The following is a 56,545-nucleotide window of genomic DNA, read 5'->3' on the forward strand; positions in this document are numbered from 1 at the left end:
TCACCATCACGAATCGGATCGACCGCAAGTTGGGGTGGCTGGTGTACAGCGTGCGCGACAATCATCCGTCGTGCATGAAAGCGGTGCCGAACACCTCCGTGTGGACGGTCTCGGGCGGGACCTACACGAACAATCCGGACGGTCCCGGGACCAAGAAGCCGAACGAGGTGACCTCCGGCGACGGCTGGGTGATGATCGATGCGACCGGTGGCGGTTCGTGGGAGGCCAAGCCGCTGATCTGGACGCAGGACTACACGGTGGAGTGTGCGCCGGGCACGCTGAACACCGGCGGCCTGCAGTGGTCCACCACCAACGTGTTCGAGAAGAACAACAACCAGTCGAACGTGGGCCCGACCATCACCGTGGAAACACCCGCCCCCAAGACCGCGTCGGCCACGGCCGTGTCGGTGACGCCGGCGCCCAAGGCCGGTGAGACCTCGACTGTGAAGGCGACGGTCACGGCCGGCGGCAGCGGCGCCACCGGCGGCACGGTCGAATTCTTCAACAACGGCGCCTCGATCGGAACCGGGACCGTCGCCGCGGGAGTCGCGACGACGAACTGGAAGCCCGCCGCGGGTGGCGCCTACTCGCTGAAGGCGGTCTATTCGGGAACCGCGACCATCGAGGCGTCCAACGCGACGATCACGGGCACCGTCGCGGCAGCCGACCCCGAACCCGAACCCGGTGCGCCGGTGATCGCGGTCAACGGATCGCCCAAGGTCGGCACCGCAACCCCGGTCGTGGTGACGTCCGACGCATCCGAGGGCAGTGCGGTCACACTCACCGCGAACGGTGCCGCGATCTGCTCCGGGCTCGTCCTCGCGAACGGCAAAGCCACCTGTCAGTGGACTCCCACGACCGCCGGTGCCGTGGAGTTGAAGGCCGTGGTGGGCGCGAAGTCGTCGATAAGGAACCTGGTCGTCGAGGCCGCCGGCGGCGGCGACCCCGGTGACGGCGGAGGCGATCCGGGCGGTCCCGGTGACGGTGGCGACCCCGATCCCGGCACCGGCGGCGACGGCGGCAGCACGGGCAGCCTGGGCGGCGGCAGCCTCGGTGGCCTGTTCGGCGGGAGCCTCGGCGGGCTGTTCGGCGGCATCACCGACGCGGTCGGCAGCAGCAACTGAGCGACGCCGACCACCGATAGACACGAGTGCCCCGGACCATGAGGTCCGGGGCACCCGTACTCGAAGGGGAAGCCTCAGGCGTCGACGGTGGCGGCGACCTTCCGGTAGTCCAGGAAGGCGTCGTCGACCTCGCCCTTGCGAAGCTGCTTGACGTCGGCGGAGACCGCCATGGTCATGGTCCACGGGCTCTGTGTGCCCTGCTTCGGCAGACGGTCGAGGGCCCGCTTGACGTATCCGGCGCCGAAATCGAGCAGCGGCCGGGTCTCCATGCCGGGATCGGCCACCGGCCGCACCGAGCTGTAGCCGCCCTGGTCCATGTGGGTCAGCATGCGGCAGAAGTACTCGCACAGCAGGCCGATCTTCAGCGTCCACGACGAGTTCGTGTAGCCGATCGCCAGCACCCAGTTGGGCACGCCGGACAGCATCACGCCACGGTAGGCGACGGTCTCGGACAGGTCGATCGGCTCGCCGTCGCGGCTGAGCTCCATCCCGCCGAACAACTGCAGGTTGAGACCGGTGGCCGTGACGATGATGTCGGCCTCGAGCACCTGACCGGACTCGAGTTCGATGCCGTCGGCGACGAACCGCTTGATCCGGCCGGTCTCGATGGACGCGGTGCCCTTCTTGATCGCCTTGAACAGGTCGCCGTCCGGGACCACGCACAGCCGCTGGTCCCACGGGTTGTACGGCGGGTTGAAGTGGGTGTCCAGGTCGTAGTCGCGGGGGAGGAGCGCCGCATTGGAGGCGCGGATGACCCTGCGCGCGACGCTCGGGTAGCGCTGGCAGAACTGGTACACCAGCTTCTGCTGGAAGATGTTCTTCTGACGGCTCAGCCGGTAGCCGCGCTCGGCGCCGAGCGTCTTCTTGAGCGCGTTGGAGATGGCGTCCTCGCGGGGAAGCGGGATCACGTAGGTCGGCGTGCGCTGGAGCATCGTGACGTGGGCGGCATCGCCCGCCATCGAGGGGACCAGGGTGACGGCGGTGGCGCCGGACCCGATGACGACGACCTTCTTGCCCCGGTAGTCGAGATCCTCGGGCCAGTGCTGCGGATGGACGATCTGCCCCGCGAAGTCGTCGCTGCCTGCGAACTCCGGAGTGAAGCCCTCGTCGTAGTTGTAGTAGCCGGTGCCCGCGAACACCCAGCGGGTCTTGACCTCGGAGGTCTCGCCCGTGTCGTTGTGCTTGACGGTCAGGGTCCACAACTGCTCGGCCTCGGACCAGTCGGCCGACACCGCGCGGCGGTTGAACGCGATCTTCGACTCCAGGCGGTCCTCGGCGACGGCCTCACGCAGGTAGTCGAGGATGCGGGGTGCGTCGGCGATGGCCTGGGGATCGCGCCACGGCTTGAACTCGTACCCGAATGTGTTGAGATCGGAGTCGGAGCGGATACCGGGGTACCGGAACAGATCCCAGGTACCGCCGATGGAGTCGCGTGATTCGAGGATCACGAAGCTCTTTCCGGGATGCTCGGTGGTGAGGTAGTGCGCGGCGCCGATTCCGGAGATGCCTGCGCCGAGGACGACGACGTCGAGCGGCTGCTCGCTCAAAATCGAGTCGGCGGTGGCCGATGTGCCCGTCGATTCGGTGGTCATGGTGTTCCTTCTCGTCAGGAGGGCTGAACCTTCGATACCAATGATCGTTGTAACCGTCGATGAAAAGCAAGGATGAATCGCACCAGCATGGCCGCAGTCGGAGTGCATAATCAACCATATGGCGTCTGACGAGGCAGAACTGGCCGAGCCCAGTCGCGAGGTGGCCGACCTCATCCGGGCCGGGGTGGAGACGGTTCTGAACGCTCCGCCCGAATGGATCGCCGATATGAACCACGCCGCGATGCACCCCGCCGGGATGGAGCGCGTCCTCGTGGATGCGGATCTGCGAGAGGTCGCCCTGCGGATCAACGAGGGCAATCTCAACCACTGGGCTCGAAGCAACCTGGCCGATCCCGGCGCACGGGTGAGCGTCAACCTCAACGAGGAGACGATCGGCTTCGTCCGCGATCTGGTCAGGCGCGGATTCGACGCCGGTGCGCTCGACTCGTTCCGCACCGCGCAGAACACCGCCTGGCGGCTCTGGATGCAGATCTGCTTCGGTCTGACCTCGGACGCGAGACTGCTGCGGGAGCTTCTCGAGGTGACCTCGGTCTCGATCGCCACCTTCATCGACGACACGGTGGCCGAACTGACGCACCAGATCGACGTCGCCCGCGCCGAACTCGCTGGCGACAACCACGCCCAGCGGCGTGCTGCGGTCGCGCTGATCCTGGAGGGTGCGCCGATCGCGCCGGCCCGCGCCGACCTCGCTCTCCGATATTCGATCGAAGGACCGCAGTCGGCGATGGTGATCTCCGGGGACGCCGGGCTGGCACCTGACGATCTGGAGGCCGCCTGCGAGGCGATCATGGTCGCCTCCGGCGTCGGTCGCCGTCTCACCGTCCTGGCCGGGGCCTCGGAACTGTGGGTGTGGCTGCCGACCGATCGGCTGGTGGTGGACGCGGCCCTCGCGGCGCACCCGCATGTACGGGTGACGGCCGGCTCGCCCGGCGCGGGTCGAGAGGGGTTCCGCCGCAGCCACTTCGAAGCACTCGAAGGACAGCAACTGCTGACCAGGCTCGGCTCGACGGCGCGGTTCGCCGCATACGACGATCTCGCGTTGCTGGCGGCGATGACGCGCGATCTGACACGGCTGGACGCCTTCGTCGCGCACACCCTCGGCGATCTGGCGTCCGCCGACCGCGGTCTCCACGAATCGGTTCGGATGTGGTTCGCCTGTCAGTGCAACGCGAGCGCGGCCGCCGCACGCCTGTACACGCATCGCAATACCGTGGTCCGGCATGTGGCGCGTGCCCAGGAGTTGCTGCCGCGGCCGCTGGAGACGAACGCCGTCGCCGTGGCGGCGGCGCTCGAAGCGCTGCGGTGGCGCGAGTAGGGGCGCGGCGGGTCAGACGTCGGCGAGGACGTCGTCCGTCTGATGAGTGAACGGCTCCTTGGACCGGCTCAGCTCCACCGCGCGGGTGAACTCGGCATCGATCTCCGGGTCCGCGCGGAAGGTCAGCAGGCTGACGACCACGGTGACGATCAGGCTGGCGGCGAAGCCCGGGATGATCTCGTAGAGGTCCTCGCTCAGCGAGGTCTGACCCCACACGTAGGCGACGACCGCGCCCGCGACGATGCCCGACAGGACTCCGACGGTGCTGACCCGGCGCCAGTACAGGCAGAGGATCACCGCCGGGCCGAAGGCCGACCCGAAGCCCGCCCAGGCGAAGGCGACCAGATCCAGGATGCTGTTCGACGGCGAGATCGCCAGCAGCGCGGCGATCACCGCGATCGTCAGAACGCCGAGACGGCCGAGCATGACGTAGGTCTTGTCGGTGAGTTCACGGCCCCTGCCGGTCTTCTCGGCGACCAGCTTGTACAGATCCTCCACCAGAGCCGACGAGCAGACGACGAGCTGGGACGAGATGGTGGACATGATGGCCGCGAGCACGGCGGCCAGCACCAGGCCCGCGATGAAGGGGTGGAACAGCAGCTGCGACAGCGACAGGAACACGGTCTCGGCGTCTTTCGGGGCCTGCGCGGTGTGCTCGGCGAAGTAGGCGATGCCGACCAGTGCGGTGCCGACGGCGCCGAGCGCGCACAGCAGCATCCAGCCGATGCCGATTCGGCGGGCGACACCGGCCTCGGACGGGGACCGCAGCGCCATGAAACGCACGATGATGTGCGGCTGCCCGAAGTAGCCCAGGCCCCACGCGGCCGCCGAGATGATGCCGATGACGGTGGTCCCGGCGAAGAAGCTCAGACCGTTGTCCATGGCGGCGTTCACTCCGTCGATGGTGGCGCCGACGCCGCCCAGGTCGATGATGCCGATGATCGGAACCGCCAGAAGCGCGACCACCACCAGCAGCCCCTGCGCCACGTCGGTGAGCGACGCGCCGAGGAACCCGCCGAACAGCGTGTACAGCATGGTGATGCCGGCGACGATCAGCATGCCCGCGGTGTAGTCGACCCCGAAGGAGCTGTCGAAGAACTTGCCGGAGGCGACCATGCCGCTGGAGACGTAGAACGTGAAGAACACCAGGATGATGACGCCGCAGGTGATCCGGAGGATGCGCGAGTCGTCGTGCAATCGCGATTCGAAGAAGCTCGGAATCGTGATCGAGTCACCTGCCACCTGCGTGTATGCGCGCAGTCGCGGCGCGACCAGCTTCCAGTTGGTCCACGCGCCGATCAGCAGGCCGATCATGATCCAGGACGCCGAGAGGCCGGAGAGATACATCGCGCCCGGCAGGCCCATCAGCAGCCAACCCGACATGTCCGACGCACCCGCGCTGAGTGCGGCGACCCACGGCTTGAGGCCGCGGCCGGCGAGCATGTAATCGTCCAGACTGTTCCGCGTGCGGCGGTACGCGTACCAGCCGATGCCGAGCATGGCTGCGAAGTACAGCGCGACCGCGACCAGCTGGATGGTCTTGTCGTCGGGCGCGACGGTCATAGGTCATCTCCTAGAGGTGGGTTCAGCCGGAAGCAACACACGCGTCAAATGTGACACAGGTCTCCCGCTCACGACGATTCTTCCCGGTGACCGGCCCGGCAAAGCATGTGGGGACGTACAAGATGCACGTCCCCACATTGTGGCGATCTATGAAGACTTGAGGTCTTCGGCCAATTCGACGAAGGCGCGGTCGAGGTTCCCGAATCGATGCAGGGTCATCGAGACCGACTGCTCGGCGAGCCAGTACCGCAGTTCGACGCGTCCGGACGCGGTGACGGTGTCGTCGAGCACCGCGAGTTCGGGCCGTCCGAGGGTGAGATCGCGCAGTGCCGGTGTCGCCGGAGAATCCAGGCGGACACGGGCGATGCCGGCCCGTCCGATCCGGTCGACGAAGGCCCGGTCGTCGCGGGCGGGATCGACCGGCACGCCCAGCGCCGCCGCGGCGTCGAGCACCGCGCGCAGATCGTCGCCGATGTCCGGCGCCGGTGCCGCCACCACGCGCGCACCGCTCCGGTGCGCGGCCGCCAGCAGTCGTGCCACCTTGGCGGGCGTCGACTCCGCCGTCACCCGCAGCGCCACCGCCGCGGGGCGATAGCGGAAGATGTTCGCCTCGCCGGCCAGGCCCGTCTCGTCGCGCGGCGTCCCGAACTCGGCGGCCCACGCGGTGTCGTCGTCGCTCACCGCCGCTCGCAGCCATGCCGTCTCGCCGGCGGTGAGCACCGGCGAGACCGAGTCGATGAAGGCGCCGACCTCGGCGAGCGCGGCCGGTGCGGCGTCGGGCAGGCAGTCGCGGTCGGCCCACGATCCCATGAGCATCAGGTAATTGGGACCGCCCGCCTTGGAACCCAGACCCACCGACGACCGCTTCCACCCGCCGAAGGGCTGCCTGCGGACGATCGCGCCGGTGATGCCGCGATTGACGTAGACGTTTCCCGCCTCGACGCGGTCGATCCACGAGCGGACCTCGCGCGGCTCGAGGGAGTGCAGACCCGCGGTGAGTCCGAAGTCGGTGGCATTCTGCAACTCGATGGCCTCGTCGAGCGTCTCGGCGCGCATCAGTCCGAGAACCGGTCCGAAGCACTCGGTGCGGTGGAAGAACGTTCCGGGCGCCACACCGTCCTTGATTCCCGGTGACCACAGTCGGTCGTCGATCCGTCGCGGCTTCAGGAGCCAGCGTTCGCCCGGCTCGAGGGTGGTCAGGGCCCGCAGCAGCTTATCGCTCGGATCCTCGGTGAGCGGTCCGACGGTGGCCGAGAGGTTGGTGGGCCAGTCGACGACGAGTGAGGCGGCCGCGTCCACCAACTGACGGCGGAACCGCTCCGAGGAGTACGTGCTGCCGACGAGGATCGCCAGCGACGCCGCCGAGCACTTCTGGCCCGCGTGGCCGAAAGCGCTGTGGACCAGATCGGCGATGGCGAGGTCGCGATCGGCGGACGGGGTGATGATCAGCGCGTTCTTACCGGAGGTCTCGGCGTTGATCCGCAGGTCCGGACGCCAGGACGCGAACAGGGCCGCGGTCTCGGAGGCACCGGTGAGCACGACGCGGTCGACGTCGGGATGACTGATCAATCGTCGCCCGGCCGGGCCCTCGTCGGGAAACACTCCCTGGCACGCCTCGCGCGGAACACCTGCCTCCCAGAGGGCTTCGAGAATGGCCATCGAGCAGTGCGGTGTCGGCTTCGACGGCTTGTGGATCACCGCTGCGCCGGCGGCCAGGGCGGCGAAGGTGCCGCCCGCGGGGATCGCGATCGGGAAGTTCCACGGCGGTGTCACCACGATCACCCGGTCCGGAGTGAAGGCGGCCGCGGCGACCTCGTCCAGTTCCAGTGCTCGATGCGCGTAGTAGCGGGCGAAGTCGATGGCTTCGGAGATCTCGGGATCGGACTGGGCGACGGTCTTGCCCGCCTCGGCCGCGGCCAGTGAGACGAGGTGTCCGCGCCGGCGGGAGAGGATGTCCGCGGTGCGGTAGAGGATCGCTGCGCGGTCGGCGGCCGGGCGTGCGCTCCACTGTGCGGCGGCCGACCGGGCGCGCTCGACCAGCGCGTCCACCTCGTCCTCGGCGATCGCGTCGGGAACGGGCTGGGAGGCGAGCCACTGCGGTGTCGCGGTGGCGAGCGCGTCGCGCGCCCATCGCTGATTGGCGGGCAGGGCGGCGTTGGTGTCCGGTTCGTTCGCGAAGGCCGGAAGCGGCAGTGCCGGATCGAGGGCCGTCTCAGCGGACTGGTCGAGTGTCCGGTCCTGCCGGTCGTTCGGCAGGGGAGGCGCGTAGCCGTCGGTGGTGAGGATGCGGCCGAGTTCGGCGAGCGCATCGCGGAACCGCCCCGACTCCCGGTGATAGATCGCACTTCCGGGCGCGAGGTCGAAGATTCCCGACATGAAGTTCTCGGGCGCGGCGTTCTCCTCGAGACGGCGTACCAGGTACGAGATCGCGACGTCGAATTCCTTCGGTTTCACCGTCGGCACGTACAGCAGCAGCCGGCCGACGTCGGCGCTGAGGACGTCGGCCTGCTCGGTCGCCATGCCCTGCAGCATCTCGAACTCGACGCGGTCGGACACACCGCGGCGATCGGCCAGCAGATGGGCGAAGGCGATGTCGAACAGATTGTGCCCGGCCACACCGACGCGCAGGCCCCGCATGTGATCCCTGTTGAGCAGCCAGTGCAGCACGAGTTTGTAGTTGGCATCGGTCGCGGTCTTCGACGAGCAGGTCACCTGGGGCCATCCGGCCACCTCGGCGTGCACCGACTCCATGGCGAGGTTGGCGCCCTTGACCAGCCGGACCTTGATCCCTGCGCCGCCGGCCGCCACCCGGGCGGCGGCGAAGTCCGACAGGCGCTGCATCGCGCCGAGTGCGTCCGGCAGGTAGGCCTGCAGCACGATCCCCGCTTCGAAGTGCTTGAGTTCGGGGAGGCTCAGGAGCCGGGTGAACACCTCGATGGTGAGTTCCAGATCGCGGTATTCCTCCATGTCGAGGTTGATGAACTTGGTGCCCGCGGGCGCGGCGGCGGCCTGGAGATACATCGGCGTCAGTCGGTCGATGATGTACTGCGCCGTCTCCTCGAACGCCCACATCGAGATCTGGGAGGCGACGGAGGAGACCTTGATCGAGACGTAGTCGACGTCATCGCGCCGCAGCAATGCCCGCGCGTCCGCGAGATGGTTGTCGGCCTCGGCGTCACCGAGCACGGCCTCGCCCAGCGGGTTGATGTTGAGCCGATGGCCGCTCTCGCGGAGCTTGGCGACCGCCCGGCGGAAGGGCCGCTCACGGGCGTCGACGATCATGTGCCCGACCATCGAACGCATCCGTGCGCGCGCGGCGGGGATGACCACCCCGGGCAGCCTCTCGGCCAGGACGCCGCCGGCCTTGATCTGCAAGCGGTCCCAGGCGCCCAGCGTGGCCGGGGTGCTCGCCGCGAGTTCGGCGAGCGCCTGGGCGGCCGCCTTCTGGTCCTCGGTGCCGATCACCCGGTCGACGAAACCGACGGTGAAGTCGAGCCCGCGCGGATCAGACAGGACCGAGGCGAGACGGCGAGCGGACGCATGCGGCTCGGTCTGCGCCGCCGCGGCGGCGCGCAGCCAGTCGGTGACGAGTTTCTCGGAGGAGTCGGCGAGCTCGTTCAGTTCGGTGAACACTTCGGTGGGCGCCGGAATCGGGTCGGCGGCGTGTGCGGTGGTCATGATGCCAGTACACGTCGGCGGGCCGCGGCGGTCGTCGGACAATACTACGAACGATCACGTGGTTTCTTGTACGATTCTCCAGCTGACCTGACAGACTCTACTGCCATGACCACTGGTGACGAGGATTCCGGAGCGACGAGCGACGAGGTGTCGGCGACGCATCCGTCGGTGCTCCTCCGAGACGTCGTCTCGGCCCTCGACACCGCCGTGGCACACGTCCTCGCCGACGCCGATCCGGAACGGCGGATCACCTCGGTGTCGATGATCGATGCCGACGATCTGGCCGGCGGTCTCGATGCGCCGACGGACGCGGTGCTTCTGGTGGGACTCGGCACCGGCGCGGTCCTCGAGTGGATGCGAGGGCGCCACACGGAGGGGAGGCCCGTCGAGGGGCCGCGTGTGGTCTTCACCAAGGCGAATCCGTCCGGGTTGGCAGAGGTCGCCGCGCGGGCGGGGGTGGCCGTGGTGGTGGTCGATGCCCGGGCGCGGTGGGACCGGGTGCTGACGACGGTGCAGGGATGTCTGGACCGGGTCCGGGACGATGACCCCGCGGACCTGACGCCGCCCGTCGACGTCGATCTCTTCGGTCTGGTGGCGCTGGTCGCGAACGGTACCGGGGGACTGGTGTCCATCGAGGACGCGACCAGTGCGCGGGTCCTCGCGTACTCGCCGTCGAAGGGCGAGGCCGACGACCTGCGGGTGCAGACGATCCTCGGTCGGGCCGGGCCGCCCGCGTACTTGGATCTGCTTCGTCGCTGGGGTGTGTTCGACGCGATCCGCCGCGGCGGCGAGGTGGTCGACGTGCCCGAGCATCCGGAACAGGCCATGCGCCGCCGCCTCGTCGTCGGCGTCCACGCCCGATCCGGCAGGCATCTCGGCTCCATCTGGGTGCAGGAGGGTGCCCGACCGCTGGCCGACGACTCCGCCGACGTGATGCGCGGGGCCGCCGCCATCGCCGCGCGCATCCTGACCCGGGAGATGCGTGCGCCGTCCACGGAGGGCCAGTTGGTGCAGCGTCTGTTCGGTGCGCACGGGGGCATCGACGTCTCGTCGGCGGGCGCGTACCTGCGGTGGCCGGTGGACGAGGCCGTCGCGGTGATCGGGATCGCGCCCACCGGCGGCGACCAGGCCGTCTACGAGGACGCGATGGCCGCAGTCGGCGGTGCACTCCGGCTGCACGCCAGCGCCTTCGCCGCCGCGGCCGTCACCACGGTGCTCGACGGTCGCGCGTACCTGCTGCTGCCGGCGGTCAACACGGCCGCGATCATGCGTTGGGTCGGCGGACTCGTCACGAAGTTCGACGGGGACGCGGCCCTGGCGGGCGCGGTGCTGCACGCCGCGGTGGTCAGCCCGCTCGCCGGGCTGGCCGACGTTCCTGCCGGGCGGGCCGAAGTGGACCGGGTGCTCACGGCCACCGCATCGGCTCCGGGTGCAGCGCGGGTGACGAGTCTGGCCGAATCACGGACCGCGGTTCTGCTCGGCGAGATCCTCGACGTGGTCGCCGCGCGCGAGGACCTCCTGGACCCGCGGGTGGCCGCGCTGGCGGACTACGACCGCAAGCACTCCGCCGACCTGGTGGCGACCGTCCAGGCCTATCTCGACGCGCACGGCAACGTGCGCGATGCGGCCGCCGCGGTGGGCGTGCACGCGAACACCCTGCGCTATCGGATCGAGCGGGCCCAGCAGCTCTCGGGCCTGCGCCTGGAGGACCGGGACGACCGGCTCCTCACCACCATCCAGCTCGCGCTGCTCCGCACCGCCGTCCGTCGCTGATCCGCTCTCAGGCGAACGACAGGAACAGCTTCTCCATCTTGGCCTGATCGACGCTGTCCGGGCCCTCGGTGCTGATGCAGTGGATCAGGCCCGTGGAGACCAGGGCGTAGCCGCTGCGCGCCAGCGCCTTGTCGACCGCGGCGAGCTGGGTCAGGGCATCCTCGCATTCGGCACCCTCTTCGAGCATGCGGATCACGGTCGCCAGATGGCCATGGGCGCGTCGCAGCCGCGTGAGCACCGGTTTGAGCTTCTCGTCGGGTAGTTGCATGTCGACTCCTCTCGTCGCCTCGATTATTGCATAACCCCCTGGGGGGATGTACGGTCTCCCACTAACCCCCCAGGGGGATATGGAGGAGGACGAATGACATGAGAAGTGAAGAACTGGAACCGACGCGGGCGTCCGCCGCGTCCGTGGGCGCGGTGGAGCCGCGGCCCGGGCCGCTCGGTCGGCTCGGCGTCTGGGTGAGTGCCCACGGCCGCTTGGTCGCGGCGGCGTGGATCCTGATCGTCATCGGGCTCGGCGTCTTCGCACCGTCGGTGGAGAAGAGTCTCTCCGGCGCCGGCTGGCAGGCACAGGGGTCCGACTCGGTCGCGGCCCGCGATCTAGCGGTCGCGCACTTCGGCGGGAACGCGTCGTCGGCCATCCAGGTGGTCGTGACGGGCCAGCGGTCCCTCACCGAGGGTGATGGGCCGGAGGTGATCGCCGCTGTCGGCGACATCCTGCGCGCCGACGGACGGATCAGCCAGGTGATCGAGCCGACGCCGGGGCCCACCCTCTCCGCCGACGGCCGGACGGCGATCGTGATCGGCGGTGCGGGCGCGGACACCAACGAGATGGTGCGCGCGGCGACCGATCTGTCGCCGCCACTCGAGGCCCTCTCACGCGACGGCGTTCAGGTGGCGCCCACGGGTGCGTCGGTGATGTGGTCGGATTTCAACAAGGCCAACCTCGAGGCGATGCTGACCTCCGAGATGATCTCATTCCCGGTGACGCTCTTCATCCTGGTGGTGGCGTTCGGTGCGCTCGTCGCCGCCGGGCTGCCGCTGCTGCTGACGATCGCCGGTCTCGTCGCGTCGGCGGGAATTCTGGTGCTGGTGAACGCCGTTGTCCCGGTGTCGATCTGGGCGATGAACTTCGCGATGATGTTCTCCCTCGCCCTGGGCATCGACTACGCGCTGTTCCTCGTCGTCCGGTTCCGGGCGGCACGGATGGGACAGCGACTGCCGATGCGGGCCGCGATCGCTCAGACCATGGATACGGCGGGCAAGGCGGTCCTGCTCTCGGGCGCGACCGTGCTGGTGTCGCTGTCCGCCGTGATGCTGGTGCCGTCACCGTCGTTCCGGTCGATGGCGGGCGGGATCATGATCTCGGTCGTGTTCATCCTCGCGGCCACCCTCACCCTGTTGCCACTGGTGCTCTCGAAGCTCGATCACCGCATCGACAAACTGCCGCTGCCGTGGGTCAAGGCGGGCGAACACCGTTCGCCGCGGTTCGAGGCGTGGGCGCAACGACTGTGGCGGCACCCGCTGCGGTGGGGAGCGGCGGCCCTGGCGATCCTGGTGGTCCTGGCGATCCCGCTGGTGGGCCTGACCACCGCCATGCCGTCGATCAAGGTGCTCCCGGAAGACGCCAGTGCCCGCGTCGGCTACCACCGCGTGCAGGAGGCTTTCGGTCCGGGAGCGCCGGGCATGCTGACCGTCATCGCACCCGCGGCGGTCGCCGACGAGGCGCGCACGGTGCTGGCGGACGATCCGGGAATCGCGGCCGCGACCCCGCCGGCCGCACCGTCCGACGGCGTCGACTACCGGATGATCCAGGCCGTGCCGACCGTCGATCCGTCGGACCCGGAACTGGCGCAGACCGTCGACCGGTTGCGCGCCGGCCTGCCCGCCGGGGTGCTCGTGGGCGGTGCCGCCGTAGAGAATCTGGACCTGAAGGCGCAACTCGACCGGAGCACTCCGGTGGTGATCGCGGTGGTCTTGACGCTCGGATTCCTGCTACTGCTGTTCGCGCTGGCGGCGCCGCTCATCTCCTTCCTCGGAACGCTGGTCAGTCTCCTCTCGACCGCGGCGGCGTTCGGCGTGGCGCGGTTGGTGTTCCAGGACGGACTCGGTGCCGGACTGTTCGGCTTCGAGTCGCAGGGCTTCCTGGACGCCTGGGCGCCGGTGTTCTTCTTCGCGATGATCTTCGCCATCGCGATGGACTACACGGTGTTCCTGCTCGCCTCCGCCAAGGAGCACTGGGAACGTGACGGCGATGCGAGGTCGGCGATGGTGGGCGCGGTGGCGCACTCGGGGCGGGTGATCTTCGCCGCGGGCGGAGTCATGGTGGCGGTGTTCTTCACCTTCGCCCTGTCCGGACCGCTGCCTCCCAAGGAGATGGGAGTGATCCTCGGCGTCGCGGTGCTGCTGGACGCCTTCCTGATCCGGCTGGTGCTGCTGCCGGTGCTGCTGCGGCTGACCGGACGGGCGGCCTGGTGGACGCCGGCCTGGCTGCGGAAGGTGCTCCCGACCGTGAGCTTCGCTCACGACTGATCGACTCCACCGACATCGGTCGATCCGCACGGCTGCGGTCCCGTACCGCCCCGGTTCACTCCGACCGGCGGTACGGGATCGAGTCGCTGATCCGTTCGTCGATGTGGATGCCGCGGCCCAGCATCGGGAAGGCGCGCTGCGAGCAGTCCGGCCGCGGACACACCTTGCAGCCGGCGCCGATCGGCACCATCGTGCGGTCCTCGGCGAGGTCGACTCCGGTCGAATAGATCAGTTCGTCGGCGTGCGCGAGATCGCAGCCCAGGCCGATCGCGAAGTCGGACGGCGTCGCGAGGTGGCCGCCCGAATGCGAGTCGATGGTCCGCGCCAGCCAGAAGTAGCTGCGGCCGTCCGGCATCTGCGACACCTGGGTCCGCACCCGGCCGGGCGTGGCGAAGGCGTCGTGGACCACCCACAGCGGACAGCTGCCGCCCACCCGGGAGAAGTGGAACGCGGTCGCCGACTGACGCTTGGAGATGTTCCCGGCCTTGTCGACACGGACGAAGATGAACGGAACTCCGCGGTCGCCGGGGCGTTGCAGGGTGGACAGGCGGTGGCAGACGGTCTCGAAGCCGACCTCGAACCGCCGACTCAAGAGGTCGACGTCGTAGCGGAGTTCACGTGCGGCAGCGGCGAATTCGCCGTAGGGGAGAACCAGCGCACCTGCGAAGTAGTTCGCGAGGCCCACGCGCGCCACGGGTATCGAGGCGTCGTCGAGGCTGTCCGCGGAGGCCACCAGCCGATCGATCTGCGGGCGTTGCGAGAGCAGTGCGAGCTGCGTGGCGAGTTGGAAGGCGCGCTGGCCCGCCGACAGTCGCCGCGCGAGCGTCACCGTCGCCGACTCCTCGTCGAATACGCGCTTGGGTCCGGTGCCGCGCTCGGCGGGCGCGATCGTGACGCGGACGCCGAACCGGTGTTCCAACAGGTCGGCCAGCTGCAGATCCAGCCCGCCGACGGACAGGCCGGCGTCGGCGAAGAGTCGCTCGGCGGCCAGGTCGAGCTCGGCGATGTAGTTGCGGCGGTCGTAGAAATAGTCGCGGACCTGCTCGAACGGGGTGATGTGGGGTTCGGTGGAGCCGTCACCGGTCCGCGCTCGGAGCGTCTCCAGCTCGGCGGTCGCCGCCGCCAGCCGACGGTGCATGCCGACCAGGGCGCGGCCGATCTGCGGCATGCGCGCCACCATCTCAGCCACCTCGGTCCGGCTCACCTTCTCTCCCTGCTCGAGGATCGCGTCGGCCAGGTCGGCGGCGAGGCGGGCGTCGCCGGACGCGGAGAAGAAGTCCGGCGCGAGGTCGAACGCGGAGGTGATGGTGAGCAGCACCGGGACGGTGATCGGGCGTTGGTCGTTCTCGAGCTGATTGACGTACGTGGTGGACAGGTCCAGCCGCCGGGCGAGCGCCGCCTGCGACAGCCCGAGCTCCTCGCGCAGCCGGCGGAGCCGGCCGCCCACATAGGTCTTGGCCATGCGCCAACTGTATCCGGCACGGTATCCGCAAGATTCGCAACATAGTCCTGAAAGATCCGCAGAAATACGCATTTGCCAGGCCTTTCGCGAGACGAGAGCGCCTGCGTACGGTGCGAACATGATCAATCACGAAGTCCGCACCCGCCGCAGCGCCGAAGAGTTTCCGTTGAGCGAGCATCTCGCGTACAAGATCGCTCAGGTGGCCGCCGACCCCGTCGGTGTGCCCGACGAGACCGCCGAGATGATCGTCAACCGCATCATCGACAACGCGGCCGTGAGCGCCGCGTCGGTGGTGCGGCGACCGGTCGTGAGCGCGCGCAGGCAGGCGCAGACCAGGCCGGTCGCCGGCGGCTCCACGGTCTTCGGCGTCGACGGCTCGTACGCACCGGAGTGGGCGGCCTGGGCCAACGGCGTCGCGGTGCGTGAGCTGGACTTCCACGACACCTTCCTGGCCGCCGAGTACTCGCACCCCGGCGACAACATCCCCGCCCTGGTGGCGGTGGGGCAGCGAGTGGGCGCCGACGGCGCCGATCTGATCCGCGGACTGGCCACCGCGTACGAGATCCAGATCGATCTCGTGAAGGGCATGTGCCTGCACGAGCACAAGATCGACCACGTCGCGCACCTCGGTCCGTCGGTCGCGGCCGGTCTCGGCACCATGCTGCGGCTCGATGTGCCGACGATCTACCAGGCCGTCGGCCAGGCCCTGCACCTGACCACCGCCACGCGGCAGTCCCGCAAGGGACTCATCTCCAGTTGGAAGGCGTACGCCCCGGCCCATGCGGGCAAGATCGCGGTCGAGGCAGTCGACCGGGCGATGCGCGGCGAGGGGGCGCCGTCGCCGATCTGGGAGGGCGAAGACGGTGTGATCGCCTGGATGCTCGGTGGGCCCGAGGCGCGCTACACGGTGCCCCTGCCTGCGCCGGGTGAGGCCAAGCGGGCCATCCTCGACAGCTACACCAAGGAGCACTCGGCCGAGTACCAGAGCCAGGCGCCGATCGACCTGGCCCGGCGGATGCGCGACCGGGTCGGCGACCCCTCGCAGATCGCGTCGATCGTGCTGCACACCAGCCACCACACCCACTACGTGATCGGCACCGGGTCGAACGACCCGCAGAAGTTCGACCCGACCGCGAGCCGTGAGACGCTCGATCACTCGGTCATGTACATCTTCGCCGTCGCGCTCCAGGACGGTGAATGGGACCACGAACGCTCGTACGCGCCCGAGCGCGCCGCCCGCCCGGACACGGTGGAACTGTGGCGCAAGATCTCCACCGTCGAGGACCCGGAGTGGACGCGCCGCTACCACTCCACCGACCCGAACGAGAAGGCCTTCGGCGCCCGCGCCGTCATCACCCTCGCGAGCGGCGAGGTGATCGAGGACGAACTGGCCGTCGCCGACGCCCACCCGCTCGGCGCCCGTCCATTCGCCCGCGACCAGTATCTGGCGAAGTTCGCGCGCATGGCCGAGGGCGTGATCGACCCCGCCGAGCAGGAACGCTTCGTCGCGGCGGCGACCGGCCTCGCGGACCTGCCCGCCGGCGGTCTCGACGCCCTCAACGTCCGCGTCCTGCCGGACGTGCTGGCGTCCGCGCCGGAGACCGGGAAGGGAATCCTCTGAGATGACCGCCACTTCCGGAAGCGTCTTCTCCTCCGGCCGCAGCGACGCCGACAAGCGGCGCGGCCTGCGCGACGCCCTGAACTCCGGCGAACTCCAGCGCTGGCCGGGCGCGTTCTCACCGTTGGTGGCCAAGATGGTGGCCGACGCCGGATTCGAGGGCGTGTACGTCTCGGGCGCCGCGCTGGCCGCCGACCTGGGGCTGCCCGACATCGGCCTCACCACCCTCACCGAGGTCGCCGCGCGCGGCGGAGCGACCGCGCGAGCCACCGACCTGCCGACGCTCATCGACGCCGACACCGGGTTCGGCGAGCCGATGAGTGCGGCCCGGACTGTCGCGACGCTCGAGGACGCCGGGCTGTCCGGCTGCCACCTCGAGGACCAGGTGAACCCCAAACGCTGCGGACACCTCGACGGCAAGGAGGTGGTCCCGGTCGACGACATGCTGCGCAGGCTGGGAGCCGCGGTCGGAGCCCGCCGCGACGAGAACTTCATCGTGTGCGCCCGCACCGACGCCCGCGGCGTCGAGGGCCTCGATGCGGCGATCGACCGAGCGAAGGCGTACGTCGACGCCGGAGCCGACCTCATCTTCACCGAGGCCCTGGCCACCGCCGCCGAGTTCGAGCGTTTCCGCGCGGCGGTCGACGCGCCGCTGCTGGCGAACATGACCGAGTTCGGCAAGTCGGAACTGCTCACCGCACAGCAACTCCGGGATCTCGGCTACAACGCGGTGATCTATCCGGTCACCACTCTCCGGATCGCGATGGGTGCCGTCGAGGCCGGTCTCGGCGAACTCTCCTCGACCGGCACGCAGCGGGGGCTCCTCGACGGCATGCAGCACCGCGCCCGCCTCTACGAGTTCCTCCGATACGCCGACTACAACGCCTTCGACAACCAGCTGTTCACCTACACCCGACCGGGGGTTCAGAAATGACCGACACGCCCACCGCGCAGTCCGCGGCCGCACGGACGAGCGGGACCGACGCCATATACACCGACGCCATATACAAGGGATTGGCCGGTGTCGTCGTGGACACCACCGCGATCTCGAAAGTGGTCCCGGAGACCAACTCGCTCACCTATCGCGGCTATCCGGTGCAGGAACTCGCGGAGAAGTGCTCGATGGAGCAGGTCGCGTACCTGCTCTGGTACGGCGAGCTGCCGGGGGATCATCAGCTGCAACAGTTCACCCAGCGCGAGCGCGCCGCCCGGCGTCTGGACCGATCGGCACAGGCGGTGCTCGCCCGCACTCCCGAGACCTGCCACCCGATGGACGTGGTCCGGACGATGATCAGCTATCTCGGCACCGAGGACCCCGACGAGGACGTCGCCGCACCCGCGTCACTGCTCGACAAGGCTCAGCGGATGTTCGCGGTGCTGCCCACCATCGTCGCCGCCGACCTGCGACGCAGGAGGGGACTGGACCCGATCGCCCCGCACCACGGGCTCGGCTACGCGGAGAACTTCCTGAACATGTGCTTCGGAGAGGTGCCCGATCCGGTGGTCGTCCGGGCCTTCGAGAAGTCGATGGTGCTCTACGCCGAACACAGCTTCAACGCCTCCACCTTCGCTGCCCGCGTCGTGACCTCGACCGGATCGGACATCTACAGCGCGGTGACCGCGGCGATCGGCGCGTTGAAGGGACCGCTGCACGGCGGCGCCAACGAGGCCGTGATGCACGACATGATCGAGATCGACCGCCCCGAGCGGGCGCGCGCCTGGCTCGACGCGAAGCTGTCCGCCGGAGAGAAGGTGATGGGTTTCGGCCATCGCGTCTACAAGCGGGGAGACTCCCGGGTGCCCACCATGTACCGCGCGCTGCGGGAGGTCTCCGAACACCTCGGTCAATCCAGATGGCTCGCCATCTACGCCGAGCTCGAAGAGGAGATGGTCTCGCGGACCGGGATCCGGCCGAACCTCGACTTTCCGACCGGACCGGCGTACTTCCTCATGGGTTTCGACATCCCGATGTTCACGCCGCTGTTCGTGATGAGCCGCATCACCGGGTGGACGGCCCACATCATCGAGCAGACCGAGTCGAACGCCCTGATCCGTCCGCTGTCCGCGTACTCGGGCCCGCAGCAGAGGTCCGTTCCGGCGTGAGCATCTCGAAGATCCTGGTCGCCAACCGAGGCGAGATCGCGGTCCGGGCCTTCCGTGCGGCCCGCGACCTCGGCCTCGGAACGGTGGCCGTGTTCCCGCACGAGGACCGCGGCGGCATCCACCGATTCAAGGCCGACGAGTCGTATCAGATCGGCACGCCCGGCCACCCGGTCAAGGCCTATCTGTCAGTCGACGAGGTGATCGGGGCGGCGCTGAGATCGGGGGCCGACGCGGTGTACCCGGGCTACGGCTTCCTCTCGGAGAACGCCGGACTGGCCCGCGCGTGCGACGAGAACGGACTCGTCTTCGTCGGACCGTCGGCCGCGGTGCTCGACCTCACCGGCGACAAGAAGCGCTCGGTTCAGGCCGCCCGCGAGGCGGGCCTGGCCGTGCTCGCCGGGTCGGCGCCGTCATCCGACCCCGACGAGCTGGTAGCGGCGGCGGCCGAGCTGACGTTCCCGGTATTCGTCAAGGCGGTGGCCGGCGGCGGGGGCCGCGGGATGCGAAGGGTGGAACGGATCGAGGATCTCGCCGATGCGGTGACGGCGGCGGGCCGGGAAGCCCATGCGGCATTCGGCGATCCCACGGTGTTCCTGGAGCAGGCGGTGGTGCGACCGCGACACATCGAGGTACAGATCCTGGCCGACGCCGGCGGTGACGTGGTGCACCTGTACGAGCGGGACTGCAGCCTGCAGCGGCGGCATCAGAAGGTCATCGAGATCGCCCCCGCCGTGGGCCTGGACCCCCAGGTGCGCAACCGCATCTGCCGCGACGCCGTCGCCTTCGCCCGGCATATCGGGTACACCTGTGCGGGCACCGTCGAGTTCCTGCTCGACGAACGCGGCCGGCACTACTTCATCGAGATGAACCCGCGGATTCAGGTGGAGCACACGATCACCGAAGAGGTGGTCGAGGTGGATCTGGTGTCGGCCCAGCTGCAGATCGCCGGCGGTGCCTCGCTCGCCGGGATGGGGCTGCACCAGGACGCGATCACCGTCCGCGGTGCGGCGCTGCAATGCCGCATCACCACCGAGGATCCCGCCGACGGCTTCCGGCCGCAGACCGGCCGCGTCCGCGACTACCGCGCGCCCGGCGGGGCGGGGGTCCGGCTCGACGGCGCCGCCGCTCTGGGCAGCGAGGTGACCGGCCACTTCGACTCGATGCTCGTCAAACTCACCTGCCGGGGCCGCGATTTCGCGACCGCGGCCGCGCGGGCCCGGCGAGCGCTGGCCGAGTTCTCGATCCGCGGCGTCACCACCAACATCGGGTTCCTCCGCGCGGTCCTGGAGAACGACGACTTCCTCGCGGGCGGGACCACCACCTCGTTCATCGACGACCATCCGGAACTGCTCACCGGGCACGCACCGGGCGACGACGTCGGCAAGCTGCTGGCGTATCTGGCCGACGTGACGGTGAACCGGCCGCACGGTGAGGCGCCGTCGACCGTCCGTCCCACCTCCAAACTGCCCGCCGTCCCGGCGAGCCTGCTGGCGCGGCCGCCCGCGGGCTCACGGCAGCGTCTGCTGAGTCTGGGGCCGGACCGGTTCGCCGAGTCGCTGCGGACTCAGTCCGCCGTCGCGATCACCGACACCACCTTCCGCGACGCGCATCAGTCGCTGCTCGCCACCCGGCTGCGCACCAGCGCCCTCGACGCCGTCGCACCGTACGTGGCGGCACTGACCCCGCAGCTGTGGTCGGTGGAGTGCTGGGGCGGTGCCACCTACGACGTAGCGCTCCGCTTCCTGAAGGAAGATCCCTGGGAGCGGCTCGAACGACTCCGGGAGGGGTTGCCGAACGTCTGCCTGCAGATGCTGCTCCGCGGTGCCAACACCGTGGGCTACACCCGGTATCCGGACGATGTGTGCCGCGGCTTCGTCGCGGAGGCGGCGGCCACGGGAATCGACGTGTTCCGGATCTTCGATGCGCTCAACAGCGTCGAGGCGATGCGGCCCGCCATCGACGCGGTACGCGAGACGGGGACGGCGGTGGCCGAGGTGGCGTTGAGCTACAGCGGCGACCTGTCGGATCCGCGTGAAGATCTGTACACCCTCGACTACTACGTGCGTCTGGCCGAGCAGGTGGTCGACGCCGGCGCCCACGTGCTCGCGATCAAGGACATGGCCGGTCTGCTTCGTCCGCGTGCCGCGACCGCCCTGGTCGGCGCGTTGCGCCGGGAGTTCGACATCCCGATCCACGTCCACACCCACGACACCGCGGGCGGTCAGGTCGCCACCTATCTCGCGGCGATCGCCGCGGGAGCAGACGCGGTCGACGCCGCCAGCGCTCCGCTGTCGGGCACCACCAGTCAGCCATCGCTCTCGGCGGTGGTGGCGGCGCTGGAGAACGGCGAACACGACACCGGGCTGGATCTTCGCAGCGTGTGCTCCCTGGAGCCCTACTGGGAGGCGGTGCGCCGCGTGTACGCGCCGTTCGAGTCCGGGGTGGGAGCCGCGACCGGACGCGTCTACGAACACGAGATCCCCGGGGGACAGCTGTCGAATCTGCGGCAGCAGGCCATCTCCCTCGGCGTCGGCCACCGCTTCGAGGAGGTGGAACGGGCCTACGCCGACGCCGACGCACTGTTGCGGCGGCCGATCAAGGTGACGCCGTCGTCGAAGGTGGTCGGCGATCTCGCCCTGTCGCTGGTGGCGCAGCAGATCACCGCTGCCGAGTTCGCCGCCGACCCCGCATCGCACGATGTCCCCGACTCGGTGATCGGCTTCCTCGCCGGCGATCTCGGAGAGCCCGCCGGCGGTTGGCCGGAACCGTTGCGCACGCAGGCCCTCGCGGGCCGGACCCACACGCCGCCGACCGCCGCCCTCGCGGCCGACGATCGCGAGGCGCTCACCCGATCCGGGCCGCGCAGGCGGCGGGTTCTGGACCGGCTGCTGTTCCCCGGTCCGGCGGCCGAGTTCGGCGACCATCGGGCGACGTTCGGCGACACCTCGCGGCTGTCGGCGACGGAGTTCTTCTACGGTCTGCGGCCCGGCGAGGAGCATCGCGTCCGACTGGGTCCCGGCACCGAGATGCTCGTCGGTCTCGAAGCGGTCGGCGAACCCGACGACCTCGGCCGCCGCACCGTGTTGTTCACGGTGAACGGGACACTGCGGCCGGTGCCGGCCCAGGACCGGTCGGTGGAGCCGTCGGCAGCTGTCGCCGAACGCGCCGACCGCAGTGATCCGCGCCAGATCGGAGCGCCTTTCGCCGGCGTCGTCACCGTCACCGTGGCCGAGGGCGACAGCGTCACCGCGGGATCGACCGTGGCGACGATCGAGGCGATGAAGTTGGAGGCCTCCATCACCGCGCCCGTCGGTGGGGTGGTCGAGCGGGTCGCCGTCGACGCGGTCGCCGAGGTGGCGCCCGGCGACCTGCTCGTGGTGATCGGTTAGCCGCCCTCGGGACGCCGCACCGGGTAGAGATGACGGCATGGAGATCACGCGGCAACTGGCACGGGAGCGGATCGGGAGCTGGGCCCGCCGGACCATCGACGACCCGGCGGGCAGGCTCCGGCACTCGGCGGTCGCCATCACCGTCGTCCGTCACGGCGGGGAGTACGGGATCTGGATCGCCCGGCGGCCGTCGTCCCTGCGCAACCACTCCAATCAGTTCGCGCTCCCGGGCGGACGCCTCGATCCCGGCGAGACGCCGACCCGGGCCGCGTTGCGCGAACTGCACGAGGAGATCGGGATCGAGCTCGGTGAGGAGACGGTGCTCGGCCTTCTCGACGACTACGAGACGCGGTCGGGCTATCTGATGACACCGGTGGTGTGCTGGGTGGACGACGACCCGCCCGTCCATCCGAGTCCGGCCGAGGTGGACGAGCTCTTCTTCGTGTCCTTCGACGAATTGCGCAGGCCGGCGGTGTTCAGCCGGATACCGGAGTCGCCGCGCACCCTGGTCGCGCTGAACATCGCGGGCGCCCGGATCCACGCGCCGACGGCCGCGGTCGTGTATCAGTTCGCCGAGGTGGTACTGGCCGGCCGGGACACCCGCGTTCACGATCTCGAACAGCCGGTGTTCGCCTGGCGCTGAGAACGCCGCGAGCGGGGCTACACCGCGAGCGGATGCTGGGTGCTGCCGTGGCTCGGCGGCCGGTGTGACGGATCGGGTTCGTGTGCACTCGTGAGGACGAAGGACTCCGCACTCGCGTACTCCCAGTCCTCGCGCCACGACTCCGGCGGGCGGGTCAGCAGTTCGCCCGGCGCGAGCCACTCGTAGATCTCCGCGTACGACTTCGATCTGTTCGGCCCCACCGTCCGCATCAGCATCGACGGGTGGAGATCGTCGAAGCTCGTCAGCCCCATCGACGCGACGAACTGCTTGGCGTTGTCGACGACGTGGCGCTGCAGGTTGTAGACCCGTTCGGTCTTGTCGGGCACGTCGAGTGCGCGGGCTCGCTTCGGATCCTGGGTGGCGACGCCGACCGGGCACTTGTTGGTGTGGCACTGCTGCGCCTGAATGCATCCGACGGCCATCATCATCGCCCTCGCCGCGAGGGTGAAATCGGCGCCCTGGATTACGCGCTTGACGATGTCGATGCCGTTGGTGATCTTGCCCGACGCGCCGATCCGGATCTGGTCGCGCAGACCGGTGCCGACCAGTGCGTTGTGTACCGTCATCAGGCCTTCGGTCAGCGGGGTCCCGACGTTGTCCTCGAATTCCACCGGCGCGGCCCCGGTGCCGCCCTCGGCCCCGTCGACGATGATGAAATCGGGTGCGATCCCGGTCTGGCGGATGGCCTTGCAGATGCCGAGGAGCTCACTGCGCGAACCGACGCACAGTTTGAAGCCGACCGGCTTGCCGCCCGACAGGTCGCGCAGACGGCCGATGAACTCGCACAGCCCGACGGGGGTGTGGAAAGCGTTGTGCGAGGGCGGTGAGACGACGGACCGCCCGGCGGGGACACCCCGAATCTGCGCGATCTCGGCCGTCACCTTGGGGCCGGGCATCACTCCGCCGAGACCGGGTTTGGCCCCCTGGGACAGCTTGATCGAAATGCACTTGACCTGCGGGTTCGATGCCTTGGCACGGAACTGCTCGGGGTCGAAGTGCCCGTCGGGGGTGCGGCAGCCGAAATAACCCGTGCCGATCTCCCAGATCAGATCGCCCCCGGGCCGCAGATGGTAGGAGCTGAGCCCACCCTCACCGGTGTCGTGTGCGAAGCCGCCTTTGGCGGCACCGCCGTTGAGTGCCAGGATCGCATTCGCCGACAGCGCGCCGAAGCTCATCGCGGACACGTTGTACATCGCCATGTCGTACGGCTGAGTGCACGCCGGCCCGCCGATCCGCACGGTGGGGGTCTCGTCGGTGGCGGAGTGCGCGACGATCGAGTGCCGCACGTACTCGTATCCGATCACCGTCGGATCGCGCTGGGTGCCGAACGGGTCGACGTCCTTGACGTCCTTGGCGCGTTCGTAGATCGTGGTGCGCGTCTCCCGGTCGAACGGGGTCCCGTCGGTGTCGCGTTCGATGAAGTACTGCTGGATCTCCGGCCGGATGCTCTCCATGAGGAAGCGGAAATGCCCGAGCACCGGATAGTTCCGCAGAATGCTGTGGCGGGCCTGCACCAGGTCGTACGTGCCGACCAGGGCGATGAAGGCGAGGACGCCGGTGACGAATAGCCACCACGGGGAGACCAGGACGAGCGTCGAGGACACCGCGGCGAGAACCCACGTCGCGGCAACAGCCAACCATCTGAGCATCGTCTCCACCTCTTGTCGCGGGCACCGCCGGTCGGGGAATCGGGCGGCTTCCACTGTAGTTCGGACGCGGCGGTACCGGAGGCAGGACGGGCCCACCGGACCCATCGGCCACCGGTGAGCGGTGTCCGATGGATCCGGTCGCGATCAGGTGGCGGGCACCGTGGCCCGATCGGCGGCGATCTCCTCGCGGACCCGGCGGGCGGCGTCGACCATGTTCCGCAGCGCGGCGGTGACCTCGTCGGTGCGGCGGGTCTTGAGCCCGCAGTCGGGATTGACCCACAGCCGGTCGGCGCGCACCGCGTCGAGCGCTTCACGCAGCGACGCGGCCATCTCATCGGCGGCCGGCACGCGCGGCGAATGGATGTCGTAGACGCCCGGACCCACCTGGGCGGCGAAGCCGGCCGCGTCGAGGTCGTCGAGGACCTCCATATGGGAGCGCGCCGCCTCGATGGAGGTGACGTCCGCGTCGAGCGCGGCGATCGCACCGATCACCTCGCCGAACTCCGAGTAGCACAGATGCGTGTGGATCGCGGTGGCGTCGCCGACCCCGCCGGTGGCGATACGGAAGGCGGTCACCGCCCAGTCGAGGTACGCCGCGCGGTCGGCGGTCCGCAGCGGCAGCAGTTCGCGCAGTGCCGGTTCGTCGACCTGGATGATCGGTACCCCCGCGCGCTCGAGATCGGTGGTCTCGTCCCGGATCGCGAGAGCCACCTGACGCGCGGTCTCGGCGAGCGGCTGGTCGTCGCGGACGAACGACCACGCGAGGATCGTCACCGGGCCGGTGAGCATGCCCTTGACCGGCTTCTCGGTCAGGGACTGCGCGTAGGTGATCCAGCCGACCGTCATCGGCGACGACCGCCGGACGTCGCCGAAGAGGATCGGCGGCCGGACGCAGCGTGACCCGTACGATTGGACCCAGCCGGCGGCCGTCGCGAAGAAGCCGTCGAGTTGTTCGGCGAAGTACTGGACCATGTCGTTACGCTCGGGTTCCCCGTGGACGAGGACGTCCAGACCCACCTGCTCCTGCAGGGCGATCACCGCGGCGATCTCCTGCTCCATCCGGGACCGGTAGGCCGCCGAGTCGATGGTTCCGTTCCGCAGCGCGAGGCGCGCCTTGCGGATCTCGACCGTCTGCGGGTACGAGCCGATGGTCGTGGTCGGCAGGACGGGCAGGCCGAGCGCGGCGTCCTGCGCCTCACGGCGGTCGGGCGCGGGCGAGCGGGTCCAGTCGGCCGGAGTGAGCCCGGCGAGGCGTTCGCGGACCGCGGCGACGTGTACGCGCGGGTCCGCTGCCCGGGACGCCAGTGCCGCGCGCGCCGCCTCGAACCGGCACGCCTGGTCGTCCCGGCCGTGCGCCAGGGCCCGAGCGAGCGCGGCCACCTCGCCGAACTTCTCTTCGGCGAAGGCCAGCCATCCGTGCAGCACCGGGTCGAGTTCGAACTCGCCGCGCACGGTGTACGGGACGTGCAGTGTGGAACACGAGGTCGAGACCGCGAGGGCACCGGCGTGCGCGCGCAGCGACTCGAGTGCGGCCAGCGCCGCGTCGAGGTCGGTGCGCCAGACGTTGCGGCCGTCCACCACGCCGGCGACTACCAGTTTTCCGGTCAGATCGGCCGTGCGGACGGTGTCCGGAGAGCCGGTCACCAGGTCCACTCCGACGCCCTCCACCGCGGTCCGCGCCAGCGCCGCGAGACGGTCGCCCGCATCGCCGAAGTACGTCTGCACCAGGATCCGCGGGCGCGTCCGGACAGCCGACAGCACACCGTAGACGCGTTCGGCGAGGTCGGTGAGACCGTCGGCCTGATCGGTCACCAGCGTGGGTTCGTCGATCTGGACCCAGTCGACACCGGTCTGGGCCAGGCGGCCGAGGAGCTCGGTGTAGAGCGGCAGGAGATCGTCGATGCGGGTCAGCGGTGCCGGGCCGCCGTCGACCGCCTTGGCGAGCGCGAGGAAGGTGATCGGTCCGATCACCACGGGACGGGCGGGCACGCCCTGAGCCTGCGCCTGAGCGATCTCATCGAGGACTGCGCCCGGGTCGAGGATGAACTCGGTGTCCGGACCGATCTCCGGAACCAGGTAGTGGTAGTTGGTGTCGAACCACTTGGTCATCTCCAGCGGTGCGATGTCGGGGCCCGGGCCGCCGGCGGTGCCGCGGGCGGCGGCGAAGTAGCGGTCCAGCGGATCGTCGATCGCCGCCACTCGCGGTGGCAGCGCGCCGAGCATCACAGCGGTGTCGAGCACCTGGTCGTAGTACGAGAACGTGTTGACGGGCACCGAGTCGAAACCGGCGTCGATCAGTCTGCTCCAGCTGTCGCGGCGGATGCCCGTTGCGACCCGGGTGAGCGCGGCGGCGTCGATCCGGCCCGCCCAATAGGCTTCGACCGCGCGCTTGAGCTCCCGGTTGGCGCCGATCCGGGCGACGCCGGGGACGGTGGCCGTGAAGCCCGCCGAGTCGGTGGTTCTGGTGTCGGTGGTGATAGTCGTGTCATCGGACATGACGTGTTCTTCTCCTGCATGAGTAGTTCGAGCCGTCGCCATACCGGGCGCTGCGAACCGCAGTTCGTCAGTCGCCCGTTTCCTCGAGGCGGACAGCCATCGGGCGCGGATGCGCTCGATACATCCGGCAGGTCTTCGGGCTCGTCGGCGCGCGGGCCAGGAATGGAGCCCGCTTCTACTGGCCGTCGCTTCCCAGGCGCCGCCGCCGGTGAGCCGTGGCTCGGGCGGGGCGGTCCCAGTGCGTGTGACGGCGGTCGTTCCGACATACCGCTGCGGGTCAGCTCCGGAGTCTCACCGGATTCCCTCTTCGCGGGCGGTCGCTGCCGTCGGCAGCGAACTCGCGTCGACGCCCGGCGGGAAGCAGGGGCTCCATAGTGATCCCGGCCGGGCGAACCAGTTGCAGTTATCGATGGTAAAGGACCGGGTACCATTGGGCAGCATGGGATCCGGCGGTGATTTTAACTCCGGCGGACCGGCTCATCCGGTCGCTGGGATCATCCTCGTAGCCCGTGGAGACGAGCGGAATCCCGCAGGTGACGGCGATGTTCCGACAGAACAGCGACTGATGGCCTGCGTGTCAAGTCTGGGCGCCGGCGGCTGCAAGGACATCTATGTGGCGCTCGGCGCCCGCGTGGTTCCGGCGCCCGACACCTCGTCGACGACGCTCTATCTCCCCGAGTGGTACGACAGTCTCGACGCCTGCTCGAGTGCGGCGCTGAAGTTCGTCGATCAGCATCCGAGTCTGGCGGGGGCGGTGATCCAGACCCTCGACAGCCCGGATGCCGGTTCGATCGCAGTCGCACGCGTCATCGAGGCCGCCGCCGACTGCCCGACGAGTCTGTGCCGCGCGGCGTTCGGCGGCCGTCCCGCCCAACCCTTCTACCTGGGAGCCGAACGCGTTCGCGAGGCCATCGCGGAGCTGGGGGCGGGACTGCCTGCCGTGCGGTATCTCGTCGCGCACCGCGACGACATGGTGCTGGTCGACTGCACCGATCTCGGGAACCCCGCCGACTCGCCCCTCTGAGCGCCTGCCTGAATGCGCGGCGACCTGGATGCGCGGCGTCCGGGTCAGCGGCCCGGCAGTCCGGAGCGCAGAGCCGCCGCTTCGACGTCGAGCAGTGCGCTCGCGCAACGGGTGGCGGGATCGACCGCGGCCGCGAGCGCGGCGTCGTAGCCGTCGCGGGCGAGGCCGGCCACCGACCCCGCGGCGTCGACGCCGATCAGCGCCGCGAGTTCTCCGGTGGTGGGAACGCACACCGCCCACGTGAGACGCGACTCGTCGGCCCACGCGGCGTCGGCGGCTCGGATGTACTCGACTGGATCGCCGACGCCGAGGAGCTCGAGCGCGGGCACATCGGACAACCGCTCGTCGTGCCGCAGGGCGCGCAGATACCACGCACCGGCGTTGATCTCGACAGCTTCCATGACGGGTCCTTCTCGTTCGCTCACGAATCGGCCGGATCCGGGCGCGTGCACGGCTCCGAAACGGGCTGTGCCGTTCCTCCTGACTCCACATCGGTCAGGCGGAACGGCACAGCCGGAGGTGTATCCGGTTCTACTTGATCTCGAGCAGCACCGTGCCCTGGGTGACCGCGGCACCGGCCTCGGCGGACAGGCTGGTGATGGTGCCGGCCTTGTGCGCAGTGACCGGGTTCTCCATCTTCATGGCCTCCAGGACCACGACCAGGTCGCCCTCGGCGACCTCGTCGCCCTCACCGACGGCCACCTTGACGACGGTGCCCTGCATCGGCGCGGTCACGGCGTCGCCGGAGGCAGCGGCGCCGCCGCCCTTCTTGCGCGTGCGCGACTTCGGCTTGCGGCGGATGGCGCCGTTGGTGCCGCCACCGCCGCCCAGGTTGAGATCGCCGGGCAGCGAGACCTCGACGCGGCGGCCGTCGACCTCGACGATGACCTTCTGGCGCTGGGTGTCGTCCTCGTCGTCGAGCGGCTCACCGCCGGTGAAGGGCTTGATCGGGTTGTCCCAATCGGTCTCGATCCACTTGGTGTAGACCTCGAAGCCCTCGACGCCGTTCTCGTCGGTGCTGCCGATGAAGGCGGGGTTCGACACGATGTGGCGGTGGAACGGGATCACGGTGGCGAGGCCGTCGACCTCGAACTCGGCCAGTGCGCGGCGGGCGCGCTCGAGTGCCTGGGTCCGGTTCTCGCCGGTGACGATCAGCTTGGCCAGCATCGAGTCGAACTGACCGCCGATGACGTCGCCCTGGCGGACGCCCGAGTCGACGCGGACGCCGGGGCCGGAGGGCTCGCGGTAGACGGTGATCGGGCCGGGCGCGGGCAGGAAGCCTCGCCCGGCGTCCTCACCGTTGATCCGGAACTCGAAGGAGTGACCACGCGGGGTCGGGTCCTCGGTGATCTCCAGGGCCTTGCCCTCGGCGATGCGGAACTGCTGGCGCACCAGATCGATGCCCGAGGTCTCCTCGGTGACCGGGTGCTCCACCTGGAGTCGGGTGTTGACCTCGAGGAACGAGACGGTGTCACCCTGGACCAGGTACTCCACGGTGCCCGCGCCGTAGTAGCCGGCCTCGCGGCAGATGGCCTTCGCGGAGGAGTGGATGCGCGCCCGCTGCTCGTCGGTCAGGAAGGGAGCGGGGGCCTCCTCCACCAGCTTCTGGAACCGGCGCTGCAGCGAGCAGTCGCGGGTTCCGGCGACGACGACGTTGCCGTGCTGGTCGGCGATGACCTGGGCCTCGACGTGTCGCGCCTTGTCGAGGTACTGCTCCACGAAGCACTCGCCGCGACCGAATGCCGCGACGGCCTCGCGGGTGGCCGACTCGAACAGCTCGGGGATCTCCTCGACGGTGTGCGCGACCTTCATGCCGCGGCCGCCGCCGCCGAAGGCGGCCTTGATCGCGACCGGGACGCCGTACTGCTTGGCGAACTCGACCACCTCGTCGGCGTCGGCGACGGGATCCTTGGTGCCGGCGGCCATCGGCGCCTTCGCGCGCTCGGCGATGTGGCGTGCGGTCACCTTGTCGCCGAGGTCACGGATGGCCGACGGGGGCGGGCCGATCCAGGTGAGACCGGCGTCGATCACGGCCTGTGCGAAGTCCGCGTTCTCCGAGAGGAAGCCGTATCCGGGGTGGACTGCGTCAGCGCCGGACTTGGCGGCGGCGTCGAGGACCTTGTCGAACACCAGGTACGACTCGGCCGACGTCTGGCCGCCGAGTGCGAACGCCTCGTCCGCCAGCTGCACGAACAGTGCGTCGGCGTCCGGTTCGGCGTACACGGCGACACTGGCGATGCCTGCGTCCTTCGCGGCGCGAATCACGCGAACGGCGATCTCACCGCGGTTGGCGATGAGGACCTTCTTGATGGTCGTCTGACTGATCTCAGCGGAACTGGTCACTGGCACTCCTGTGGCACCACCGGTCAGGCGGTGCCGTTGTCGGGGACGGCTCTCACCATCCGGGGTCGACGGGCTGCGTCTCGCGCGGGATTCTCCCGCTCGTGGCGTCCTACACGTGGCTCGCATCAGACGGGCAACGTGATTTCCGCGACTCAGATTAACGCACCGATCAATTGCTCGGTACGACGCATCTCACGCAGGTCAAGAAAATTGTCTACCCGGCTTCGGCTGTACGCGCGAGTAGGTCCGCGAAACGGTCGAGGAAGACGGGAACATCACCTGCGGTTTCGGCGGGATAGCGAGCGTGCATCCGCAGGCCGCCGGGCGTCCGGTTGACCCACACGTAAACCTCGTCGTCGGCATAAGAATGGCTGCGCAGGACCCGTGCGGCACCGTCGTCGGCGGCCTGGGCACGCGGTGCCCCGCGCGTGTCCATGTACGAGACCACCGTATGCGGCGAGCCGGTGACGCCGATGAGATCCGCCACACGAAGGAACGGAAGCTCGCTTCCGTGCCGCGAAGCGCTCAGTTCCGCGGTGCTCCGCCGCGACGCCTCGGCGGGCGTGGGATCGTCGGAGACGTCGATCACCAGGGGCGCCAGACCGACGAACCAGCCCAGCGAGTGCAGCCACGAGCGGTCGGTCCGCGTATGCCGGGGCATGATCACGGCGAAGTCGTCGGCGCCGCTGGTCTCGCGGAAGGCCACCGCCATCGCTCCCAGGATCCCGCCCACCGGGGACGCGCCCGAGGCGGCGCAGAAGGCCTCGAAGCGCGTCGCGCCGGCGTCGTCGAGGAGCAACCGGGTGCGCGCGAGCTGGACCGGCCCGGTGCCCTCCTCGGCGGGCCCCGCCCGACCGGGCGTCAGCAGGGGGTTCGGTGGCAGTCGGCCGCCGAACCGGGCGACGAACTCGGCCCATGTGCGCACCGCGCGGTGTTCGGGGTCGGCGACGTCGGCGGCGCGGCGCTGGGCGTCGCTGAAGTCGAGGTAGCTGCCCGTGGGCTCGAGAGCCGGTGGACGACCCTCGCGGGCCGCCCTGTACAGCTCCGACAACTCGTGATGCGCATTGACCAGGGAGTAGCCGTCCACCAGCGAGTGGTCGGCGGCGAAGAACAGGGTGAAGCTGTCCGGTCGCGCCACGGTCGCGAACCGGTACGCCGGCCAGTGCAGAGGGGCGGTCGCGCGGTCGAACGATCCCGCGATCTGCTCGAGGAGCAACGGCGTCTCGGTGTACCAGCCGATGCGTGCCATCTTGACCCGGACGGTGTCGGGCTCGGTGGTGTAGCGCTCCGTGCGGTAGCGGGCGTCGCGGTCGGCCTTGAGCACCACGTGCGTCCGCAGCACCTCGTGGCGATTGATGTACGCCACCAGGGCGGAGCGGACCGAGGGCACCGACATCGGTTCGTCGAACTCGATCGCGAGCCCGAGCCACGATTCGCGGCCGCCCTCGCGATGCGTCAGCGCCCGGTACTCGAACGCCGACCGCAGATGCTCCTCGTGGTTGTGCGAGGTCTCGCGTACGTCTCGGCTCCAGCTGCCCAGACCGCCCGGCACAGCCGGAATCCACTCGACCAGGCCGCCGGGCTGAATCGGGGCGTCGAGGATCTGCAGAAAGTCCATTGCGCTGCGACGGCGTTCAGCGGGAGGTCTGCTCGCGCACCTGACGCTTGATCCGCGTCAGCATGCCCGCCATCCCGTTGAGACGCAGCGGACTGATCACCGACGACAGACCCAGCTCGTGGAAGAAGTCGTCGGGCACCGCGGTGATCTCCGAAGCACTGGCGCCGTCGAGCCCCTCGTGCAGGATGGAGGCGAAACCCCGGGTGGTGGGTGCCTCGGGCGGAGCGCTGAAGTACAGGCGCACGGCCTCGGCGTCCGAGGCGTCCACGGACAGGAAGATCGGCGACTGGCACTCGGGAACCGGCTCCATCGACTCGGGCTTCAGCGACTCGGGCAGCTCGGGGAGCTCGCGGGAGAACTCGAGCAGCAGAGTGACCTTGTCCGAATCCGCCAGATCGGCGAAATCCGAGACGATCTCGGCGAGAGGGGCGGGCAGCGTCATGGAACTGTTTTCCGGCGTCAGTCGGCGACGCCCGTGCCCGGCTCGTCGCCGACGGCGATCGGAACCCGGACGCGGTTGCCCCATTCGGTCCAGGAGCCGTCGTAGTTGCGGACGTTCTCGAAGCCGAGAAGATGGGTCAGCACGAACCAGGTGTGGCTCGACCGCTCGCCGATCCGGCAGTACGCGATGGTCGGGGTGGCCGGGTCGAGACCGGCGTACACGTCTTCCAATTCGGCCCGGCTGCGGAACCGGCTGTCGGGGGCGGCGGCCTTGGCCCACGGGATCGAGACGGCGGTGGGGATGTGACCGCCGCGCAGCGCACCCTCCTGCGGGTAATCGGGCATGTGCGTGCGTTCGCCCGTGTACTCCTGCGGCGAGCGCACGTCGATCAGCGGAGTCGAACCGATCTCGGACAGCACGTCCTCGGCGAAGGCGCGGATCTTGGAGTCGTCGCGCTCCACGACCGGATAGTCGGTCGGGCGGTAGACCGGGACGTCGAAGGAGGTCTCGCGCTGTTCGTCCATCCACGCGTCGCGGCCGCCGTCGAGGAGCCGGACGTCCTCATGGCCGAAGAGCGTGAAGACCCAGAGGGCGTACGCGGCCCACCAGTTGCTCTTGTCTCCGTAGATCACGACCGTGTCGTCGCGGGAGATCCCCTTCTCGCTCATCAGCTTCGCGAACTGCTCGCCGTTGATGTAGTCGCGGGTGACCGGATCGTTGAGGTGAAGGTGCCAGTCCACCTTCTGGGCGGTGGGAATGTGGCCGATGTCGTAGAGGAGCACGTCCTCGTCCGACTCGATGATCTTCAATCCGGGCGCGCCGAGGTGCGCGGACAACCACTCGGTCGTCACCAAGCGCTCCGGATGTGCGTATGCGGAGAAAGCCGGATTCGGATCGAATTCCACAGTCACTGAGGGTCTCCCGCCTCTGCTGATGTCGGAGGCGACCGGAACCGGCCGCGGATACAAGCATACGGACGACCGCGCCGAGGCGTTTCGCCGGACCGGTCTCAAGTTCGTCCCGATCCGCGGTCCGGCCTGCGCAATCGTCCGAATGACGTCGGGCACGTCGCCGGGGGCGACGGTGTTAGCGTTCCCGTCATGCCGAGAAGGGGATCGGGGCGCGGGCTCCGGACAGTGGTGGGTACGGCCCTGGCGGTCGTGGCCGCGCTGACGATGAGCGCATGCGGGGTGGACGGAACGGCGCATCGCGCGGCGCCCACGCCACCCGCGCACTGTTCGGCCGCTCGGTGTCCGGAACTGGCCGCCGTCTCGGCTGAGCGGCTGGCGGCCTCCGGGGTCGACGAGTCGAATCAGTCGACCGCGGTCCCGGCGTACATGTCGGCGGTGCTCGACGACTTGGACTCGGTGTGGCAGGACTGGTTCGCCCAGTTGGCGATCGAGGGGTCGACGGCGGGCCGGGTGCTGATCGCCCCGGGCGATGCCTTCCACAGCGCGTGCCTGGACTCGGGTGAACTGCCCGACGGAATCCCGAGCGATTTCCCGAACGCCTTCTTCTGCCCGCTCGACCGCCGGCCGGACGGCGGCGGCACCGACAGGCAGGGGTCGGTGATCCTGCCCGTGCAGACCTTCGCCGACATCTGGAACGGCAAGCTCATGGGCTCGTCCGGCATCATGCTCGGTGACTTCACCGCGGCCACCATCATGGCCCACGAATACGGCCACAACGTCGTGTACCGCCTCGCGAAGGCGTACGGCATGGGCGACGCGGCCGGGCCGCCCGGAGACGACCGCGAGTTGATCGCCGACTGTTTCGCGGGCAACTGGGCGGCCACCGTCTTCGAGCGCAAAGACCTGTCGTTCACGTCGATGCTGCAGGCCGCAGCGCTGATCGTCAGTGTCGGCGACGCCGCGCCCGGGCAGGGCCACGGAACCTCCGTCGCGCGGGCACGGGCCCTCTGGCGCGGATTCACCGACAACCTCAGACGGCAGGGACAGCCCGGCGACTGCCTCAAGGCGTACTGGCCCGCCGTACTCCGGCAGTGAGGTCTCAGCGCTCGGCGGACCACAGGTCGGCGACGTCGACGCCGACCTGCGTCAGCAGGCGCCGGACCAGCGGCAGGCTGATGCCGATCACCGACGACGGGTCGCCGTCGATGCCGTCGATCAGCCAGCCGCCGATCCCGTCGAGGGTGAACGCGCCCGCGACCTCGAGCGGCTCGCCGGTCGCCGCGTAGCGTTCGATGAGCTCGTCGGAGACGTCGGAGAAGAAGATCGCCGTCGACTGACTGTGACTGGCGGACGCGACGGCCTCGCCGTCACGCAGGCGCCGCACGCAGTGTCCGGTGATGAGATGACCGGTGGTCCCGCGCATCCGTCTCCACCGCTCGGCGGCGGCCGCCGCGGTGTGCGGTTTGCCCGCGAGCGACCCGCCGGTGAGCAGCATCGAATCGCAGGTCACGACCACGCCGTCGGTCGCCGCACCCGCCGCCTGCGGTGCGCCGTCACCGAGGACGGCGGCGACCACCGCGTCGGCCTTCGCCTCGGCCAGCCGGGTGACGATCTGCGCGGGCGGGGCGCCCGCCAGCTCGTCGAGCAGGGCGTCCTCGTCCACGTCTGACACGACGACCGCCGGCCGCAGTCCGGCGTCTCGCAGCACGCGCAGGCGTGCGGGCGAGGCCGAACCGAGGACGACGGTCGTCGCGGTGGAACGGTGTGCGGGGCTCACCAGCCGCCGCGGTTGGTGAAGCTGCCGGGCTGGCCCCAGTTCACCCGGAACATGTCGACGGGGCGGCCCCAGTCGTTCCGGATCTGCGGTCCGGTGTCGGCGGTGCCGCCGCTCGCCGCGGCGAAGACACCGACCAGGGCGGCCAGTTCCGCGTCGGTGGGCTTGCCGTCGACGATGGTCAGGAACGGGCGGGCGGGCTGCTCTTGGCTGCCCGCCGAGGTGACGTCGTCACTCATGTCGTCGCCTTTCTGGATCGGGGAGCGGACTACAGCGGGATGTTGCCGTGCTTCTTCGGCGGCAGCTGCACCATCTTGCGCTCCAGCAGCTTCAGGGCATTCGCGATCTGGCCCCGGGTGTGGCTCGGCGGGATCACCGCGTCGACATAGCCGCGCTCAGCCGCGACGTACGGGTTCACCAGGGTGTCCTCGTACTCCTGCTGCAGTTCCAGGCGCAGTGCGTCGACGTCCTCGCCGTTCGCCTGCGCCTCCTTGAGGCGGTTGCGGTAGACGAAGCCGACCGCGCCCGAGGCGCCCATGACCGCGATCTGAGCGGTCGGCCAGGCCAGGTTCACGTCGGCGCCCATGTGCTTGGAGCCCATGACGTCGTACGCGCCGCCGTAGGCCTTGCGGGTGATGACGGTGATCTTGCCGACCGTCGCCTCGCCGTAGGCGTAGAGCAACTTGGCGCCGCGGCGGATGATGCCATTGTACTCCTGCTCGGTGCCGGGCAGGAAGCCGGGGACGTCGACCAGGGTGACGATCGGAACGTTGAAGGCGTCGCAGGTGCGCACGAAGCGCGCCGCCTTCTCCGAGGCGTCGATGTCGAGACAGCCGGCGAACTGGGTCGGCTGGTTCGCGACGATGCCGACGCTGCGGCCGTCCACCCGTCCGAAGCCGACGATGACGTTCATCGCACGCTCGGCCTGCACCTCCAGGAACTCCTCGTCGTCGAGGATGTTCCGGATGACGTTGTGCATGTCGTACGGCTGGTTGGGCGAGTCGGGGATGATCGTGTCGAGCGCGAGATCGTCCTCGGTGAGATTGTCCTCGATGGCGCCGACGCGCTCCGGTGCGGGCAGGCGCGGGGCCTCGGCGCGGCAGTTGCTCGGCAGGTAACCCAGCAGTTCCTTGACGTAGTCGAGGGCGTCTTCCTCGTCCTGGCCGACGTAATGGGCGACGCCCGACTTGGTCATGTGCGTGTGCGCGCCGCCCAGGTCCTCCTGAGTGACGTCCTCACCGGTGACGGTCTTGATGACGTCGGGACCGGTCACGAACATCTGGCTGGTCTGGTCGACCATGACCACGAAGTCGGTGAGAGCGGGGGAGTACACGTGGCCACCGGCGTTCGGGCCCATGATCAGCGAGATCTGGGGGATGACGCCGGAGGCGCGGACGTTGCGGCCGAAGATCTCGCCGTACAGGGCGAGGGAGACCACGCCCTCCTGGATGCGGGCGCCCGCACCCTCGTTGATGCCGATCAGGGGGCGGCCGGTCTTGATCGCCAGGTCCATGACCTTGACGATCTTCTCGCCGTACACCTCGCCCAGGCTGCCGCCGAAGACCGCGGCGTCCTGGCTGAAGACGCACACCTCGCGGCCGTCGACGGTGCCGTAGCCGGTGACGACACCGTCGCCCATCGGGCGCCGCTCGGCGAGCCCGAAGTTGGTGGACCGGTGACGCGCCAGCGCGTCGAGTTCGACGAACGAACCCTCGTCGAGGAGGTGGGTGATGCGCTCGCGTGCGGTGAGTTTGCCCTTGGCGTGAACCTTCTCCGCAGCGGCTTCGCCGACCGGGAACTCGGCCTCGGCGAGGCGGTTGCGCAGATCGGCGAGCTTGCCCGCCGTGGTGTGGATGTCCGGCGCAGCGCCGTCGTCGCGTGAAGCAGTCGTCATGGGATCCGATGCTAACGACCGACACCTATGCGAGGTCAACCGCGCCGATAATGTGAGAATATCCTCACATTCGAGATCACTGCGGAAGCGGTGCTGTGAGTGTATTCACTCGCGGGCCCGTAAAGTGCTCGTACATGAGCAACGACGTGCCCGATCAGGAAATCCTCGCCGAACAGCTGTCGGACACGCGGTGGCGCGCCGTGGAGGTGATCGCCGAGACCGGCTCGACCAATGCCGATCTGATTGCGCGAATCGATGCCGGGGAAGACGTCGACGGCATTGTTTTGATCGCCGCGCGGCAGACCTCGGGCCGCGGCAGGCATGCGCGGGTATGGGAGACACCGCCCGGACAGCTCGCCGTCTCGGCTGCCATCGCGGTCGACGCCGATGCGATTCGCAGCCTCGGCTGGTTGTCGTTGCTCACCGGCCTCGCCGTCCACGACGCCGTCTCCGCACTCACCGGAACCGGTCTCGAGCTCAAGTGGCCCAACGATGTCCTCGCACCCGGTGGCGGCAAGCTGTCGGGCATCCTCTCGGAGTTCCGGCTCACCGGCGACGGCGGGGGCGTGGCGGTGATCGGCACCGGACTGAACCTGGATCTGCCCGCCGGGTCGGCGCCCGACACGGCGGCCTCGATCAGCGGCCTCGCCGACGCGCCGGTGGACCAGACCCGAGTCGCGGCCGCGTATCTGCGGGCGTTGTCCGAGCGGCTCGCGGACTGGCCCGACCGCATCGACGTCCTCGCCGGGAACTATCGCAGCGTCAGCGCCACCCTGGGGTCACGGGTCCGGCTGATCCTGCCCGGCGACGTCGAGGTGGTCGGTATCGCCACCGACATCGACGACGAGGGGCGGGTGATCGTCGACGGTCCGGACGGTCCGGTCACGGCGTCGGCGGGCGACGTCACGCATCTGCGGCCCGTCGACTAGCGCCGGACACCTCTAGCTGCGTTTGCGGTCGCTGCTGGCGCGGCCCATCGTCGGGATCAGCGTCAGCACCGGCAAGCCGATGATCAGGTGCAGCACCGCGGTGCCGATGCCGGACGAGATCTGCTCCGACAGCAGCAGCGGAAGGATCACCGCGGCGGCGATCAGCAGCCCGACGATCCATCGGTAGAACTGATTGGGCGCAGGCGTACCCACCTGCAGCAGGTACCACAGGGCGCCGGCGACGATCGCGGCGACGAACCCGGTGACGGCGAACCACACCTCGTCCTGTGCGAGCGGATTCCAGATGCCGAACCGGCCCGACTCGTTGATCTTCTGGGTGACGGCGCGGATCACCCAGGCGGCGAGCCAAGCGGCCAGCCCCGTGACCACTCCGGTCATCAGAACGCCTCCGCAGAACATCAGCGGGTCGATGTCCGGGCCGCGGCGGCGGGGTGTGGCGGGCGGCTGACTGTACTGGGCGTCGTACCCGGTCTGGCCGTAGTCGCCGGCCTCGGTGTACTGCCCGTAATCGTTCGGCCGGCTGTAGGCACGCGTCGCCGGCGGCTGAGGCGGACGGTGGTTCGGGTCGCGCGGATCGTTGTACGTCATGGTCCTTGCCTGTTGTTGCTGCTCGGTATCGCTGCGGTCGTGAGGCCAGATCCGCCCCAGTGTAGCGCCGATATCAGGCCCTCCTAAGAATCCGGCACTAAGGTGAAACGCCATGGGTTACCCGCGCGAGAACCTTGCGCCCGGCGAGGTGGTGGTCATACACCGGCATCCGCACTGGAAGAGCCTGCTGGTGCCGGTGCTGATCTTCTGGGCGGTGACCGCTGCCGCGGGAGTCGCGGTCGGTTACGCCCAGACGTCCGCAATGGCCGACCGGGCCGCGTTGTGGGTCACCGCCGTCGTCGTCGCGATCTGGGCGGCGGCCGTGGCGTGGTTCCTCATCCGGCCGCTGATCTCGTGGAAGACCACTCATTTCGTCGTCACCGACCGTCGGGTCATCTACCGCAGCGGCGTCCTGACCAGGTCCGGAATCGACATTCCGATCCGCAGAATCAACACCGTCGAGTTCCGGCACGGGGTGATCGACCGGATCCTCCGCACCGGCACTCTGGTGATCGAATCGGCATCCGACGAGCCGCTCGCCTTCCATGACATCCCGCAGGTGGAGGCGGTGCACGCTCAGCTCTACCAGGAGCTGCTCGACGAGGACGACGACGCGCTGACGGGCCGCGTCGACGAGTGGCGCCGATGATGAGGTCGCGAGCGGTGCTCCTGGCCGAGGACGACGCGGCCATCGCCGAGCCGCTGGCCCGAGCGCTGAGCCGGGAGGGCAACGACTGCGAGATCGCGGCCACCGGTCCCGAGGCGCTGGAGAAGGTGCGCAGCGGCGACTACGGACTGCTCATCCTCGATCTCGGCCTGCCCGGGATGGACGGTCTGGAGGTGTGCCGCCGGATCCGCTCCGAACTGCCGCAACTGCCCGTGCTGATGCTGACCGCTCGCACGGACGAGGTGGACTTCGTCGTCGGCCTCGATGCGGGCGCCGACGACTACGTCGGCAAGCCCTTCCGCCTGGCCGAGTTGCTCGCGCGCGTGCGCGCGCTGATGCGGCGCAGCGTCACGGCCGTGGAGGGGGAGGAGATCCTCGACAGCGGCGACATCCAGCTCGACCCGCGCGCTCGGCGCGTGGTGGTGGACGGCGAGGATCTGACGCTGGCGAACCGGGAGTTCGATCTGCTCCGCTTCCTGATGGAGCGGTCGGGCGAAGTGGTGTCGCGCGACGAGATCATGGACGCGGTGTGGGGGTCGACGGATCTGCGGTCGTCGAAGACGCTCGACATGCACATCTCCTGGATCCGGCGGAAGATCGGCGACGACCGTCCCAAGAATCGCAGACACATCGTGACCGTGCGCGGTGTCGGCTTCCGGTTCGACCCGTAGGAGCCGTGTGCGTCGTCGAATCCTGAAGATGATGATCGCGTCCCTCGTGGCGATGGGCGTGATGTTCGGCGTGCCGATGACCATCATCACCTGGGACTGGTTCTCCACCTCCGCTCACCAGGACCTCTCCGAGCGGCTCAAACGCATGAGCGAGCACGTGCTCGCGGAGGAGGCCGCCGGCCGCGCCGTATCCCCGCACGATCTGGATCTCGAACAGTTCCGTCTGCTGGTGCCGCCGAACGGTCGCCTCACGCTCACCTATCGCGTTCGCGATCGGGACGCGCCCGGCGGCTACCAGCGCGGGATCCGCCAGATCGGCCATGTCTTCGACGGCGCGGCGGTTTCGGAGTCGGTCAATCTCGGCCGCGACGTGGACCTGACGCTCGCGATACCGCAGGAGGACGTCCGTCCGACCCAGTTGCTGGCGGTGCTGACCCTGCTGCTGGCGATCCTGGTCGCCGTCGTCGGCGGTGCGGTGGTGGCCGTCCTCACGGCGCGGCGGCTGTCGGAGCCGCTGTCGGACGTCGCTCGCCGCGCCGCCGCCATGGGGCGGGGCGACTTCTCCTCCGACTGGCCTGCATACGGCATCGATGAGCTCGATCGGGTCTCGGCGGCGCTGGCTGACGCCAATGACGAGATCGTCCTGCGGCTCGAGCGCGAGGGCGAGATCATCGGGGACGTCTCCCACCAGCTGCGCAGCCGGCTCACCGCGATCGGGCTGCGGCTCGACGAGTTGACCCTGCACCGCGATCCGGCAGTGGTCGCCGAGGCCGAGGCGGGACTGGCGCAGGTGGAACGGCTCGCCGACGAACTGGACGAGATGATCGCGGCCTCGCGTGCGGATCCCAAGGCGCGGGTCGCGATCGACGTCACGTCGGTCGTTCAAACCCTGGTGCGCGATTTCGAGCCCGCGTATCGAGCGGCCGGGCGGTCGGTGCGGATGGTGGTCGACGAACCGGTCCCGCACACCTACGGTCGTCCGGGCCGCCTCCGCGAGGCGCTGAGCGTGCTCGTCGACAACGCACTGGTCCACGGGGGCGGGGAGTGCGTCGTCCGGGTCGGGGTGCTGACATCGCGCGAGATGGTCCGCGTCACGGTGTCGGACGCCGGCGCCGGCGTGCCCGACGAGGTGGTACCGGAGATGTTCCGCCGGGGTGTGTCGGGCGGGGGACGGAACGGGCTGGGTCTGTCACTGGCCCGCGCCCTGGTGGAGGCCGACGGCGGTCGGCTCGATCTGGTGTCGCGGCGGCCCGCGGTGTTCGCGGTGGTGGCGCCGCTGCATCCGGCGAGCGGTGCGTCCTACGGCGAGGAGTCAGACGCCGGCGGCGGTGCCGGTGCGGACGGCGGTGCCGGGACAGACGGCGACGGGACAGACGGCGACGGGCCGACGCTCACGCATGTCCGAGTTCCTCATCGCTGAGTTCCTCGGACGTGGGGTTGACGTCGGTGGATCCGCCTTCGCCGCCGCGCGGCTGCTCGTCGGGGAAGGCGAACCGCCGCAGCGCCCAGAACCGGAAGACCATCTGGAGCAGGTTGCCGATCACGAAGGCGAGCAGGAAGTCGAAGATCGCGAGTTCGAGGCCGACCAGGTTCTCACGCATGTTGAAGACGTTGTTCGCGATCCAGATCGGCGCGGCGGCGATCAGGACGGCGATGCCGCTGATGGCGAAGAACAGGAGTGCCTCGTGGTGCTTCTCGCGTCCGCCGCGGTTCTTGAACGCCCACTCGCGGTTGAGGACATAGCTCAGGATCGTGGCGACCACGCCGGAGATCACCTTGGCCACCGTCGGCTTCGATTCGAGAACACTGAGGGCGAGTGCGTAGTAGACCGCCATGTCGACCACGAATGTGGTGCCGCCGACGATCGCGAACTTGATCAGTTCGCTGTGCTTGAGCACCAGCCGTCGCACGGGCTCCGGCAGTCGCTTCACTGCCCCGTCAATTGTCGGCACAAGGTTCGAGTGTACGTAATCTGGCCCGCCGAATTGTCACCGACCGGCCGGGGTGCGCGTGTCCGCGGCCGGGCATGACAACATTGAACGGTGACTTCCAGCCCAGACCGACGTTCCAGCGGCATGCCCACCGTGACCATGATCGGCGGTGGTCAGTTGGCCCGAATGACCCATCAGTCGGCCATCGCCCTCGGTCAGTGCCTGCGGGTTCTGGCGGGCAGCGCCGACGAGCCGGCCGCGCAGGTGAGCGCGAACGTGGTGCTCGGCTCGCACGATGATCTCGACGCCCTCCGCGCCGCCGCCGAAGGGGCGGTCGCGCTCACCTTCGATCACGAGGGAGTTCCGCTCGCTCACCTCGAAGCGCTCGAGGCCGAGGGCGTCGCGGTGCGCCCGCCGTCGAAGGCGCTGCACTTCGCACAGGACAAGCTGGCCATGCGGACCAAACTGTCGGAACTGGGCCTCCCGGTTCCCGACTTCGTCGACCTGTCGGGCGAGGTCGGCGCGGCGCGCTCCGCGCTGATCGCCTTCGGCGAGTCCCACGACTGGCAGGTGGTTCTGAAGGCGGTCCGAGGCGGTTACGACGGTCGCGGAGTGTGGCTCACCGACAACCGCGACGAAGCGTTGCGCGTCTTCGACGACACCTCCTCGGGCGACACCGTGCTCATGGCGGAGCAGAAGGTGGCGATGGTGCGCGAGCTGTCGGCGATGGTGGCACGGTCGCCGTACGGACAGGGCGCCGCGTGGCCGGTCGTCGAAACCGTCCAGCGCAACGGCCAGTGCGCCGTCGTTCTGGCTCCGGCTCCGGGCCTGGACGCCGATGTCGCTCAGCAGGCGCAGCAGATGTCGCTCACGCTGGCCGAGGAACTGGGCGCGGTGGGCGCCATGGCGATGGAGCTGTTCGAGACGACGGACGGCGAACTGGTGGTCAACGAGCTCGCGATGCGCCCGCACAACAGCGGTCACTGGACCATGGACGGCGCCGTCACCTCGCAGTTCGAACAGCATCTGCGCGCGGTTCTCGACTACCCGCTCGGCGATACCGCGGCGCGCGCCGACGTAGTCGTGATGGCCAACATCCTGGGGGCGCCGGAGGCTCCGCAGATGTCGATGGACGAGCGCCTGCATCATCTGTTCGCCCGGATGCCCGAGGCCAAGGTCCATCTGTACGGGAAGGGCGAGCGGCCCGATCGCAAGATCGGACACGTCAATGTCGTAGGACGTCCGGGTGAGGGCGTCGACGACGTCCGCGAACGGGCCGAGCGCGCCGCCCATTGGATGAGCGCGGCCGTGTGGACCGACGGCTGGGATCCGCACGCGGGCTAGTCGGACGCGGTGACACCATCGTGACGCTGCGGTCTCGGTGCGTGAACGAGGGTGTGAAACCGCCACGGGGTTGAATTGACACCATCGTGGTGTCATGATTGATGTCATGGACCTCGATCAGTACGTCGACGACCTTCAGCGCCGGTTCGGAGCCGCGGCGGAACGTGACCTCTCCGACGCCGCTGACAACGGGGTCGACGACGTCCGCGCCGCCGCGGAGCGTCTCGCGAACAGTATGGACGCCACCATCCGACTCGCCCTGCTCGATGTCCTGTCTGCGGCGGCCGGCGAGATCACTCGTGACCTGGTTCCCGGTTCGGTCGACCTCCGCCTGCGAGGGCGCGAGGTGGACTTCGTCGTCGCAACGCCGCGCACCACCGACGATGCCGACTCGGAGTCCGCGATCGGCGTCGACTTCGACGACACCACCAGCTCACGCACCACACTGCGACTCCCGGACGTCCTCAAGGCGCAGGTGGACGAAGCCGCGGCCGCCGAGGGCGTCTCGGTCAACACCTGGCTGGTGCGCGCCGTCGCCTCAGCCCTGAATCCGCGCCGGCGACGATCCGTGCAGCGCGCGTTGCGCACCGGCGGCGACTTCGCCGGCTGGGCGCGCTGATCACTCTCCACACCTTCGCGAACGATCCCCATCACCCCGTCTCGACCACGGGGTCGGTCGACTGCACCCTCCGGAAGGCTCTCCCATGCCCACCTACCGCACCCCAGAACCCGTCGATCTCGCCGTGAACCTGCCGCTCGGCCACATCGACGTCATCGCGAGCGACCGCACCGACGCCGTCGTGACCGTATCGCCCAGTAACCCGGACAAACCCGCCGATCAGCGCGGTGCGGCAGCGACCACCGTCGAGTTCGACGGCCGCCGAATCACCGTCCTCGGACCGCGTCCCAGGTTCCGCTTCCTCGGCCCCTCCGAGTCGGTGGACATCACGGTCGAACTCCCGGAGGGCTCGCGATTCACCGCCGAATGCTCCACGGGGGGTGTCCGCGCCACCGGCAGGCTGGCCGCGACCCGGGTGAAGGCGTCCGTCGGTGCCGTCGACCTCGACGCCACCGGCGACCTGTGGCTGCACGCCGCGTACGGCAACGCCACCGTCGGCACGGTAGACGGGTCGGCCGAGGTCGTCGCGGGGCACGGGCAGATCCGGATCGGCACCGTCGCCGGCGACGCCGCACTGAAGTCGTCGTACGGCAGCGTCCACCTCGGCACGGCGCACGCCGCCGTCGAAGCCAATCTCTCGTACGGCGACCTGCACATCGACGGTTCGGCGTCGTCGGTCACCGCGCGCACCGCGTACGGAAGCGTCACCGTCGGTGAGGCGCGCGGCGGCGCTCTCGACCTGGAGAGCAGCTTCGGGACGATCGTCGTCGGCGTCGCCGACGGGGTTCCCGCCTGGCTCGACCTCTCGTCCACTCAAGGACAGCTGCGCAACCGTCTCGACGGTTCCACCGTCCCGTCGACCGGTGAGCATGTGTCCATTCGCGCGCGAACGTCATACGGCGACATCGAGATTCGGCGCGCCCACTCGGTTTCAGACAGCGCTCGCTCAGTCGAAGACGAAGGAACACGGTCATGACCACGACCATCGCTCCGCCCGCGATCAGGATCCGCGGAATCGAGAAGTCCTATGACGGCCGTTCTGTGCTGCGCGGGGTCGACCTCGACGTCGAGGCGGGCAGCGTCGTCGCACTCCTGGGCGCTAACGGTGCAGGCAAGACGACGCTCGTCCGCATCCTCTCGACGTTGACGCGGCCCGACGCAGGCACCGCCGTCGTCGGCGGCCACGACCTCGCGACCGAGCCCCTCGAGGTTCGCCGGTCGATCAGCCTGACGGGTCAGTTCGCCGCCGTCGACGAGGTACTGACCGGCCGCGAGAACCTGATGCTCATCGCCCGCCTGCGCCACGTGCACGGCCCCGGCGCCGTCGCGGACGGCCTGCTCGAGCGCTTCCGGCTCACCGACGCCGGCGGACGCGCCGTCGCCACGTACTCGGGCGGCATGAGGCGTCGTCTCGACATCGCCATGAGCCTGATCGGTGATCCGTCCGTCATCTTCCTGGACGAACCGACCACCGGACTGGACCCCGAAGCCCGCATCGACGTGTGGGACACCGTCCGCGAACTCGCCGGCCGCGGCACCGCGATCCTCCTGACCACCCAGTATCTCGAGGAGGCCGAACAACACGCCGACCGCACCGCCGTGCTGCACGACGGCCGGATCATCGCGAACGGCACACTCGCCGAACTGAAGCGACTGCTTCCGCCGACCAAGGTCGAATACGTCGAGAAGCAGCCCACCCTCGAGGAGATCTTCCTCGCGCTCACCAGACACCGCACCGAGAACGAAGGCCGGTCATGACCACACACGTCCTCAGCGACACCGGCGCCCTCCTGGGTCGCTCGCTCAAGCACGTCACGCGCAGTGTCGACACCATCGTCACCACCGCGCTCACCCCGATCGCCATGATGCTCCTGTTCGTCTACGTCTTCGGCGGAGCCATCAAGGCGAGCACCGGAACTGCGAGTTACGTCGACTACCTGCTTCCCGGAATCCTGCTGATGGCCATCGCCTCGGGCGTCGCGTACACGGCACTGCGCCTGTTCGACGACCTTCAGAGCGGGCTGTTCGAGCGCTTCGGATCGATGCCGATCGCTCGCGTCGCCGTCCTCTGGGCCCACGTCCTCACCTCGATGGCGGCGAACGCGGTCACGGTGGTCATCATCATCGCGGTCGGACTGGCGATGGGTTTCCGATCGTCCGCGGGACCGCTCGCCTGGCTCGCAGTCGCCGGCATCCTCGCCCTCTTCACGCTGTCGTTGACGTGGATCGCGGTCGTCGCGGGACTGGCCGCCAAGACCGTCGACGGTGCGACCGGGTTCTCGTACCCGCTCATCTTCCTGCCCTTCGTCAGCTCCGCGTTCGTCCCGACCTACACCATGCCCACCCCGGTGCGGGTCTTCGCCGAGCACCAGCCGGTGACCTCCATCGTCGACACCGTCTCCGCGCTGCTCGGCGAGCAGCCCGTCGCCACCGCCGACCTCGTGGCCGCGCTCGCGTGGTGCATCGGGATCGGCGCCATCGCCTACGCGGCGGCGATTCGCCTCTACCGCCGCAAGATCCGGTGATCGCGAAGACGCCGGCCGCCCGCCTTCGAGCCGCTTTCACACCGTGTCGGGGACGACAGCCGGCGTCACCGCGCACGGTTGCCTCGCCTACGCTGTTGAGAATCAGCCCCCGAGAACCTTGGAGACGTCGATGACCGCACCCGCCACCGTGCCCGCACCCCGAGTCGGCCTCATCATGGGCAGTGACTCCGACTGGCCGACGATGCAGGCCGCGGCGGAGGCGCTCGCCGAGTTCGGCATACCGTTCGAGGTCGGCGTGGTCTCGGCGCACCGCACCCCCCAGCGGATGCTCGACTACGCGAAGAACGCCGCGGGACGCGGTATCTCGGTGATCATCGCCGGTGCCGGTGGCGCCGCTCATCTGCCGGGCATGGTCGCGGCGGCCACACCGCTACCGGTGATCGGGGTGCCCGTTCCCCTGAAGTACCTCGACGGGATGGACTCACTGCTGTCGATCGTGCAGATGCCGGCCGGCGTGCCGGTCGCGACGGTGTCGATCGGCGGCGCCCGGAACGCGGGTCTGCTGGCCGCACGCATCCTCGGAGCCTCCGATCCGGCCGTTCAGAGTGCGATGGCGAAGTTCCAAGCCGGACTGGAGGAGATGGTCCTCGAGAAGGACGAGAAGCTGCGCAGGACCCTGCTCGACGGCTGACCGACCGCTACGGGCTCAATGCGGCCACCACGTCGGCCGCCGGGACCGCCTGAGCAGCCCGGAAGCCGGTCCCGGCCCAGAGATTGATGACGTCCGGGTCGGTGGAACCGGCCCGGCGTATACCGCCGGTGAGAGTGTTGACCTGGGGATACACCGGCGGTGCCGCATCACTGTAGGCGGCGATGAACTCGTTCACCAGGCCACGCGCCAAGCGGCCCGAGTACGCCCGGGTGGTGACGGTCTCGGTGAAGCGCGGGTCGGCGAGGGCGTCCCGGTGCGCCTGTTTGGTGCCGGCCTCGGGGCAGCGGAGCAGAAGCGTCCCCACCTGCACGGCGGCGGCGCCCGCCTCGAGCAGTGCGATCACGTCGTCGCGGGAGGCGACGCCGCCCGCAGCGATCACCGGCAGGCCCGCCGCGTCAGCAACACCGGTGAGGAGGGGCAGCGTGTCGATGCCCGGGTCGGCGTCGAGGATGCCGAACGTGCCGCGGTGTCCGCCCGCCGACACGCCCTGGGCGCAGAGCGCGTCCACTCCGGACTCTCGCGCGATCAGCGCCTCGTCGACACAGGTGACGGTCCCGACCACGAAGACCTCCGCGGCGTGCAGTCGTGCCACCGTGGCGGCGTCGGGACAGCCGAAGGTGAACGAGGCGACGGGCACGCGCTCGTCGATCAGCACCTGGACCTTGGCGTCGAAGTGGTCGTCGGTGAACGGAACGTGCTCGGGCAGCGGTGCGCCCAGCCGCTCGGCGAGCGGGGCGAGCCGGTCGCGGTACTCGGCGAAGGCCGCTTCGTCGAACGGGATCTCCTCGGGCACGAACAGATTGACGCCGAACGGCGCATCGGTCAGCGCGGCGATCGCGCGGATGTCCTCACGGAGTCGTTCGGGCGTGAGATAGGCGCCACCGTAGAAGCCGAGACCACCCGCGCCGGAGACGGCTGCGGTGAGTTCCGGCGTCGACGTGCCTCCGGCCATCGGAGCGCCCGCGATCGGAACGCCGAGCAGACCGAGATCGAACATCATTCACTCTCCTTTCGGAACCCGGACGATCTCCAGGCTCACCTCGCTGCGCAGGACGAATCCCATCGCCTCGTACAGGCTGCGCGCCGGATTCTCCGCCGTCGTGTGCAGAAAGGGCAGGTCGCCGTCGTCGACGATGACCTGAGCCACCGCGGCGACGAGTCTGCGTGCCAGTCCGCGTCCGCGTGCCTCCGGATGGGTGCACACCGCGCTGATCTCCACCCAGCCGGGAAGCCGCAGCCGCTGACCCGCCATGGCGAGCAGCCGGCCGTCGCCGTCCCGGTAGCCGAGGTAGACGCCCATCTCGACGGTGCGCGGGAGAAAGGGCCCGGGCTTGGTCAGTGTCACCAGCTCGGTCATCTCGGCCACGTCCGGCGGGCCGAGCCGGACGAGTTCCGGGTCGGGTCGCCGTTCGGTGTCCTCACCGGAGTACTGCACCAGATCGAAGGTCTCGACGTGCCGCCAACCCGGGGGCGCCGGGGTCCGGCAGTCGCGCAGGCCGACGGTGTTCCCGGGTCCGGCCAGCGCTGCCATGTCGACCCAGTCGGCGTCGGTCATCTCGCGCGGATGACCGAAGAACACCGAGACCTCCGGCTCGAACGCACTGATGCGGCCGCGCCGCCGGGCGAACCGCTCCTGCTGCCCGGTCAGAGCGCAGGTGAACGGATCGTCGAGCGGCGTCAGATCGACGGTGCCCGTCATTCGACTTCCAGCTTCCGGCGGAAGAACGCGATGACCGCCTCGAGCGTGTCGTGCGTCGGCTGTCCGGGTTGGTCGATCAGGTGCTCGGTGAGCACCGAGTGCGGCGGAATCAACGCGTCCGGGGCAGCGGCGTCGTCGGGCAGGTCGACGCCGATGAAGGCGTCGCCGAGCTGTTCTCGCAGAAAATCGAAGCGGCTGCCCGGGACCAGCCGGTCGCCCTCGAACCGGGCACCCATCACCTGCAGTCCCCGCGCGCAGCGGACCTTAACGGTCTCCAGATCGCCGGGCGAGATGTCGATGGTCCTGCGCCGTGCGGGCGTGAGGCCCACCGGCAGCGAGGGCTGCGACAGCACGGGCGCCAGCATGGTGTCGTCGACCGCCATCGCGAGTGCGAAGCCGCCGGTGACGCACATGCCGACGGCGCCCACGCCGGGGCCGCCGCACTCGGCGTGGGCCCGTCGCGCGAGGGCACGCAGCCAGGACACCACCGGCGACGACCGTCCCGTGGCGAAGACGGTGAACTCGCGGCTGACGCATACCCGGCCGAGCGCTCGGGCCATCAGCGCACCGGTCCGGGCCGGTCCGGTCACACCGCCGGGGAACGGATCGGCACCGTCGACGCCGAACAGCGAGGGGACGTACACCGTGCAGCCCGCGTCGCTGACCCGGCGGGCGAAGGCGGCGACCTTCGGTGTGATGCCGGGGATCTCGGGGATCACGATCACCGCCGGGCCCGATCCGCGGCGGTAGTACCGGTGGGTGACGCCGTCGTCGGTGAACTCTGCGCGGTCGAAGCCGTCGAGTGCGTCGGTCATGCTTCGACGAGGCGGCCGTAGAGCACCGATTCGGACAGCTTGGCCGGAATCCGAGCGGACTTCACGACGTCGGGGGAGTCGGACGGGATCACCCGCACGCCGGCCACCTTCAGCTCCCTACCGCTGCGGACGAGCGTGAACTCGCCGGCGGCGAGCACGTTCTTGACCCAGTCGGAGTCGGCGCCGTAGTTCAGCGCGATGCTGATGCGGCCGGCGTCGACGAAGGCCAGGACCGGCGTGCGGTAGCGGCGGTTCGACTTGCGCCCGACGTGTTCGACGATCGCCCACGGCGCGATCCGTCCCGCCCACACTCCTTGGATCGGATTGGTCACGTACTTGTTGACGAGCGCCACGGCATGCGGAACCTTCATGTGCTCCAGCTTGCCGTATCGACGGGCGGTCGGCGAGGCCGAGGCATGAGGCGAGGGGATCTGCGCGATAATGTCGGCATGGCGACGACCGACCAGGTGCACACCGATCCCGCGGAGTTCGCCGCGCACGTGGTGGCGGAATCGATCCGCCTGTTCTCCGAACGCGGCTACGAAGCCACACCGGTCGACGAGGTCGCCGCCGCCGCCGGCGTGTCGCGCCGGACCCTGTTCCGGCAGTTCCGGTCCAAAGAGGACCTCATCTTCGCCGACCATGAGTCCCTGCTCGAACAGGTCACCGACTTGCTGCGAGGCGAGGAAGAGGCGGGCACCGATCCCTGGTGGGCGGTGTGTGCCGCGGCCGAGCTCGTCTTCGCGCACTTCGCGACGCTCCGCGATCTCGCGGTCCGGCGCTATCAGGTGGTGGCGCGGGTGCCTGCCTTGCGCGACCGGGAGCTGGTCACCACCTACCGCTATCAGCGCAAGTTCGAGGAGTTCCTCCGCCGCGCTCTGCCGGATGTGCCGCGGGTGCGGATCGTGGCCTTCGCCGCCGCCGTGACCGGCGCCCACAACTATCTGTTGCGGTCGATGGTCCGCGGCGACGAGAACGCCACCGCCGAGACCCTGCGGCGGGAGTTGCTCGCGATCTACGGCGTGGTCGGTGAGTACGCCGATCCGTCGTCGGCCTCCGCTCCCGAGGTCGCGGTGGTCAGCTTTCCGGCCGGGACCACGCCCGATGAGGTCGCGGAGGCGGTGCGGAGGCGATTGACGCGGCACCCAGTGCCGTGATGCACTTATCGAGAAGACGATCACGGCACTGAGTGACAGGGCTCGTAGCGCCGGTTTAAGGAGAAACGATGGGCAAGTTCGGGAACCCCGATTTCGACCTCTTCCAGCTCCCGGAGGAGCACCAGGCGCTGCGCGAGGCCATCCGCGCGCTCGCCGAGAAGGAGATCGCACCGCACGCCAAGGACGTCGACGAGAAGGCTCGCTTCCCGGAGGAGGCGCGCGCCGCACTCGTGGCCAGCGGCTTCAACGCGGTGCACGTTCCCGAGCAGTTCGACGGGCAGGGTGCGGACTCGGTCGCGGCCTGCATCGTGATCGAAGAGGTTGCGCGCGTGGACGTCTCGGCGTCGCTGATCCCCGCGGTCAACAAGCTCGGCACCATGGGCCTGATCCTGTCGGGCTCGGACGAGCTCAAGGCCAAGGTGCTGCCGTCGATCGCCTCGGGTGAGGCCATGGCGTCGTACGCACTGTCGGAGCGCGAGGCCGGATCGGACGCCGCCTCGATGAAGACGCGCGCCCGCAAGGACGGCGACAGCTGGGTGCTCAACGGCTCCAAGTGCTGGATCACCAACGGCGGCAAGTCCACCTGGTACACCGTCATGGCGGTCACCGACCCGGAGAAGGGCGCCAACGGCATCTCCGCGTTCATGGTCCACAAGGACGACCCCGGCTTCACGGTGGGCCCGCTGGAGCACAAGCTCGGAATCAAGGGCAGCCCCACCGCGGAGCTGTACTTCGAGAACTGCACCATCCCCTCCGACCGGATCATCGGCGACGAGGGCACCGGCTTCAAGACCGCTCTGGCCACCCTGGATCACACCCGTCCCACCATCGGCGCGCAGGCCGTCGGCGTGGCGCAGGGCGCCCTCGACGCGGCCATCGCGTACGTCAAGGACCGCAAGCAGTTCGGCAAGACCATCAGCCAGTTCCAGGGCGTCGAGTTCATGCTCGCCGACATGGCGATGAAGGTGGAGGCCGCGCGCCTGATGGTCTACACCGCCGCCGCTCGTGCCGAGCGCGGCGAGGGCAACCTCGGCTTCATCAGCTCGGCGTCCAAGTGCCTGGCGTCGGATGTCGCGATGGAGGTCACGACCGACGCCGTTCAGCTCTTCGGCGGTGCGGGATACACCACCGACTTCCCGGTCGAGCGCATGATGCGCGATGCCAAGATCACCCAGATCTACGAGGGCACCAACCAGATCCAGCGCGTCGTCATGAGCCGCGCGCTGCTGCGCGGCTGAACCCGGCCGGACCGTCGAATGCGCGGGCCGGCCGCCGTCCCGACCGAGAGGTCAGCGGGTGGCGGTCGGCCCGCGCATTCGTCTCGGTCAGGTCCGGACGACGGTCGCCTTCTCGGTCTCGGCGATCGCCCGCAGACGGGAGTCCTCGACGCCCCCCGCGACGACGACGAGAGACGCCCCGGACAACAGCGGAGCGGCGAGGTTCGCGACGACGTCGGTCACAGTGCGCCATCCGCGGGTGCTGAGCAGTCGGTCGGCCGGATCGAGCCCGCCGTCGGCGGCCGAGAGCACCTGCGCCACCGTCACCTCGTCGACGGCGTCCCGCCCGGAACCCGCCGGGACGAACTGGTCACCGTGCGCGCGCACCGACTCGCCGAAGTCCTCGACGCCGACCGGGAGGTCGCGCACACCCATGGCGAACGGATCCAGGGGAACCGCGATCACCTCGTCGGTGTCGTGCTCGTCGACTCGCTCCCGCGAGGTGAAGGTCGCGCGGTCGTCGGCCGCGTCGTCGCTCAGATCGACGGCGACGCCCGCCCACCACGCACCGAGCAGAACGGCCGCGGTCTGCCAGTGTTCCGGCAGATCCACCCGCACGCGGTCGCCGGGCGCCAGGCCCAGCCCGTCCCGCAGGTAGTTCGCGATCTTGGCGGCCCAGTTGCCCAGCGTCGCACCGGAGAGCTCGGTGCGCTCGCCGGTCGACTCGTTGTAGTAGGTCAGCATCGGCCGCGCATGGTCGGGCACGGCCGCGAAGATCGCGCCCGTGACGGTGTCGTGGCTCATCGAGTGTCCTCGCTTATCGTGTCCGGCTCCGGCGACCGCCGGAGCTAGTTGACGCAGACCGGTCCGTCGCCGTCGGCCTTGATGACCGGGGACGGGCGCTTGGACGACGGCGCCGCCGACGACCCCGAGTCCGAACCGCTGTCGCCGCCGGTGTCGGAGACCGCACCGAGACCGTAGTTGTAGGTGTTCGTCAGCACCAGCCGGAGCTTGTCCTCGGGGAGCGACGAGTCCTCGCGGATCTCGATGGGGCCCGCCTTGAGGTCCTTCACCAGTTGCTTGGCGCCCTCGTTGTCCTTCGAATCGGCGAAGATCAGCGAATCGAATTCGTTCATCGGTTTGCTCGACGTGGCGCCCTGCTGGTAGCCGAGGCCGCTCAGCAGCCGCATCAGGTTGGACGCCAGACCGTCCACGGTGCCCGCGTTCACCACGTCGACGGTGTAGTCCGAGCGGGGATTCTCCGATCCGGCCTTCGATGTGCGGCCGAGCTGCCGGTCGACGAAGGCGTGGACCGCCTGCGGGTCGACCTTCAGCACGCTCTGCGTCCCGTCATCGCTCCAGGCCTGATCGTCTTCGATCGGGATCGTCGTGAACTTCACGTTGCCGCCGGTGAGGTCCTTCAGATTCTCTGCGAACGAGAGGACGTCCCAGCCGTCGTCGATCATCACCGAGCGCGACACGGCATCCTGCAACTCCTGGAGCTTGCCCGCGTTGGTCAGTGTCTGCGTCGAGAGGATCTTCTGCGCCAGCGAAGCCATGTACACCTGCTGTCGCGTGATCCGGTCCAAGTCGCCGCGAGGAAGATCGTGGCGCTGCCGGACGAAGCTGAGCGCCTTCGGACCGTTCAGCGTCTGCCGGCCGGCGCGGAACTTGGCGCCCGAGAAGGGCTCGTCGACCGCATTCTTGAGACACACGTCCACTCCGCCGACGGCATCGGTGAGCAGCGCGAATCCCAGCAGTCCCACCTCCGCGTAGTGGTCGACGGTGATGCCGGTCAGATTCGCGACGGAATCGATCAGGGCCTTGCGCCCGGCCTTGGTCCCGTCCTTCTCCGCCTGCTCCTCGCTGGTGCCCTGCTCCACCTCGCGCTCGCGGACGCCCTCCTTGGTGGCGCCGTAGGCGGCGTTGATCTTGCTCATGCCGATCCCGGGGACGTCGACGTACGCATCGCGGGGGATCGAGATGGCGGTGGCCTTGGACCCGTCGGTCGGGATGCGCACCAGGACGATGGTGTCGGTGCTGGTGCTGACGTCGCCGCCCACCCGCAGCCATTTGAGCTCCTGCTCCGAGAGCGGGTTGCCCTTCGCATCCACTCGGGAGTCGGTGCCGACGAGGAGGATGTCGATGGCGCCGTCGTCACCGCCGCCGAGGCCGAGGTCTCCCAGCAGCGTGACGGCCCCGTTGAGGCTGCGCACTTTCGCCCAGCCCAGCCCCGTGACGACCAGTGTCATCACGGTGACGAGGGCGATCAGTGCCCGGCCGATGTTCTTCGGTGCGATCCCGGCGATCGGGCGGGTCGTCCAGAGTTTGAGGGCGGCGCGGAAGCTGCCCGGCGGTGGACCGGAGGGCCGCGTGCGTGTCCGGGCGCCGTGGCGCGCGCCCCGGTCCGTCTTGCTGCGGGGGTCGGTGCTGCGGGGGCGTCGGCGGGGCCGCGTGTGGATCTCCTCGGAGGTCCGGCGGGACCGGGTGCCCGCACCCGTGCGCGTCGGCACGGACCGCCGCGTCGAGGGCTCCCCGGCACGGCCGCCGGAAACGGCGTCGGCGTCGGTGTCCTCGGGCTCTGCCGAGCCGTCGCGTCGTGACTCCACCTGTCGCGATGTCCCTTCCGGTCGTCTCGGCTGCTGGTCTTCCGCAAGAATACTGATCGGGAGAGCCGTTGCCGGGGAGGCGCAGCCGGTGCCGGGCCCGGTGATCTGCAGCACTGCCCGCGACCGTGAGCTCCCGGCGGAGGTCCGGATGCACCAGGATGGTCACTCATGGGTTCGAATCGGGTGTACATCGTCGGCGCCTCCGGCCAGGTGGGATCGGCGCTCGCGTCGACGCGCGGCGGCCGGGAAGCGGTCATGCTGACCTCGTCCGATGTCGATGTGCGCGACGAGCGATCGGTTCGCGACGCGTTCGGTGGCCTTGCGCGCGGCGATGTGGTGATCAACACCGCGGCGTACACCGCCGTGGACGCCGCCGAGACCGACCGCGAGGCGGCGCACGCGGTGAACGCACTCGGTCCGGCCCATCTGGCGGCCGTCACCGGCGCGTCGGGGGCGCGACTCATCCATCTGTCCACCGACTACGTCTTCGCCCGCGACGACGCGGGCTCCGGCGACGCACCGCGACCCTTCGAACCCGGTGACGTCTCCGGTGAGCCGCCGACGGTGTACGGCGCCACCAAGCTCGCCGGCGAACGCGCCGCGCGCGAGGCCGATCCGCGGACGATCGTCGTGCGCACCGCGTGGGTGTTCACCGGCGGGTCCGCGGACAGCGACTTCGTCGCGACGATGGCCCGACTGGAGGCCGAGCGCGATACTCTGCGGGTGGTAGACGATCAGGTGGGATCGCCCACCTACGCGCGCGATCTCGCGGCCGGCCTGTGGGAACTCGCCGAACGGTGCGACGGGCCGAATCTGCGCGACGGCGCGACTCTGCACGCCACCAACGCCGGAACGGCCAGTTGGTGCGATCTGGCCCGCGCCGTGTTCGTCGAGCTCGGTGCCGACCCGGCCCGGGTCCAGGCGTGCACCACCGCGGAGTTCCCGCGCCCCGCGCCGCGGCCCGCGTACTCGGTGCTCTCCGGCGCGAGTTGGGCTGCCGCGGGTCTCACACCGCTGCGGAACTGGACGCTCGCCCTGCACGATGCGATCGCGGTCCGCACCCGGACGCTCGGTTAGTCTGAGCGCGTGACTGCCAGCTTCGCCGTCGTGACCGTGACCTATTCCTCGGGCGACTACCTCCACAACTTCCTTCGCACGCTGACGCGCGCATCGCGTGAGACGCCCGAAGTGATCATCGCCGACAACGGGTCCACCGACGGCGCACCGGAACAGGCGGCGGCCGACCACGACAACGTCACCCTGGTGCACACCGGCGGAAACATCGGCTACGGCGGCGCCGTGAACCGGGGAGTCGCGCAGATAGACGAGGACATCGAGTTCGTGGTGGTGGCCAACCCCGACGTCGAATGGTCGGAGGGCGCGATCGACGGACTGCTCGAGGCGGCGCGCCGCTGGCCGCGGGCCGCGAGTCTGGGGCCGCTGATCACCGAGCCCGACGGCACCGTGTACCCGTCCGCGCGCCGCGTCCCCGATCTGATCTCGGGCACCGGCCACGCGGTGCTCGGCACGGTCTGGAAGTCGAACCCCTGGACGGCTGCGTACCGCAACGACGACGCCGACCTCACCGAACGGCCGGTCGGCTGGCTCTCGGGCTCGTGTCTGCTCCTGCGGCGCGCGGCCTTCGACGCCATCGGCGGCTTCGACTCGCGCTACTTCATGTTCATGGAGGACGTCGACCTCGGCGACCGGCTGGGCCGGTCGGGGTGGCTCAACGTCTTCGTGCCGTCGGTGTCGGTGATGCACGCGAAGAGCCATTCGGTCAGCAGACATCCGGAGAAGATGATTCCGGCTCATCATGCGAGCGCCTATCGTTTCACCGCCGACCGGAATCCCGGCCCGTTGCGCGCGCCGATCCGCCTGGCGTTGCGGGCCGGGCTGGCGGTGCGATCGAAGATCGCTGTCGCCGCGGCCCTGCGTGAACAGCGCCGTACGGGAGGGCCCGCGTGAACAGCCGCGACACGAGTGTGGACAAGGAAGGAAACTCTGTGACCTCATCAGTTCAGGCACTGATCCTCGTCGGAGGAAAGGGCACGCGGCTGCGGCCGCTGACCCTGTCGGCGCCCAAGCCGAT

General features: G+C 69.4%; 49 protein-coding genes and 1 riboswitch (1 of these 50 cut by a window edge). Of the genes, 26 read left to right on the forward strand and 23 right to left on the reverse strand.

The window, feature by feature from the left end; translation table 11 throughout:
* A partial coding sequence (locus Y710_RS11705) for an Ig-like domain-containing protein (RefSeq protein ID WP_062367536.1) occupies positions 1–1,124 on the forward strand: 1,124 nt, incomplete at its 5' end.
* A 74-nt stretch (positions 1,125–1,198) separates the two neighbouring features.
* Here Y710_RS11705 and Y710_RS11710 read toward each other — a convergent pair.
* Positions 1,199–2,716 (reverse strand): flavin-containing monooxygenase, encoded by a 1,518-nt coding sequence (locus Y710_RS11710; RefSeq protein WP_006896502.1) that lies wholly within the window; start codon positions 2,714–2,716, stop codon positions 1,199–1,201.
* Positions 2,717–2,834: 118 nt separating this feature from the next.
* Between Y710_RS11710 and Y710_RS11715 the strand changes: the two genes are divergently transcribed.
* Positions 2,835–4,052: a PucR family transcriptional regulator gene (locus tag Y710_RS11715; RefSeq protein WP_006896501.1), complete on the forward strand. Its 1,218-nt coding sequence runs from the start codon at positions 2,835–2,837 to the stop codon at positions 4,050–4,052.
* A 12-nt stretch (positions 4,053–4,064) separates the two neighbouring features.
* On the opposite strand, the gene putP is transcribed toward Y710_RS11715, so the two are convergent.
* Positions 4,065–5,615, reverse strand: a complete 1,551-nt coding sequence (gene putP / locus Y710_RS11720) for a sodium/proline symporter PutP (RefSeq protein ID WP_062367537.1) — start codon at positions 5,613–5,615, stop codon at positions 4,065–4,067.
* Between the two features lie 147 nt (positions 5,616–5,762).
* The gene (locus Y710_RS11725; protein ID WP_062367538.1) at positions 5,763–9,293 is read right to left on the reverse strand and encodes a bifunctional proline dehydrogenase/L-glutamate gamma-semialdehyde dehydrogenase; all 3,531 of its coding nucleotides are present in this window, start codon (positions 9,291–9,293) and stop codon (positions 5,763–5,765) included.
* A 105-nt stretch (positions 9,294–9,398) separates the two neighbouring features.
* Here Y710_RS11725 and Y710_RS11730 point away from each other — a divergent pair, with 105 nt between their 5' ends.
* Positions 9,399–11,066 carry a PucR family transcriptional regulator gene (locus tag Y710_RS11730; protein WP_062367539.1) on the forward strand — a complete coding sequence of 556 codons (1,668 nt, stop codon included), beginning with the start codon at positions 9,399–9,401 and terminating at the stop codon, positions 11,064–11,066.
* Positions 11,067–11,073: 7 nt separating this feature from the next.
* Here the strand turns inward: Y710_RS11730 and Y710_RS11735 are convergent, their stop codons facing one another.
* Positions 11,074–11,334, reverse strand: a complete 261-nt coding sequence (locus Y710_RS11735; protein ID WP_006896497.1) for a metal-sensitive transcriptional regulator — start codon at positions 11,332–11,334, stop codon at positions 11,074–11,076.
* 98 nt (positions 11,335–11,432) lie between these two features.
* On the opposite strand from Y710_RS11735, the gene Y710_RS11740 reads away from it, so the two are divergent.
* On the forward strand, positions 11,433–13,601 hold the full coding sequence (locus Y710_RS11740; protein WP_082781299.1) for an MMPL family transporter: 2,169 nt from the start codon (positions 11,433–11,435) through the stop codon (positions 13,599–13,601).
* A 55-nt stretch (positions 13,602–13,656) separates the two neighbouring features.
* Here Y710_RS11740 and Y710_RS11745 read toward each other — a convergent pair whose 3' ends face one another.
* Positions 13,657–15,063, reverse strand: coding sequence for a short-chain fatty acyl-CoA regulator family protein (locus tag Y710_RS11745; RefSeq protein ID WP_006896495.1), 1,407 nt, complete (start codon positions 15,061–15,063; stop codon positions 13,657–13,659).
* Between the two features lie 118 nt (positions 15,064–15,181).
* Here Y710_RS11745 and prpD point away from each other — a divergent pair, with 118 nt between their 5' ends.
* Genes prpD through Y710_RS11770 form a run of 5 tightly spaced genes read left to right on the forward strand, consistent with a single transcriptional unit; the run spans position 15,182 to position 22,816 of the window.
* Complete coding sequence (gene prpD / locus Y710_RS11750) at positions 15,182–16,684, forward strand: 2-methylcitrate dehydratase PrpD (protein WP_006896494.1); 1,503 nt, start codon at positions 15,182–15,184, stop codon at positions 16,682–16,684.
* A gap of 1 nt (position 16,685) precedes the next feature.
* Entirely contained in the window at positions 16,686–17,615 is a 930-nt protein-coding gene (gene prpB, locus Y710_RS11755; RefSeq protein WP_006896493.1) for a methylisocitrate lyase, read from the forward strand.
* Complete coding sequence (locus Y710_RS11760) at positions 17,612–18,784, forward strand: bifunctional 2-methylcitrate synthase/citrate synthase (protein WP_006896492.1); 1,173 nt, start codon at positions 17,612–17,614, stop codon at positions 18,782–18,784. Before prpB ends, Y710_RS11760 begins: the two co-directional genes overlap by 4 nt.
* Positions 18,781–22,173, forward strand: coding sequence for a pyruvate carboxylase (locus Y710_RS11765; protein ID WP_006896491.1), 3,393 nt, complete (start codon positions 18,781–18,783; stop codon positions 22,171–22,173). The genes Y710_RS11760 and Y710_RS11765 overlap by 4 nt, the downstream gene beginning before the upstream one ends.
* A gap of 37 nt (positions 22,174–22,210) precedes the next feature.
* Complete coding sequence (locus tag Y710_RS11770) at positions 22,211–22,816, forward strand: NUDIX hydrolase (protein ID WP_006896490.1); 606 nt, start codon at positions 22,211–22,213, stop codon at positions 22,814–22,816.
* 17 nt (positions 22,817–22,833) lie between these two features.
* Here the strand turns inward: Y710_RS11770 and Y710_RS11775 are convergent, their stop codons facing one another.
* A complete protein-coding gene (locus tag Y710_RS11775; RefSeq protein ID WP_006896489.1) occupies positions 22,834–24,486 on the reverse strand; it encodes an FMN-binding glutamate synthase family protein in 1,653 nt (550 codons plus the stop codon).
* 144 nt (positions 24,487–24,630) lie between these two features.
* Positions 24,631–26,982: a 5-methyltetrahydropteroyltriglutamate--homocysteine S-methyltransferase gene (gene metE / locus Y710_RS11780; protein WP_006896488.1), complete on the reverse strand. Its 2,352-nt coding sequence runs from the start codon at positions 26,980–26,982 to the stop codon at positions 24,631–24,633.
* 108 nt (positions 26,983–27,090) lie between these two features.
* Positions 27,091–27,325, reverse strand: a riboswitch (cobalamin riboswitch).
* A gap of 96 nt (positions 27,326–27,421) precedes the next feature.
* On the opposite strand from metE, the gene Y710_RS11785 reads away from it, so the two are divergent.
* Positions 27,422–28,006, forward strand: a complete 585-nt coding sequence (locus Y710_RS11785; RefSeq protein ID WP_006896487.1) for a hypothetical protein — start codon at positions 27,422–27,424, stop codon at positions 28,004–28,006.
* A 44-nt stretch (positions 28,007–28,050) separates the two neighbouring features.
* Here Y710_RS11785 and Y710_RS11790 read toward each other — a convergent pair whose 3' ends face one another.
* From Y710_RS11790 to Y710_RS11810, 5 genes are all read right to left on the reverse strand, one after another.
* Positions 28,051–28,407, reverse strand: a complete 357-nt coding sequence (locus tag Y710_RS11790) for a hypothetical protein (protein ID WP_006896486.1) — start codon at positions 28,405–28,407, stop codon at positions 28,051–28,053.
* A 130-nt stretch (positions 28,408–28,537) separates the two neighbouring features.
* Complete coding sequence (locus Y710_RS11795) at positions 28,538–30,349, reverse strand: acetyl/propionyl/methylcrotonyl-CoA carboxylase subunit alpha (protein ID WP_062367541.1); 1,812 nt, start codon at positions 30,347–30,349, stop codon at positions 28,538–28,540.
* A 214-nt stretch (positions 30,350–30,563) separates the two neighbouring features.
* A complete protein-coding gene (locus tag Y710_RS11800) occupies positions 30,564–31,967 on the reverse strand; it encodes a condensation domain-containing protein (RefSeq protein WP_006896484.1) in 1,404 nt (467 codons plus the stop codon).
* Between the two features lie 16 nt (positions 31,968–31,983).
* On the reverse strand, positions 31,984–32,409 hold the full coding sequence (locus tag Y710_RS11805) for a SufE family protein (RefSeq protein ID WP_006896483.1): 426 nt from the start codon (positions 32,407–32,409) through the stop codon (positions 31,984–31,986).
* Between the two features lie 17 nt (positions 32,410–32,426).
* Positions 32,427–33,320 (reverse strand): sulfurtransferase, encoded by an 894-nt coding sequence (locus Y710_RS11810; RefSeq protein ID WP_006896482.1) that lies wholly within the window; start codon positions 33,318–33,320, stop codon positions 32,427–32,429.
* Positions 33,321–33,509: 189 nt separating this feature from the next.
* On the opposite strand from Y710_RS11810, the gene Y710_RS11815 reads away from it, so the two are divergent.
* Positions 33,510–34,415 (forward strand): neutral zinc metallopeptidase, encoded by a 906-nt coding sequence (locus Y710_RS11815; RefSeq protein WP_045538601.1) that lies wholly within the window; start codon positions 33,510–33,512, stop codon positions 34,413–34,415.
* A 4-nt stretch (positions 34,416–34,419) separates the two neighbouring features.
* Here the strand turns inward: Y710_RS11815 and Y710_RS11820 are convergent, their stop codons facing one another.
* The 3 genes from Y710_RS11820 to Y710_RS11830 are packed head-to-tail and all read right to left on the reverse strand — an operon-like array spanning position 34,420 to position 36,988.
* Positions 34,420–35,097, reverse strand: a complete 678-nt coding sequence (locus Y710_RS11820; RefSeq protein WP_062367542.1) for a Maf family protein — start codon at positions 35,095–35,097, stop codon at positions 34,420–34,422.
* Entirely contained in the window at positions 35,094–35,333 is a 240-nt protein-coding gene (locus Y710_RS11825) for an acyl-CoA carboxylase subunit epsilon (protein WP_006896479.1), read from the reverse strand. Before Y710_RS11825 ends, Y710_RS11820 begins: the two co-directional genes overlap by 4 nt.
* Before the next feature lie 29 nt (positions 35,334–35,362).
* Positions 35,363–36,988 carry an acyl-CoA carboxylase subunit beta gene (locus Y710_RS11830; protein ID WP_062367543.1) on the reverse strand — a complete coding sequence of 542 codons (1,626 nt, stop codon included), beginning with the start codon at positions 36,986–36,988 and terminating at the stop codon, positions 35,363–35,365.
* A 134-nt stretch (positions 36,989–37,122) separates the two neighbouring features.
* On the opposite strand from Y710_RS11830, the gene Y710_RS11835 reads away from it, so the two are divergent.
* Positions 37,123–37,917, forward strand: coding sequence for a biotin--[acetyl-CoA-carboxylase] ligase (locus tag Y710_RS11835; protein ID WP_006896477.1), 795 nt, complete (start codon positions 37,123–37,125; stop codon positions 37,915–37,917).
* A 12-nt stretch (positions 37,918–37,929) separates the two neighbouring features.
* Here the strand turns inward: Y710_RS11835 and Y710_RS11840 are convergent, their stop codons facing one another.
* Positions 37,930–38,526 (reverse strand): hypothetical protein, encoded by a 597-nt coding sequence (locus tag Y710_RS11840; protein ID WP_006896476.1) that lies wholly within the window; start codon positions 38,524–38,526, stop codon positions 37,930–37,932.
* A gap of 112 nt (positions 38,527–38,638) precedes the next feature.
* Here Y710_RS11840 and Y710_RS11845 point away from each other — a divergent pair, with 112 nt between their 5' ends.
* The 3 genes from Y710_RS11845 to Y710_RS11855 are packed head-to-tail and all read left to right on the forward strand — an operon-like array spanning position 38,639 to position 41,284.
* Positions 38,639–39,175 (forward strand): PH domain-containing protein, encoded by a 537-nt coding sequence (locus Y710_RS11845; RefSeq protein ID WP_006896475.1) that lies wholly within the window; start codon positions 38,639–38,641, stop codon positions 39,173–39,175.
* Complete coding sequence (locus Y710_RS11850; RefSeq protein ID WP_197078082.1) at positions 39,172–39,864, forward strand: response regulator transcription factor; 693 nt, start codon at positions 39,172–39,174, stop codon at positions 39,862–39,864. Before Y710_RS11845 ends, Y710_RS11850 begins: the two co-directional genes overlap by 4 nt.
* Before the next feature lie 7 nt (positions 39,865–39,871).
* The gene (locus Y710_RS11855; protein WP_045538605.1) at positions 39,872–41,284 is read left to right on the forward strand and encodes a HAMP domain-containing sensor histidine kinase; all 1,413 of its coding nucleotides are present in this window, start codon (positions 39,872–39,874) and stop codon (positions 41,282–41,284) included.
* Here the strand turns inward: Y710_RS11855 and Y710_RS11860 are convergent.
* Positions 41,256–41,816, reverse strand: coding sequence for a GtrA family protein (locus Y710_RS11860; protein ID WP_045538607.1), 561 nt, complete (start codon positions 41,814–41,816; stop codon positions 41,256–41,258). The genes Y710_RS11855 and Y710_RS11860 overlap by 29 nt on opposite strands.
* Positions 41,817–41,906: 90 nt before the next feature.
* Between Y710_RS11860 and Y710_RS11865 the strand changes: the two genes are divergently transcribed.
* The 6 genes from Y710_RS11865 to purE all read left to right on the forward strand — a co-directional run bounded on the left by Y710_RS11865 (position 41,907) and on the right by purE (position 46,935).
* Positions 41,907–43,139, forward strand: a complete 1,233-nt coding sequence (locus tag Y710_RS11865) for a 5-(carboxyamino)imidazole ribonucleotide synthase (RefSeq protein ID WP_082781300.1) — start codon at positions 41,907–41,909, stop codon at positions 43,137–43,139.
* 94 nt (positions 43,140–43,233) lie between these two features.
* Complete coding sequence (locus Y710_RS11870; protein WP_231650230.1) at positions 43,234–43,758, forward strand: toxin-antitoxin system HicB family antitoxin; 525 nt, start codon at positions 43,234–43,236, stop codon at positions 43,756–43,758.
* A gap of 85 nt (positions 43,759–43,843) precedes the next feature.
* Positions 43,844–44,734, forward strand: a complete 891-nt coding sequence (locus Y710_RS11875) for a DUF4097 family beta strand repeat-containing protein (RefSeq protein WP_006896469.1) — start codon at positions 43,844–43,846, stop codon at positions 44,732–44,734.
* Positions 44,731–45,516: an ABC transporter ATP-binding protein gene (locus Y710_RS11880; protein ID WP_006896468.1), complete on the forward strand. Its 786-nt coding sequence runs from the start codon at positions 44,731–44,733 to the stop codon at positions 45,514–45,516. The genes Y710_RS11875 and Y710_RS11880 overlap by 4 nt, the downstream gene beginning before the upstream one ends.
* Positions 45,513–46,283 carry an ABC transporter permease gene (locus Y710_RS11885; RefSeq protein WP_062367545.1) on the forward strand — a complete coding sequence of 257 codons (771 nt, stop codon included), beginning with the start codon at positions 45,513–45,515 and terminating at the stop codon, positions 46,281–46,283. Before Y710_RS11880 ends, Y710_RS11885 begins: the two co-directional genes overlap by 4 nt.
* A 130-nt stretch (positions 46,284–46,413) precedes the next feature.
* On the forward strand, positions 46,414–46,935 hold the full coding sequence (purE, locus tag Y710_RS11890) for a 5-(carboxyamino)imidazole ribonucleotide mutase (RefSeq protein ID WP_062367546.1): 522 nt from the start codon (positions 46,414–46,416) through the stop codon (positions 46,933–46,935).
* Positions 46,936–46,942: 7 nt separating this feature from the next.
* Here purE and Y710_RS11895 read toward each other — a convergent pair whose 3' ends face one another.
* Genes Y710_RS11895 through Y710_RS11910 form a run of 4 tightly spaced genes read right to left on the reverse strand, consistent with a single transcriptional unit; the run spans position 46,943 to position 49,841 of the window.
* Positions 46,943–47,953, reverse strand: coding sequence for an NAD(P)H-dependent flavin oxidoreductase (locus Y710_RS11895; protein ID WP_045538619.1), 1,011 nt, complete (start codon positions 47,951–47,953; stop codon positions 46,943–46,945).
* Between the two features lie 3 nt (positions 47,954–47,956).
* Positions 47,957–48,655: a GNAT family N-acetyltransferase gene (locus Y710_RS11900; RefSeq protein ID WP_062367547.1), complete on the reverse strand. Its 699-nt coding sequence runs from the start codon at positions 48,653–48,655 to the stop codon at positions 47,957–47,959.
* The gene (locus Y710_RS11905; protein ID WP_006896463.1) at positions 48,652–49,470 is read right to left on the reverse strand and encodes a dienelactone hydrolase family protein; all 819 of its coding nucleotides are present in this window, start codon (positions 49,468–49,470) and stop codon (positions 48,652–48,654) included. The genes Y710_RS11900 and Y710_RS11905 overlap by 4 nt, the downstream gene beginning before the upstream one ends.
* A complete protein-coding gene (locus Y710_RS11910) occupies positions 49,467–49,841 on the reverse strand; it encodes a nitroreductase family deazaflavin-dependent oxidoreductase (protein ID WP_006896462.1) in 375 nt (124 codons plus the stop codon). Before Y710_RS11910 ends, Y710_RS11905 begins: the two co-directional genes overlap by 4 nt.
* Positions 49,842–49,919: 78 nt before the next feature.
* Between Y710_RS11910 and Y710_RS11915 the strand changes: the two genes are divergently transcribed.
* Both Y710_RS11915 and Y710_RS11920 read left to right on the forward strand, forming a co-directional pair.
* The gene (locus Y710_RS11915; protein WP_006896461.1) at positions 49,920–50,627 is read left to right on the forward strand and encodes a TetR/AcrR family transcriptional regulator; all 708 of its coding nucleotides are present in this window, start codon (positions 49,920–49,922) and stop codon (positions 50,625–50,627) included.
* A gap of 68 nt (positions 50,628–50,695) precedes the next feature.
* Entirely contained in the window at positions 50,696–51,865 is a 1,170-nt protein-coding gene (locus Y710_RS11920) for an acyl-CoA dehydrogenase (RefSeq protein ID WP_006896460.1), read from the forward strand.
* Between the two features lie 87 nt (positions 51,866–51,952).
* Here the strand turns inward: Y710_RS11920 and Y710_RS11925 are convergent, their stop codons facing one another.
* Both Y710_RS11925 and Y710_RS11930 read right to left on the reverse strand, forming a co-directional pair.
* The gene (locus Y710_RS11925; protein ID WP_006896459.1) at positions 51,953–52,648 is read right to left on the reverse strand and encodes a TIGR03089 family protein; all 696 of its coding nucleotides are present in this window, start codon (positions 52,646–52,648) and stop codon (positions 51,953–51,955) included.
* Between the two features lie 44 nt (positions 52,649–52,692).
* Positions 52,693–54,453, reverse strand: coding sequence for an LCP family protein (locus Y710_RS11930; RefSeq protein WP_006896458.1), 1,761 nt, complete (start codon positions 54,451–54,453; stop codon positions 52,693–52,695).
* A 168-nt stretch (positions 54,454–54,621) separates the two neighbouring features.
* Between Y710_RS11930 and rfbD the strand changes: the two genes are divergently transcribed.
* The 3 genes in view from rfbD to Y710_RS11945 are tightly spaced (at most 38 nt apart) and all read left to right on the forward strand, a layout consistent with a single transcriptional unit that may run on beyond the window.
* On the forward strand, positions 54,622–55,530 hold the full coding sequence (rfbD, locus tag Y710_RS11935; RefSeq protein WP_062367548.1) for a dTDP-4-dehydrorhamnose reductase: 909 nt from the start codon (positions 54,622–54,624) through the stop codon (positions 55,528–55,530).
* Positions 55,531–55,539: 9 nt separating this feature from the next.
* A complete protein-coding gene (locus Y710_RS11940; protein WP_006896456.1) occupies positions 55,540–56,421 on the forward strand; it encodes a glycosyltransferase family 2 protein in 882 nt (293 codons plus the stop codon).
* Between the two features lie 38 nt (positions 56,422–56,459).
* Positions 56,460–56,545: the beginning of a mannose-1-phosphate guanylyltransferase gene (locus Y710_RS11945; RefSeq protein ID WP_006896455.1), read on the forward strand. Its footprint extends 988 nt past the window's final position; only the first 86 of its 1,074 coding nucleotides appear in the window; its start codon is at positions 56,460–56,462; its stop codon lies off the right edge, out of view.

The organism is Gordonia sp. QH-12 (genome assembly GCF_001578675.1).
GTDB lineage: Bacteria > Actinomycetota > Actinomycetes > Mycobacteriales > Mycobacteriaceae > Gordonia > Gordonia sihwensis.

What these genes read in the sequence shown, in the direction of transcription:
- Y710_RS11710 (WP_006896502.1), bottom strand. Translation starts at nt 2,716, where the DNA reads ATGACCACCGAATCGACGGGCACATCGGCCACCGCCGACTCGATTTTG.
- Y710_RS11715 (WP_006896501.1), top strand. Translation starts at nt 2,835, where the DNA reads ATGGCGTCTGACGAGGCAGAACTGGCCGAGCCCAGTCGCGAGGTGGCC.
- putP (WP_062367537.1), bottom strand. Translation starts at nt 5,615, where the DNA reads ATGACCGTCGCGCCCGACGACAAGACCATCCAGCTGGTCGCGGTCGCG.
- Y710_RS11725 (WP_062367538.1), bottom strand. Translation starts at nt 9,293, where the DNA reads ATGACCACCGCACACGCCGCCGACCCGATTCCGGCGCCCACCGAAGTG.
- Y710_RS11730 (WP_062367539.1), top strand. Translation starts at nt 9,399, where the DNA reads ATGACCACTGGTGACGAGGATTCCGGAGCGACGAGCGACGAGGTGTCG.
- Y710_RS11735 (WP_006896497.1), bottom strand. Translation starts at nt 11,334, where the DNA reads ATGCAACTACCCGACGAGAAGCTCAAACCGGTGCTCACGCGGCTGCGA.
- Y710_RS11740 (WP_082781299.1), top strand. Translation starts at nt 11,433, where the DNA reads ATGAGAAGTGAAGAACTGGAACCGACGCGGGCGTCCGCCGCGTCCGTG.
- Y710_RS11745 (WP_006896495.1), bottom strand. Translation starts at nt 15,063, where the DNA reads ATGGCCAAGACCTATGTGGGCGGCCGGCTCCGCCGGCTGCGCGAGGAG.
- prpD (WP_006896494.1), top strand. Translation starts at nt 15,182, where the DNA reads ATGATCAATCACGAAGTCCGCACCCGCCGCAGCGCCGAAGAGTTTCCG.
- prpB (WP_006896493.1), top strand. Translation starts at nt 16,686, where the DNA reads ATGACCGCCACTTCCGGAAGCGTCTTCTCCTCCGGCCGCAGCGACGCC.
- Y710_RS11760 (WP_006896492.1), top strand. Translation starts at nt 17,612, where the DNA reads ATGACCGACACGCCCACCGCGCAGTCCGCGGCCGCACGGACGAGCGGG.
- Y710_RS11770 (WP_006896490.1), top strand. Translation starts at nt 22,211, where the DNA reads ATGGAGATCACGCGGCAACTGGCACGGGAGCGGATCGGGAGCTGGGCC.
- Y710_RS11775 (WP_006896489.1), bottom strand. Translation starts at nt 24,486, where the DNA reads ATGCTCAGATGGTTGGCTGTTGCCGCGACGTGGGTTCTCGCCGCGGTG.
- metE (WP_006896488.1), bottom strand. Translation starts at nt 26,982, where the DNA reads ATGTCCGATGACACGACTATCACCACCGACACCAGAACCACCGACTCG.
- Y710_RS11785 (WP_006896487.1), top strand. Translation starts at nt 27,422, where the DNA reads ATGGGATCCGGCGGTGATTTTAACTCCGGCGGACCGGCTCATCCGGTC.
- Y710_RS11790 (WP_006896486.1), bottom strand. Translation starts at nt 28,407, where the DNA reads ATGGAAGCTGTCGAGATCAACGCCGGTGCGTGGTATCTGCGCGCCCTG.
- Y710_RS11800 (WP_006896484.1), bottom strand. Translation starts at nt 31,967, where the DNA reads ATGGACTTTCTGCAGATCCTCGACGCCCCGATTCAGCCCGGCGGCCTG.
- Y710_RS11805 (WP_006896483.1), bottom strand. Translation starts at nt 32,409, where the DNA reads ATGACGCTGCCCGCCCCTCTCGCCGAGATCGTCTCGGATTTCGCCGAT.
- Y710_RS11815 (WP_045538601.1), top strand. Translation starts at nt 33,510, where the DNA reads ATGCCGAGAAGGGGATCGGGGCGCGGGCTCCGGACAGTGGTGGGTACG.
- Y710_RS11825 (WP_006896479.1), bottom strand. Translation starts at nt 35,333, where the DNA reads ATGAGTGACGACGTCACCTCGGCGGGCAGCCAAGAGCAGCCCGCCCGC.
- Y710_RS11830 (WP_062367543.1), bottom strand. Translation starts at nt 36,988, where the DNA reads ATGACGACTGCTTCACGCGACGACGGCGCTGCGCCGGACATCCACACC.
- Y710_RS11835 (WP_006896477.1), top strand. Translation starts at nt 37,123, where the DNA reads ATGAGCAACGACGTGCCCGATCAGGAAATCCTCGCCGAACAGCTGTCG.
- Y710_RS11840 (WP_006896476.1), bottom strand. Translation starts at nt 38,526, where the DNA reads ATGACGTACAACGATCCGCGCGACCCGAACCACCGTCCGCCTCAGCCG.
- Y710_RS11845 (WP_006896475.1), top strand. Translation starts at nt 38,639, where the DNA reads ATGGGTTACCCGCGCGAGAACCTTGCGCCCGGCGAGGTGGTGGTCATA.
- Y710_RS11850 (WP_197078082.1), top strand. Translation starts at nt 39,172, where the DNA reads ATGATGAGGTCGCGAGCGGTGCTCCTGGCCGAGGACGACGCGGCCATC.
- Y710_RS11870 (WP_231650230.1), top strand. Translation starts at nt 43,234, where the DNA reads ATGATTGATGTCATGGACCTCGATCAGTACGTCGACGACCTTCAGCGC.
- Y710_RS11875 (WP_006896469.1), top strand. Translation starts at nt 43,844, where the DNA reads ATGCCCACCTACCGCACCCCAGAACCCGTCGATCTCGCCGTGAACCTG.
- Y710_RS11880 (WP_006896468.1), top strand. Translation starts at nt 44,731, where the DNA reads ATGACCACGACCATCGCTCCGCCCGCGATCAGGATCCGCGGAATCGAG.
- Y710_RS11885 (WP_062367545.1), top strand. Translation starts at nt 45,513, where the DNA reads ATGACCACACACGTCCTCAGCGACACCGGCGCCCTCCTGGGTCGCTCG.
- purE (WP_062367546.1), top strand. Translation starts at nt 46,414, where the DNA reads ATGACCGCACCCGCCACCGTGCCCGCACCCCGAGTCGGCCTCATCATG.
- Y710_RS11895 (WP_045538619.1), bottom strand. Translation starts at nt 47,953, where the DNA reads ATGTTCGATCTCGGTCTGCTCGGCGTTCCGATCGCGGGCGCTCCGATG.
- Y710_RS11900 (WP_062367547.1), bottom strand. Translation starts at nt 48,655, where the DNA reads ATGACGGGCACCGTCGATCTGACGCCGCTCGACGATCCGTTCACCTGC.
- Y710_RS11905 (WP_006896463.1), bottom strand. Translation starts at nt 49,470, where the DNA reads ATGACCGACGCACTCGACGGCTTCGACCGCGCAGAGTTCACCGACGAC.
- Y710_RS11910 (WP_006896462.1), bottom strand. Translation starts at nt 49,841, where the DNA reads ATGAAGGTTCCGCATGCCGTGGCGCTCGTCAACAAGTACGTGACCAAT.
- Y710_RS11915 (WP_006896461.1), top strand. Translation starts at nt 49,920, where the DNA reads ATGGCGACGACCGACCAGGTGCACACCGATCCCGCGGAGTTCGCCGCG.
- Y710_RS11920 (WP_006896460.1), top strand. Translation starts at nt 50,696, where the DNA reads ATGGGCAAGTTCGGGAACCCCGATTTCGACCTCTTCCAGCTCCCGGAG.
- Y710_RS11925 (WP_006896459.1), bottom strand. Translation starts at nt 52,648, where the DNA reads ATGAGCCACGACACCGTCACGGGCGCGATCTTCGCGGCCGTGCCCGAC.
- rfbD (WP_062367548.1), top strand. Translation starts at nt 54,622, where the DNA reads ATGGGTTCGAATCGGGTGTACATCGTCGGCGCCTCCGGCCAGGTGGGA.